Source organism: Hydrogenophaga sp. FW305-3-2-15-A-LB1 (genome assembly GCF_058787875.1).
The window spans coordinates 1-49,866 of sequence record NZ_JBYTAE010000041.1 but is presented as its reverse complement, the minus strand read 5'-3'; the positions used below and the strand labels follow the sequence as shown (position 1 = coordinate 49,866).

Below are 49,866 nucleotides of genomic sequence, written 5' to 3'. Positions count from 1 at the left end.
TCGGGTATCTCAGTCCCGTACAGTTCGAGAAAGCTCAAGAAGCTTAGGTCGGTGTCAACGGAACCGGCAGCAGCCCAAGCTTCTGTCTTTCGATGTCCTTTTTCAGAGCGCGGCGGACCTCCGTTAGGGTCACTTGCTGATCTGGAGAGAAGTTCACCAGGCAGCGGCTGGACAACATCACTCGGATTCTCTGCGTTGTGGCCAAGTTACCCTCCATCTTTGAATGCTTGCCGCGCATCTTCATAGCGCTCGGTCAAGCTGAATATTCCATTCCTCGCGCAAGGATACCGGCTAGCCCCACGGAGCGGAGCCGCTAGGTTGTCTGTGCAGCCTGCGCTCAGCGAACTTTGGAAGCCTGGCGTAAAGATTGTTCGGCGCCCTGTTGCCACCTTGGCGCGAGTCTGCGCGAACCGCGATACGCTGCAAGCAGCTGCGCAAATGGTGCCACCAACCTCCGCTGCTTTGTTACACTTAGCCACATTAGCTGTGCCTGGGGAGGGCTGGGCGCGAAGTCACTCTTTCATCGAGGACGCCTGCAGAAATGGCATCAAAAGCCGAAGGTCGCCGCGCGCGCAAGAATCAATTTGGGGTGAAAGGCGGGGTGATTCCACCGTCTTCTCAGGTTATTCACTTTTCACCTGCGCAGTGGGAAGAGTTTATTGAGGCGGCATGCCGACTGCGCCCGCTGGAGGGCTTGGTTCGCTATGCCTTTGTCAAGCGCTTGGGGGGCGCGGGTGATGGTGGACGAGATGTTGAAGCGCGACTTGACACCACGCTCACTCAAGACCGATGGGACCTCTACCAAGCAAAGCATTACGCGACTGGGTTGACACCAACCAACGCCTTCCCTGAGTTAGCCAAGTTCTTCCAGCAACTGGAAGCCAAGACGTACCCTCGCCCACGCTACTACCTATTCTGTGCGCCCAAAGGTGTCGGCAATGATCTTGGCAACATGATCAACAACCCCTCCGAGTTCAAGCGGCGCTTTTTGAGCGATTGGAGGCAAGGAAAGACTGGATTCAAGGGCCGATCGGCTGAGCTGACAGCACCACTTTCGAAATTGATTAACGAGTTCGATTTCGCAAAGATCCGAGAGTGTCAAACGCGCGACCTCATCGAATGGCACGCGCTAGACCGCAGTGCGCATCACAAGTTGTTCGGTATGGAAGCACAGCGCCAAAATGACCCTGACGCACCTGCGTCTCTCAGTCCTGACGAGCATGTGTACGTGGAGCAACTGCTCAAGGCCTATGGCGAACAATGTGGGCAACTATTGACGTCTGACGATGTGATGGCACCTGGCAGGTACCAAGAACATTTTCAAGACCAAAGGACTCTCTTCTACTGCGCTGAGGGCCTGAAGATTTTCAGCCGCGACCTCTATGGCGAGGAAGAGTTTGATGACCTGCTCGCGATGGTGCGCAAAGGCATCAGGCCACTGGTGAACAGTCCCTCGCTGAGGACTGGCCTGGAGCGTCTAGACAAGGGGACCAGCGAAGTCTCAAAGCTCAGAGTTGACGACAGCGTACTCGCATCAAAACTCAGGCCGGGCGATCTGCCAGGCACGTGCCATCACCTTGTTAACAGAGGGCAGCTATCGTGGGTCAAGTAAAGCGCAAGGCCCCTGCAGCCTTTAACTCGCCATTCGAACTCGGCCTACGAATGGTCTATCTGCTGCAAGCGCTATCTCCACGCGGAGCGGACCTTCAAAAACTCGTGCTGCTCGACTACGCAGTGGTTTACTCGGCAGATCTCAATGGGCCAAGCAGTTTGCACACTCCGGTACCCTTCCGAGGCGCAGAGCTGCTTAGTCGACGCGAGCTCATCGAACAAGGCCTTTATCTGATGAGCACGCGGGGGCTCGTGACAGCGACCTGGAGCGAGCAAGGCATCACCTATTTTGCTGGTGACGTTGCGCGAACCCTGACGACCACGCTCACCTCTCGCTACTTGCGAGATCTCGAGAGCCGCTGCTTCTGGGTGGCAGAGCGATTTTCACATTCAGAGTCTCAGGAACTCACCACTGAGTTTGCCGCGAGCGGCCATCTTTGGGGCGCCGAGCTAGAGGCCGTCGTTCGCGATTGAGGAAACATGGCCATCATCCTGACCACTCTCAAAGCTGTTGGCGTCGACCGCGAGGATGCCGAGATTCCTTTCGACGCTAAGCGACAGGTCATCCGAGGCCCGAGCGAAACGGGCAAGTCCTATATCCGCGACTGCCTCTGGTACATGTTGGGCGGGGAGAAACCACCCAAAGGCATCCCCTTGGCGGAAGGCTATCAACAGCTGCAACTTCGACTAGCTGCCGATGGAAACCAGTATGAGGTTCGCAGAGGGCTCTCTGGAGGAGGCGAGGCCATCTACCACCGGCCCCTCAACAATCCTGATGCATCCGCTTTCGAACCGCTTGAAGACGATCTCGGAGATCTTCTCGTCAAGCTCTCCAAGGCCGCAGGAAAACAGATTCTGCGCAACCAAAGTGACCGCGGTCCCGTCACTGGAGACGACCTGCGTCATTGGTCCCTTTGGTCCCAAACAGAAATTCCTGGTGAGGACCCAACAAGTGGACAGGGATACGCGACCACCAAGCGCATCTCATCGTTCAATCTCTTTTTGAGTGGCACTGACGACGCCGCGATACAAGTCAATAAAACCAAGGCTGAGGTCGACCGCATCAAGGGGCAATTGACCTCCGCTGAAGCTGCGCTGGAGCGAACAAAGGCGGGCTTGCCCGATGACGTAAAGCGCGAGGATGTCACGGATGCACTTGAACGGGTAGACCGAACGCTGGCGGCAATGACGACTCAGTACGAGGCCCGCTCCACGCTGCTAAAGCAGATGAGGCGAGACATCGCGGACACCTCCGACGTCTTGACGCGCATTGCCAACGCACGCAATCATGCCAAGTCGATGGTCGCTCGCTTTGAGCTGCTGGAGCAGAAGTACTCGAATGACTTGGCGAGATTGGGGGCCACGAACGAGGGCGTAGCTTTCTTCCAGGAGTTGCCAAGCGTGCCGTGTCCTCTTTGCGGAACGCCGACGGAAATGCAGGTGGACCCGCAAGATCTCACGCCAGCCGCGCCGGCCAAATACCGAGTGGCAATAGCCGCAGAGGCCGACAAGATTCGCAGCTTGCGCTCTGGCTTGCTTTCGGCCTTGCTTCGCGAAACGCAAAGGTATGACACTCTGAGGGTTGAAGCAGAGCGTGTGGCCCAGCTCCTGAACGGCCTTCAGAGACAAGAGGCCCTCGCGATAGAAGGCTCGCGAATCGAATTCGATGCTGACCCGAAGACACTGGCTTTCCGTCGGAGCGATCTCACAGCTCAATTGGCGATCTTCGATGAGGTGGAGCGAGTGACCGCTGAAATCGCCAGGCTAAAGGCGTCGAGTGTGCGAAAAAGGCTGGTCGTCAACCGAGACGGTGGAACGCACGGACGTGCAGTCGCAGATCGCTCCAAGGCACTTCTTGAGTCGTGGGGCTTCGCGGACATTGAGAACATCGCGCTTGACGCAGAGGAGTGCGACCTTGTCATAAATGATCGCCCTCGCCTCAGCTACGGCGCTGGCCGCAGAGCGCTCTACTTGTCCTCACTTGTCATCGCGCTGATGGAGCATGCACTGCAGGAAGGCCATCCCCACTTAGGAGTGGTCGTTATTGACTCGCCACTAAAAGCCTACGCGGACCCAAGATTTCAAGAGAGCACAGATGTTCCTCTGGCGAGGGTGACCGACAAGTTCTACGCCTGGCTTTCGAACTGGTCGGGCAACGGCCAAATCATCGTCTTGGAGAACGAAGAGGTGGCCGATGCAACAGCCGAGATATTGAAGCCAATCGAGTTTTCGGGCGTGCCGGGGTTGGGACGGCCAGGCTTCTTTCCACACCGCGACATTCTCCGGTCCATTATGAGCCCGGGCCTTTTCGGTGATGCGCCCGGATCTCTCGGTTCCGTTGAAGACTAAATGAAACAGCCAGCCGATGCCGAGGACCTGCGCGTGCACAAGACGACTTACGGCGCCACTACCGTTCAAGTCTGCTTGGGCGCCCACCACGAGTCACAGTAGCTCAACCTCAAGGTCTCTTTCCATTTTGGAGCCGCCATGTACCTGAGACGAATAGAAATTGAGAATCTGCGCGCCATTCGAGAGCTCACGCTCGACTTCGGCACGAAAACGCAAACTCGCCGCTGGACCGTCCTACTCGGGGAGAACGGCTGTGGTAAGTCCACAGTCCTCAAGGCTATCGGCCTGGTACTCGCCGGATCTGATGCTTTGGCAGAGCTACTGGAGGACCCGGACGCTTGGGTGCGCAACGGCGCCAAGATCGCACGAGTGCGAGCGGAGATAACGACTGCCCAGGGAGAGACACGCAAACTTCTGCTTGAGATACATCGCGGTGACCGCCGCGACTCCGTCATACGCCGCAATCAAAAGGGTTTGGCTTTGCTGGATGCAGCAATCGACAAGGCAGACCGCAACTATTTCGTCGCTGGATACGGGGCGTTCAGGCGACCACCCGACCCTCTAAATTCATCAAAATCCGGGCGCCGTGCGCGCATCAGTCGGGCCGACAACATTGGCACCCTTTTCTCAGCTGCCTCCGAACTGATGAGCGTCGAACAATGGGCGTTCGAACTCGACTACCGAGAGGGGAAAGAGGGCCGCAAGGTAATTGCCGAAGCGTTGGGCTCACTACTGCCCGGGATGTCCTTCAGCCGCATCGACAAGAAGGAGTTCGCCATCTGGATGAACACGCAGGATGGAGAGGTCAGGCTACGCAATCTTTCTGAAGGTTATCAAGCGATGGCGGCCTGGGCGGGCGACATCTTGTATCGAATGACCGAGACTTTCAGCGACTGGAAATCGCCATTGCACTCTCGCGGTGTGCTCATCATTGATGAGATGGACTTGCATCTACACCCTGTCTGGAAAAGAAGCTTCGTCGACTTCCTCAACCGAGCTTTCCCGAATCTCCAGATAATCGCAACCACTCATTCACCTTTGTCGATCCAGCAATGTGGAGAGGGTGAGCTATTCGTCATCAAGCGCGAAGGGGCAAGTCCGCCCACTCTCATCGAGTTCAAAGGTGACCCGAGCAAACTGCGACTGTCCGAACTTTTCCTCTCGCCGCTGATCGGCCTGGAGACGCTGGACTCGCCAAAGGTTGCGGCCTTGCGCCAAGAGGCGCGCACCATTGAGCTCGCTCGAAGCAAGCGGTCGTCATCCGTCATCAAACGTCTCGACGAAATTGCACAGGAGCTCAAAGGCACGACCCCCCTGCCCTCTGCAGAAGTGCCGGCGCTTGCCTCTGCCATGGCGGTGCAGAGAACCCTCAGTCGCCTCCTGCCTGCAAGCCACGCGGCGCAACCCAGGCTGCGCGCGACACCGATGCGCTCGCCTGCACCAGCAAGTAAAGCGAAGCCGCGATCGACAGAGTCAACTACCAAGAAATCTGTGGCCACAAAGGCTGCAGTCAAGTCTGCAACCAAGCGCGCAGCGCCTTGAGATGAGGTGAGATCTCATGATTAAGCTCACCCGTACCAGGGACCAGATTCACCCGGACTTCACTGGAGAGAAACTTTTCTCCAAACTCGTCAACTTGGTGGCGGCCCGCATCCGGGACGGAGATTCCCTTGAATTCAAGGGGGCCCTTGGCGATTGGTCCAAGACCAAGAAAGTTCTTAAAACCGAAAGTTTCGGCAAGTGCGCCTACTGCGAATCAGACACGGAGAAGGTCGCACACGGCGATGTAGAGCATTTCCGGCCGAAATCAATCTACTGGTGGCTGGCCCTCTGTGTCGACAACTACAACTTCTCTTGTCAGCTGTGCAACCAGACCTACAAGAGCGACAAGTTTCCAGTGAGCGCCAGGATGCTGAAGGCACCCAAGCTTCCCAAGGCACTTCCAAAAGACGCTGCGCTCAAGAGGTTGATTGCGCGCATCTGCCCTGATCCCGCTACTGTCACCGACAGCGAGCTACTGAAGAAGTGGTTCACTGAGGACTCAGACCTGCCCAACCCGTATTTGGAGGATCCGGAGAAGCTGTTTGCTTGGGCAGTGTCAGAAGTCAACGAAGAAGTACATCTGGTTGCCCCTACCAACGCCAAGCCCCGTGCCAAGCGCGCGGTCAACGCTGCGGTCGAGTATCTCGGCCTGAACCGCGAGACACTTACTCGGAGCAGATTTGTTGTCTACAACGAGCTTCAGTTCGCGCTGTACGTGTGGCAACAGGGGACACGAGAAGCGAAGAACATCGCCAAACTCCAAGTCGAAAGAATGTGCCGATCTGATCGGCAGTACACAGGAATGGCGCGCTTCTTTGCGAAAGAAGCAGGATTTCCGCTCTAGGAGGTTTTGGGGGGTCCAGTTTCGATAATCGGTGTTTTCAACACCATCGACCAAACAACAGGCAAACGTTCGCCGGATTTCCTACTGCCACGGCAGTGAGCGGTACAGTCCCTGCACCCGGGCCATGGCTTCGTCAAAGTTCGGGAGATCGCCCGCGACATCGTCCTTGAGCCCCTCGTAACCTTGCCGTGCCATGCGCACGACCGCCTCGTCGTCCATCGACAGCGGACCGGGTTCGATTCCCTTGGATCGGCACGAGTCCACCAGCATGTGGTGAATGCTTGCCAGCTCCGGCGCTCCCAACGCATCGACCAAGTCGGGCGAGTCCAACAGCAGACACACGTCGTAAACATCCTGGCGACGGTTGCGCCTTCGAACCGGCTGCTGCAGCAAGGAGCGCAGCTTCTCGGCGACGATGTTGTGCAGGCTGTAGCTCTGGATGGTGGTGCCGCCATCGAGCTGCAGCACCTCCACCCCGAAGACAACCTCGTTGTAGCTGTAGTCGATTTCCACCACCTGAGCGGAGTTGCGAGCAAGAAGGCGTTTCATCGCACTCTCGCTGCCCATGTCGGCGTAGCCGATCTTCAGCGCCAGTGTCTGGTGGGTCTTGTTCTCGCCCCTGGGCTCGATCTTGTTGGACTGCACACGACACGCTGTCGCATAGGGCAAGCGGTCTGCAGCCGCCGCCAGGTGCTGCTCCAGGTCGGCGATCAGCTCTTGCGCCTCCAGGGCGACATAGGGCGCGGTCGTGGAGAAGTCGATGTCACGGGTGTAGCGCGAACTGTCGTAGCGGATGGCCATCAACAGTCCGCCTTTCATCACCATCCTGGCGTGCAGGTGCTGGGAGCGCCCGATGCTCTCCAGGATGATGTGCACCGCCTCCCGAAAACCTCTCTGGGGTTTGTCGGGGGCCTGCTGCACCCAGGCTTCCATATCCACCTCGTTCAACGGCCTCAAGTGCCCTCCCCGGCCAGGTCTTCTCCAGCCTGCCCTTCCCCGTCGCGGCCATCAGTCAACAACGAAGGCACATTGATCGACAGTTTCCAAGTCTCAGAAAACGTCGGGGCGTATTCGCCCTGGGGATCCAGCATGCGCGAGCCGCCCCGCTGTGCAAAGTCCTTCCAGCCGTCGATGCGCGGATGTTGGATTCTGCAAACCGCCTCCAGCAGGTAGCCAGCTCGCACCTTCTCGATGGGCTTGCCGTGACGATCGATCTCATCCAGGATGAGGGACAGGTACTGTGAGCCGTACTCGCGGTAGGCATCCACCACGTGCTGCATGCCCCCGCAGTTGTCGGGCTCACGCACCATGTCCAGAAACACCCTGCCGACCATGGCGACTCGGATGGACGGAGACTTGATGGCCTTGAATGCCCCGCGGCTGGAGCGCCGCATCAACTCGACACGCACACCCTCAACACGCTCGAAGCCCAAGTACCGCAACATCGGCAGCCTGGCTGCGCGGTGCACCGCCATGTGTTGGCCGAGATCCCTGGCCATCCTCTCTTGAGCCTGCTCTCTCCACTCCTTGTCTGGGGGGGTCGTCAGGTAAAGGATCTTGGAGAAGCGATCCGTGAGACCGTGAAACTCCATCGCACTGAGGTGGGTTACACAGGCAAATGGATCCACCGCACACGCGACCTCCATGGCGGAGGGCTTGGGGCGGCCAAACAACTGGAACACCGCCCCAGGCTTGAACTCCTTGGCCGGCGAGATCAGGTGAAAGGAACTCAAACGGTCAACAATGGCCTTGTACACGCCAGGCTCGATGGCTGCATCCGCAGCTGGCAGCGCTGCACACAGCAGAGCGCCCAGCTCATAGTCGGTGACGACCGGCCGCTCCCACGTCGCCAATCGGTCTGCAATGCCCTCTGCAGGAGCGATGACGGCTTTTGAAATTTTCTTGTTACCTGTCAATGTATGTAAAATTAACGTCCTGAGGACGTTAATTTTACATACATTGTGCTTCGATCGCAATATTGCTTGTTTGTGATGCTTACGTGGTTAGCCTAAAATCTGTCCTTAGGACAGATTTTAGGCTAACCACGCCACATGATGCTGGCCAAGCAACTCTCGAGAACGCTCCATCAGGATTTTCAACCACCCTCGCTGTCAGAGTTGATGACAGCATGACGTGCGCCATCGAGGAAAACCCCACCGACCGGCTGTACTTGGCTGGTTCGACGTAGCGTCACTCTTTTATTGACTTTTATTTTGATTTTGATAAATTATCCAAATCAAAATAAAACGGGATAAACATGATCGCTTACCCCCGCACCGCCCTGGCCGACGAACTGGTGCACCAACTCCAGGGCAAGACCGCCTTTGGCGACGCCCAGAACGGCCTGTTTCTGGCCGCGCCCCGGCGCACCGGAAAAACCACCTTCTTGCGTGGAGACCTGTGTCCGGCGCTCGAGAAAGCGGGCGTGGTGGTGGTGTACGTGGACCTCTGGGCCGATGCCACGCGCGACCCCGGGGTGTTGATTGCCGATGCCATTGGCCGCGCCCTGCAACCCCATCTGGGTATGGTCGCACGCACCGCCAAGAAGGCCGGGCTGAACAAAGTGAGCCTGGCCGGCTGGCTAGACGTAGACACCAGCCGCATCGGCAAGCTGGACGGACTGACGTTGGTGGACGCCTTGCGCGCCTTGCACGAAACCGCAAACAAACAAGTAGCGCTGGTGATTGACGAAGCCCAGCACGCGTTGACCAGCGAGGCAGGCGAGGCGGCCATGACAGCGCTGAAGTCGGCCCGCGACCAATTGAACCGGCCAGGCGTGGTGAACCTGATGCTGGTGATGTCGGGCTCGGACCGCGACAAGCTGCTGCGCCTGGTGAACACCAACGGCTCGCCGTTCTATGGCTCGCAGATCAAGACCATGCCGGCACTGGGGCAAGACTTCATTGCACACATCGTGCAGCTGATCGAAGCGCAGCGCCCGGAGTTGGCACCGGTGGACCAGGCCACGCTGCAGGCGGCATTTGAAGGCTTTGGCAGCAGGCCGCAGTTCTTCATGGAAGCGCTGGGCCAGGTGCTCAGCCCGCTGGCGGCGCTGACGGGCCGCTTTGAGCCCGCCATGCTGCAGGCCGCTGCGCAGCGCCAGCAGGACGATGAAGGCCAGATGGAATCAGATTACCTGGGCCTGAAGCCGCTGGAGCAGGCGGTGCTGTGGCGCATGCTGGAGCAAGGCCCTCGGTTCAGGCCGTATGACGCCGAAGCGCTGCGCTTCTACCGCGAGAAGACCGGGCGCGACAAGGCGGTGACACCGCAGCAGGCGCAAAACGCGCTGGAGTCCCTGCGCCAGCGCATGCCGGCGCTGGTGTGGAAATCGGCCCGAGGGGAATACGCCGTGGAAGACGCGGCCATGCACCGCTGGTACGAAACCCGAGCGATGGCCAGGACCTGGCCACCGCTGAGCAGGCAAGGCAATCTGCTGCAAGGCACCGAGTAGCCCGCCAGTGCACAGCAGTTACCCCAAACCGACGACACAAAAAGATCGGGAAGCATGTCATCAAAAAATGCCGACAAAACCGGCGCGCACCACCCGGCACCTGATGAAGTTGTTTTAGCAAAACATGTTCTCCTTTTCTGAAACTTGCGACACGTGTACGGATTCATGTCGTTTTCGGCGACATGAACGCCAGGACATGTCGCCGAATTGCAGTTTCAAGAACATAAAACCGCGCTCCAGTGCACCCCAAACAGGCATTGGTTGTGGCTAGCGCGGTGCAGGGTTGTTCCAAGGCTGGCCGTCGGAACACCCACCAAGTTGAAGCGCAATTGCAATACATTGCCATCATGAAGACCGCAACCATCCCGTTTGTTCGCGTTGATCCTGAGTTTCGCGCCGAGGTGGAGTCGGTGCTCGGCCGGGGCGAAACCCTGTCAGAACTCGTGGAAGCATCGGTGCGCGCGGGTGTCCAGCACCGTCGTGTCCAGGCGGAATTCATCGCGCGAGGCATGCGTTCCCGAGACGAAGCCCACCGCACCGGCGAGTATGTCAATGCCGATACCGTGATTGAGCAGTTGCAGCGCAAGCTCGATGAAGCGCGCAACCGCACCGCGAAAACCCAGGAGTGAGCTTTCGGGTTCGATTCACTCGCGGGGTTGAGGCAGATCTCGAGCGTCTCTTCGACTTCGTACCTGAGCGTGAGTTGGCGCGAGACGGCTTCAGATGCGGTCGTCACGGCAGTGTGTGATCAACTTGAAGACGACTATCACTGACCTGTAGCACGGCCATGATGCCGGCCGCTCTTCGAGGCTGCGGATGGAAAGCGAGGACGACTCTTGCATCAAAGCACCCGGTCACCCCGCCGTCTTTGGAAGCCGACGTGTACTGCCCTGCCACTCGAGGCCGTCGCCCTTGGGCACACGCATGAACCCTTGGTTCTTGAGCTTGAGACCATTCACCTCGTAGCCTTCGGTCTTGAGAAACGGCTTGTCAACTCCGCTGAACGAGGCGTTGACTGTGTAGCTGCATTTGACGGCCCCTTTGATCGCCTCTTCAGCCTTTGAGCCCATGAAGGCAGCCGCACGGGTCAGTTGCTCCATCTCCTTGCTGGATGGGGTTGTGCAGTCGAGGTCCGTGATTTCAACTGTGCGCAGCTTGACGTAGCCATTGCTAGCCGTCCTGGAGTGCCACGCCTTAACGTCTTCTGAGGAGGGGTAACCGTTCGATCCAGCGCCACATGCGCTCAGCACAGCTGCGACGCCCAATGTGGTCAGGCTCGAGCGGCAGGAGGAAATGATTCTCATGGTGGTCAATTGCTTTGGTTGGTTTATGAACAGAGGCGCACTCGGCTGCCTCTCTTCAGAATCTCAAACAAAGCATCGGAGTCAAGAGACCCAGGACAGATTTTCTTGTCGGTCATCGCTGGCCAACCCACTCGCTTCATCGGTGGGCCATGGACGTCAAGGCCAAGACCCTGCCACCCCAAATCGGCTGAGAAGGCCGGGTCATCGAGATCAGCACCAACCTCACGAGAACTGTGACGTCGTTCTCTGCAACTCCGAGGACATACGGTTGAGGTGAACTGAGAACCACCCAAATCCGATCCTCTCCTGCTCCAATCTCAACCTGGGTTGGATGCGATCGAAGCGCAGCTCGTCATAAACCGCAGCCTCCTCCACCGTCAGGCTCGACAGCTCGTGGCGTGCAGGCTCAGTCTCCTCGCCCCATTGCAAAGGATGTGCGAGCAGCGTCTCGCGGTCCATGAGGAAAGACAATGCGTGGGGAAAGTGGCCACGCAGCTGATGAAGGATGGCAAAGCCATGGGTATCGATGTCACCCCAGTAGTACAAGTGGCTTCGGTGCAGCCATGCAGCGCGCGCCAACGGTTCCCAGCCGTAGCCCGCACCAAACACAACGATGGCTCTCGCCACCGGCGGGAAGGCGAGAAAATTGGTCTCGTTTTCCGTGATGAATACGTGATCAACAGGCAGCGCGAGCGCAGCGAAGCTCGAAGCGTCCAGCGTGATGTCCGGCAACCCCTGGCAACCCGACAAGCTGGGCAGGGTTGGATCGAGCAATCGGAACCGGATCCGCACCGGCTTGTCCAGGAAGCCAAAACGGCGGGCGAACTGCGATGTCCCGCTCGCACTGTTGTCGATCACCTCGGGCGGCAGCGCCAAGTCCAACAGCTCGGTCAACACCCCCCGGTGGGCCTCGATGAATTTGCTGTCCACCCCGGGCGCGTCCACCTGCCGCAGGTAGACGCCGGGACGTGGATAGGCCTGCAGCCAATCAACAACCGCCAAGAGGCGATCCCACCGATCGATCAGATCCAGAGCCTGCAGCGGACGCCGGGACATCCAATCCAGCAGCCGGGGTTGCGCGATCGCGGTCCGTTGCCACATCGCCTCGAAGCGTTGTGCCTGACTGGTTTTGCCGATCAAAGCCAACGCCGACTGAAGTGTGTCGATCCAAACGGCAGACGGCAGACGCTGGCTTCCCTGTACCCGATGGTTCCAATCTCGCCACTCAATCCGCACATGAGGAGTGGCGGCGAAGGCACTCAACCAGTCCCGCACGGCCTCGAAGCGATCAGAGAGATCGCCTGCGCTGGGCACCTTCAGCGACAGACGTACGGGCCAGATCACAGAACTCGAAACCGAAGATCGCAGCAAGTCCCCTCGATCCCACAAGCGCTGAACCTGGGCGCGAAGGTCTGCCGTGTTCGTCCAGTTCATTTCACCGCGCCTCCAGCAGCTCTGATCTCGGCGCTTCCTGCTATCTGGCTTTCTCCCTGAATTTCCGCTTTCTGCGCGCGATACTCTTCGATCGACAGGCAGCGCAACTTGGAATCCCGCCCTCCTTCGTTGTGGACGAAGCCAACGCTGGCCACGAAAGGTTCGATGATGTGGATCTTTTGCAGTGGTGTCACGATCAGCAGTTGCAGATTGAGTTGCTGGAACAAGCGAAGTCCGTACTGCGCCGACTCGTCCGAGCCGCGCCCAAACGCCTCGTCAATGACGACGAAGCGAAACGACCGCGAACGCACGGCGCCCCACTCCAGCCCGAACTGGTAGGCCAGGCTCGCGGCCAGCACGGTGTAGGCGAGCTTCTCCTTCTGCCCACCGGACTTTCCACCCGAGTCGGAATAGTGTTCGTGCTCCACACCGTCAGCACGCCAACGCTCACTTGCAGAAAACAAGAATCCGTTGCGCACGTCGGTCACCTTGGCGGTCCAGCGCCGGTCGGCATCCGACAGTCCCTCTCGTCCACGAAATCGGTCAATGATCCCTTTGACCTGCAAGAACTTGGCCTCCGAATACTGCTCATCAGATGAGCCCGTGAGCGCACCCTCGGTACAGGCACGCAGATCCTGCTGGAAGTCACGGATCTCCGCATCAGGACTGGGCTGCGCCACCAGTACGATGAAGCGACCGGGGTTGTAGTCGATGACCTGAAGTGATCGATTGATCAGGTCAACGCGCTCCCTGATCGTCTCCCGCTCGCGGGCAAGCTGAGCGTTGAAGTTGGCGATTTCATTGATGGTGTTGACATTGAGGAGCTCCTTGAAGCGGGCTTCAAACCGCGGCAGGTCATCGCTCTTCAAACCATCAAGCATCCGTTCGTACTCGAGCAGCGCTGCCAGGCTCACATCCATCTCGACCGTTTCTGCCTTGAACTCCTCCTTGAAGCCACGCATGGCGTTCACGATGCGCTCGGTCAAACGTGCCAGGCGCTTGTCCTCCGCGTCGATGCGCTCCTGCAGCCATCGACGCATGTCCTGCTCGCGGTTGTCGCAGGACTCCACGGAGAGCTGATGCTCGCCGAGTGCCTGAACTCGCCAGTCGTTCAATCGATCAACCCGGGAGCCATCGAGCGGCACGGCATCACAGACAGCACTGGCCAGATTCCGCAAATCTTCGGCCGCCGTGTGCTTGGCTCTTACTTCGCCGCGCTTGCCCAACGCATCGCCATGCTTGGTCTCTGTTTCGCTCAGTCTGACCTGAACCTCTTTCAACTGGCGGCCCAGCTCCTGCAGGGTGTCCGACGCAGCTTCAAGTCGCACGTGCTCCTCTGCGAGGGTCGCGATCTGTCGCGCCAGGCTCATCCAGTCGATGTCTGCGAATCGCGAGAACTCCTCCAGGCGGGCCAGCGTCTCCAGTCGGCCATTCAGCTCCGAGCGTGCATCGCCAATCTCACCCATGCGCTGGCCCAGTGTGGCAAGCTTGTCTTCCAGGCGCTCGCGCTGGTCACGCAAGGCCCGCAACTTGTCAGCGTTGCTCCAGCCCAGCACGTAGCGGCTGCGGTCGTCGATGCGGCTGCGATCGTCCTTCTCGTGGCGGCCTGACGGATCCTTGATCTGCCCCGAGCGTGTGATGGCGCGTGTCTCGCGGCGAAACTGCTCCCCCGAATCGCAACAGGCCACATCAAAACGATTGCGAAGTTCCTGCTCCAGCCACTCGTAGTGCGGCGAATCGGGTTTAACGACGAGCTTTCTCACCAGCGACTGCGGATGAAGGCTGGCACCCTGTCCAGGCTTCTTCGGTCGCACATGGAAATACACCAGGCGCGCGCCCAGGTGCTGCCTGTCCACCCATTCCGCAACAGCCTTGTAGTGCGCGTCCGGCACCAGCAACGCGACGCCGAAGCCTCGCAACAGCCGCTCCGCGGCACCCTCCCACTCGCGCTCGTCCTCGCGCACCTGGATCAGCTCACCCGCGAAAGACAGGTCGCCTTCGTCAATCGAGAGTGCGGCGCACAACGCATCACGGATGCGAACCTGGGCAGCATCAATATTGCTCCTGCGCCGCTGAAGGCTGTCGATCTCCTCGGACAAGGCTGTGTGCTCTTCACGTCCCTTGCGAAACGCAAAATCCTCCTCGCGCTCGCGGTTGTCCAAGTCTGCGATGCGTTCGCGCAAGCCTTCCGCGCGAGAAGCGATGGCTTGTTGCTGATCGAGAAACATTGCCTCGTCGGTTGGCGATATCTCGTCAATGCGAGCCAGCAATGTGATGTGGCGATCGGCCTTCTGCTGGCGCTGAGCTTTTTCTTGCTCCAAGCGGCGAATGTCGGCGGCCAGCTCCTCCAGGCGGTTGCCACCGTTCTCACGCAAGGCTCGCTCCAGCTTCGCGATTTCCGATCGCTCGGTATCGCGCTGGGCGCCCAAACGTTCGAGCTGGACATCAAACCGGGAGGCGTCCTCTTCAAGCAGCTCCAGCCGCCGATCCAACAGCTCCACCTTGAGTCCTGCGAAATACGGGTGCAGGGCGTCTCGCCCATCGCGCCAGCCCTGGATTTCCGAGTCCAAGGCACTGTGGCGACGCCCGTCCTCGACCAGGGGTGTCAGCAGCTCAACCTGTCGTTTGGTCTTGAGCACCGCTTGATGGGCGCGGTCCAGGTCGTCAAAGTGGCGGATCAAGGCCTCGATGCGGCTGCCGACATCAAACGGCTCCAGCATGTGGCTGCGCACGAAGTCGGTGAGGTTGCCCACCGATTTCATCGAGACTGTCTGGTGAAACAACTCCAATGCCTGCTCGTGCTCAATACCAAAACGGCGACGGAACCAGGCGCAGTAAGGCGGAAAACTGTCGAACAACTCACAGCCCGAAGCGCGCAGTTTTTTGCGCAAGGCGGAGATGTCGCTGCCGAAGTGGGCGAAGTCCTCAGCGATGTTCATCGCTCGCTCGGTTGCCACGAACAAGCGAGCGGGTTGGCCTTGAGGATCCTTCAACCAGAACACTTGGGCCAGGGTCACCGCCTGGTCATAACCCTCGTTGCGGAAGACGCCCAGGATGACCGAATAGCTTGACGCATCGCGCAGCGCCACGGGTCGGGCGCTACCGGTGACCTCGTTGCGCTCGCTCTTGTAGTGACCAAGCACGTAGGAGCGCAGGCTGCGCTCGCGAGCATCCGCTCCTGCAGCCTTGTTGTAAGCCACGCGGTGCGCAGGCACCAGCAACGTGGTGATGGCATCGACCAATGTGGACTTGCCCGAACCAATATCGCCAGTGAGCAGGCCGTTGCGACCTTCGAGGTTGTATCGCCAGACCCGCTTGTCGAAGGTGCCCCAGTTGAGCACCTCCAGTTGATGCAAGCGAAATCCTACCCGGGTGTTGTCGTCCACAAAATCCAGTGACAGCGAAGGCGACTCAAGCATCGGCCGCCCTTTCGGTCTGGGGCTTGCCAGGGACAGCGCCGGCCAGCGCCGTGCGGTAAACCTCCAACCGCGCGTCGAAGTCGGCCAGCCACTGCGCGTCGACAAAGGCTTTCAGAATGCGCCGCACTTCGTAGTTCCCCCTGTCCAGCCCGCTGCCGGCTGCGGGTTTGAGCCGACGCAGAAAGCCCAGATCGACCACCTTCGTGATGGTTGCGTCCACTTGATCGATAAGCCGAGCTTCGTTCGTCCCATCAGGCAAGAACACCCGCATCAGCTCGGACATCTCGTCGCGCGATAGAACCAGGCGGGTGTCGCCTCCTCCGGCGTCGAACTCTGCCATGCGCTTTCGCAGCAACGCCAGCATCAAGCTCACCGGGTAGGACAGGGGGCGCCGCGCGACGAGCCGGGGCAACCGAGGTACGCCCTCCGACTCGTCTGGGTCGGGGCGGCTCTTGAGAAATGCGTAACCCTCGGCTTCATCAAGAACCAGGTCGAGCAGGAGCACCGCTGCTTGTTCTCGCACCCGCGCCTGCAAACGAAAGAAGCTCGCCCACAACCGCTCATCATCCTCACGGTAAAGCACTCCCTTGAGCAGGTGCACCATCAGTTGCGTCAACTCGGGCACAGCCGGCAAAGTGGCCAGTGGAGCACCCTCCGACGGGCTCTCGTGCAGCGATTCAGTCATGTTCCTCTCCCTTCCAAGCCACGACGACGGACGTCATCGCGTGAAGATCACACGGGGCAGACGCGCCTCGCGCGTCACCGGTTCACCCATTGGATTGCTCGCCATCCACCGGATGGGCTCTTCAACAGTGTCGTCAACAACAGCACGCAAGCCATCCACTGATGCTGCGCCACCGCCAACGACGTCACCGTCGTGGGCCAACTCCAGATAGGCAACCAATTCGGCCAGTCCTTGTTGTAGTGGCTCGTCGTTGATCAACTCACGCAACGTGATCTGCGCCCGCACTCGAAGCGCTTGCTGGACCGTTGCACGCAGGCGCGCCTTGTCCACAACGATCTGGTCGAACAATCGAGCGGTGTCGATGTCGCCTTCTGCTGGGTCCACCTCCAGCGCGAGATCAGCGAGACGCGGCTTCACACTCAGCGTGAACATGGGTCGTTCCAGTGGCAGCTCAACGTCTGCCCCCATCGCATCGATCGTCATCAAGCCAACGGTGGGGGGAGCAGTCCGCAGTGCCAGCACCTTGCTCTCAATGCCGTGCAGCAAGTCGAGGATGCGCCGATTCTCCAGAAAGGCCCGGTCGTCCAGAAAACGGCGCAGCTGTTGCGACAACTGAGCCACGGTGCGCTGCGTGTGTTCGCCGGCTTCAAGCCAGTCGTGGTGCACGCGGCGGGTGCGCGGCTCGGGTTTCAACGCAGCCACCACGGGTAGCGCCAGTATCTGATCCAACCGCGCTGAGAGTTCCTCCTGACGGCTGCTGGACATGAGAAAGTCCCAGAAAGCGCGGAAACTGCGGCCTTGGTCCGAGTCGCCAATCGCATCGCGCTCGCCCATGATCTCGTCGAGCAGCGCTCCTTTGGAGCCTTCCCAGAGAGCAATCTTCTCGCGCACCTTGCGATCGAGCAGGCGAAAGTTGTGCTCCACCTCGCGGAAATCGGAGAGCAGTTCTCGGGCGATCTGTTGAAACTGCTGGAAGCGGTCCTTGACCGCAGTGTCGTCCAGCACGGGCGCATCGCCCGCCAGAACGCGAGCGATTTCCACATCGAGCTCATCCCGCTTCTTGCGCAGGTCGTCGACGCGTTTGATCGGATCAATCTCGGTGCCAGCGCTGATCTGCTCCAGCAGTGCAAACAGCGTCAGCAGGCGTGACTCGGTTCCCACAAACGCCCGTTCGGTGAGCGACCCCAACCATGCAATGGCTTTCTCGGTGGCCGGTGTCAGGTCGAATTGCGCCTCGTCGGTACCGGGCTTGTAGAACTTTCTCAGCCAGCCCTTGTCGGCAGCAGCCCAGTCGTTGAGGTACTCCGAAGCACCTTTGGGATAGGTCTCGGATCCGAGTTGCTCGCGCAAGACAAAAAGTTCGTCCTCCAGTGCCTCGGCCAGGTCGGCCTCGCTGATGACGCGCTCGTTCGGCGCCACGAAGACCCGGTGCAGGAAGTTGGCAACCAGCGGCGCATGCGGCGAGGCCAGCAACCTCCAGGCGGGGTGGCGGTCCCGGAGCGTGACGAGGGTGGCGTGGTTCACAGCGGTCCACTCACGGGCTCAATCCTTCAACAGGTGTCATGGTCGCAATTTCGATGGGGTCCAACCTTGGGCTGCGAATATTGCCAAAGTATCCCATTGCCCGATCAGACACTTGCTTGCAGCCATTGAGGCAACGAAGTCGTGCACATCATCTCCATCGTGGGCGAGGGAAATGGTCGGAGGCGCTTGATGAGCAGGTCTCTGCCGCAGTGACTGGGCTGGCACTGGGGCGGCTGCGCAGCCCGATCAAAGCCGCCAAACGTGGGATGGCCAGCATCCAAAGCACCCCCGTCGCTGCACGGCCCACCGAAACGCAAGCAGCTTTCAGGACAACGAAACGATATTCTTGGTGTCAGAAACTGAAACTCCTTTCTGATAAACTGGTTTCACTATGGTCACGCTCCCTGAGTTCATCCTGCTTCACGCAGAGTCCCTGCCCGAGGGAGGCGTGTTGTCGCCCAAGGAGTTTCTGCACATGGGAAGCCGCGATGCGGTCGACCAGGCTTTGTCTCGCCTCACCAAAGAGGGCAAGCTGTTGCGTGTGGCGCGGGGCACGTACGTCATGCCTGTGTCCAGCCGGTTCGGAACGCGTGCGCCCTCACCAGAAAAAGTGGTCCAGGCCCTGGCCGCCCAACATGGCGAGGTCGTGTCGCCTCACGGAGCCAATGCGGCCAATGCACTGGGGCTGACCCAACAGGTGCCGATTCGCGAGGTGTACCTGACCTCGGGACGCACCCACCATCTCAAGCTCGGCCGCTCCGAGGTCATGGTGAAACACGCACCTCGCTGGATGCTGGCGCTTGGCCCAGGTCCAGCCGGCTCCGCCGTGCGCGCTTTGGCCTGGATGGGGCCCTCCCACGTGAGCGAATCGCTGAGCACCCTGCATCGCACGCTGCCGCCCGCCGAGTGGCAGGCACTGACTGCGGCCCGAGCGGCGTTGCCCTCCTGGATGGCCAGGGCCATCGGCGAAGAGACGCTGCGTGGCTGAGCGCTACTTCGACTTGAACAAGGAGGACCAGAACGAAGTTCTGGAGCAGGCCCGGGCGAGGACGGGCAGACCTGCCCATCTGCTGGAGAAGGACCTGTGGGTCGTCTGGACGCTCGGCGTCTTGTTTGAATCGCCGTTTGCAGCCGACCTCACCTTCAAGGGTGGCACATCGCTGTCCAAGGCGTACAAGATCATCGAGCGGTTCTCCGAGGACATCGACCTCACCTAGGACATCCGCAAACTGATCCCGGATCTCACCGGTGACGGGTACTTTCTCCCGGCAAGCCGCAGCCAGGCCAGCAAATGGAGCAAGGCCGTCAGGGATCGGCTCCCCGACTGGATCGGATCGACCGTACAGCCCCATCTGCAGGCAGCGCTTGAGCGCGAGCGACTTGAGGCAACGCTGGAAATCGCAGGCGCGGAGCACGACACACTCCAACTGCACTACCCGGCAATCAAGCAGGGCACTGGGTATGTTTCACCCGTCATCACGCTGGAGTTTGGTGGCCGCGCCACTGGGGAGCCGCATGGCGTGCTCCCCATCACCTGCGACATGGCCGGTCATGTCGATGGCGTGTCGTTCCCCCAGGCACTGCCGCAGGTGATGGGTGTGGCACGGACCTTTTGGGAGAAGGCGACAGCGACACACGTCTACTGCGCGCAGGGACGAATCCGAGGTGAGCGGTACGCGCGCCATTGGCACGACCTGGCGGCCATCATGCGCAGTGAACACTTTGATGCTGTGATTGCTGATCGCGCCGTGGCTCGGGAGGTAGCGGAACACAAGTCCTGGTTCTTCAGCGAGAAGGCCGCCGACAACAAGACCATCAACTACACCTTCGCCGTCCTGGGCGCGTTGCGGATCGTGCCCGAGGGGGGCGCACGAGACGCGCTGGCCGCTGACTACGCCAAGATGCTGGAGGACGAGGTCATGGTGGGTGATGCCCTGCCCTTCGATCAACTGATGCAGGCCTGCGCCCAGGTGCAGGCTCGGGCCAACGCTGCCGCTCGGACCTAAGTCGAGTCGATCGATAGCGGCACACAACGCAGATACGACCAAGGTGCAGATTCAGGGCGCCCAAACGAATTGGTGTTGAAAACACCCATTATCAATACCGACTAGCCGGCGAGAAAAATGCGCCGGCTTTCATACAAGTATGGGATGCAGCGCGGGCTCTGTCGTACGATGCGGGCATGACCACCTTTGCCGAAACCCTCAAAAAAGAGATCGCCCGCGTGGCCCGCAAGGAACTGCGCGAGGAGATCACATCGCTGCGTAAGCTCAGCACGACCCAGCGTTCCGACCTCTCGGCCTTGAAGAAAGAGGTCAAGTCGCTTCAGTCGAGTCTGAAAAAACTGGAGAAGTTGCGCGTGGCGCCCTCCTCCTCAGCCTCCTTGGCCAAACCTTCACGGACGACCAAACCATCTCCCGATACACCCCGGGGGAAACCAGGCCGTAAAGTGACGTTCACTGCGGAGCGTCTGAAAGCCCAACGCTCCCGACTCGGCTTCACCCAGGAACAAATGGGGCAACTGCTGGGAGTCTCAGCCTTGTCAATCTGGAAATGGGAGTCAGGCGGCGCCGCGCCAAGAGCTGCACGTGTTCCTGAAATTCTGGGGAAGATTGCAATGGGCAAGCGTGAAGTCTTGTCGCTCATTGAACAGCACGCGGCCTAAAGAACCCGCTTTAGGTCGAATAAATGCGCTCTGAGAACTAGGCATCGTGCATCACCATACGGTGGGCAGGATTGCACCTGCCCACCTTCTTCATCAGCGCAGAGACACCTCAACACCGTTCTCAGGCTGAACGCCGCCGCCCAAGAGCGGGGCTACGAGAACGCGGCCAGGAAGCAACTTCTGAAGCAGCGCGTGGACATCTTTGAGCACGTCCAACTTGACGCCCTCGTCAAGGTTAACGGTGAGAACGATGCGCTCGCTGTGGGGCATGTCGATACCCAATGCGGCACGCCCAGTCAGCCACGCACGCTCCACACCAAGCATCAGCAAACCCGTGGCGACGCCGGGCGTGTTCTGAAACATCTCGATCCGCTTTTCGATGCGCAGCTTTTGCTGCTTGCTCATCATGGAGACCGAGCTGAGATAGGCCGTGGAGATGTCCTTGCGCCAGTGGCCCAGAGCCTCTGACACCTTCTTGTACGCGTGGTCAACCAGTTCACGGTTCTGTTTGAACCACGCTGGCGTCTCCTCACCCTCAGCTGGCGGGCGGTGGCCGGTGATGTCTTCGAACATGTCTGCTGCGAACTGGTGACGCAGGCCGTGACTCGAGACCCCCATAGCCTTCTGGTTGATGCCGTACTTGCGCAGCACGTGGTAGTACTTGGTCCGCGCCTCTTCCATCGTCATGCGCTCGTAGCCCATCTCACCTTTGTTGTTGTGCTCATCAGCCCAGGCGCGCGCGCGCTCAAGAACATCGCGCTGTTTGGCTTGCTTCACAGGATCCTTCATGAAGGGCACAAAGCGGCCCGCGCCACCCTTCGTGCCAAGTTTGATTGCAATGCCATCACGGCGCTCGGCCTCACGCGGGCGAAAGCTCAGCGCTTCTTTGACACGCAAGCCGAAGTTCAGTTCGAGCTCAAACAGGATGGCCTCCTGAGGGTTTTCGATCGCGACAACTTCGATGATCGCTTGGGCATCCACCCCGGCAGCCTTCCAGCTCTTGCTGCCATGGGTCACCTGCGCACAAGTGACGGCGGCCTTGTCCACGCCTTTCGCGGCAAGTGCTTCGTAAAGCTCTTCCCGCTTCGGAATTGCACCAATCTTGCCGATGAGCTCACAGAACTTACGAATCACGCTCAGCTTGTTGGTGATCGTTTTTGCCGTATGACCCAGTTCGTTGGCCCAGTATGCAGTGAGCGCCACAGCGTGACGCTGTCCGATTTCGTCAATGCGCTGAATGGGCATGTTCAGCGTTCTCAAATCCTGGATCAGATTCTTCATGGTGCTTCCGAACGCTGTTAGCGTCTTCTCCCCGACGTTGCGCTTGCGGCCGGTTGAAGACTTGAGGGCCAGGTTCCGCAGGAAACACACCATCTGCCGCAACGGGTCGTTGGGATGTGCCTTGATCGCTTCTAGCGCGCGTGGATTTTCGCTTCCCGGCCCTCCCGTGGTGAGTGTTTCGGCACGCGACTTCGCTCGGGATTCGCGACGTTTTCCGCGACCATTGCCAGATTTTTTCGCCATTTCTCTTTCTCCTGTTGTGACTTGCGTCGTGATGAGGGCTAACACCTGCGGGCGCCCTACGCACCCGCATGTCTAAACCTTCAGGCAGGCCCAAACCGCCAGATCGCTCTGGCTTTTCGTTTGTCTTTTTGCTACTGGTCGCCCGGTACAAGGCCCCTGGGCAAGGCACGTCAGTCTTCGGTGGTTTCCGTTTTTCGTTAGCAAGCTGTCCTGTCGGCACAGGTGGAATCCCCGTGTGACCCCCATCCTTTTTTGATGGGCACCCCGACGCATGGACATCGTCGGGGGGGTACTGTCTTGTTCAGACAGAGCCTTGTGGGTAGGCTAGACCAGAGCAGTTATTCACTACCCAGGTGAACTCACTTCACCGCCAGACTGATTTGGCGGCGTTGTCCTTTGCAGCTTGTCCAACCTGCCCCTTTTTAGGCCCTGAGGGCTCCCGGCAAACGCGCCAGGCGGGAGGTACTTGTGACGAACCACCCGCAGGTAGTCGTCAGTGCAAAGTCAAAACGTGAGTTGATCTATACGCTTACGCGTCCGCACCCGCTCCGTAGCTCAGAGCGTTGGCTGGCGGCTTCCAAGAAGGAAGGCCTGGTTGGCTTGCTGTGGGCAGTCCCCATTCGGGGTCGCCACTTCTGAACCGCGTCGCGGGCTCAGCAGCTGGTCGTTATTCGACCTGTTTTGCGGCGCTCCATACAGAGCACCGTCTTGGTTTGCGACTTCCAACGTGGGAAGTCGGCTTGTTGCCTTAGGACACTCATGGTGAAGCGTCGGTTAGCGGTTTTCCCTGTGTAGGGAGTGGGACATCACTGGGATGTCTAAGTACCAGAGGTACAGGTGAGCGAATAGTAGATGCTGTTTGCAGTCTTGTCTTGTGATGCGGACCAGTTGGGGATAGGTACCGCTCAACGCAGTCTGCCCGAGCCCTTGTCCACAGATGGCAAAACACTCTCCCGCAGCGTGTCACTCATGCCAACGGGCAAAAAAGTCCTTTCAGATCAGAAGCCTTCATATCACTCTGGTTGCCACCACTCCTGCAGACACCCCAAGTGGGTTGTTTGAAAGTGCCCTGTTGATATCTCGCCGTCAACACGACACTTGAACGCGCAAAACGATCCGTCGATTGAGGAAACAAGAAATGGCAGCCCTGCTCCTAGCTCCCTACATAAATGGAGCCACCTGATTGCGCGTTTCGACAAGATGGTTCACGCCGCAGTGAGGTGCGATTCTTTGGCTGACCCACACGTTGTGACCGTCCATGGCCACCCGTGGCCTCACCTTCGAAGAAACCAGCTTCAGCCCCGCGCGCGCAATGTGCGTCGAAGCCGCCACTGGCCTGCCATGGCCTCCTGCGGCCCCTACTGTGACTTGTTGTAGGGACCCGCCTCCCACGCGAACACTTTGTGGTCGCCAATGGCCTCGGGTGGCCCACCCTGGCCAATACAACAGCGTGGATAAGGGTCGCCTCGCAAGAGTTGCAGTTTGTGGCCTGCACTGGCCCGACTTGGCCTCCCGTGGCCAACAACTGGTCCGCATCGCTTGCAGAGGTGCGAAGGCCCCAACAGAATTCCCAGCAGCACAATTTTGTGCAGGCAAGAAACCTGGAGAGACCTATGAAACGCGACGCACATCTGATCACTGTTCCCGCACGAGCCATCGACGTGGGCTACGCCAATACCAAGTTCACCTGTGGCCACAAGGTGGCACGAGGTGTCCCGATCATCCATGCGGACCTGTTTCCGTCGATCACCGCCACCTTGCGGGCGGGCGCCACTTTCCGACATGCACCCGGCACCCTTGGGGCCGACGGATGCATCAGCGAAATCGATGGGGTGCCACACTTTGCCGGTCGTGGGGTCGAGATGCACCTCAAGGGGCTCCAGCCACGCCACGTCATGAAGGACTACTGCACCTCTCCCTCCTACCTCGCGCTCATGCGGGGGGCTATGCACTACATGCTGGTCGATGAAGGCAATCCGAAAGAGATGACGATTCAGCACCTGACCGTAGGACTCCCCCTCAACACCTTTGACGAATACGAGAACCACCTGCGCGAGCTGGTCATCGGTCGGCACGCCGTGACCAGCCCAGATATTGAAGTGGGTGCAAGGCACGTAACGGTGCTGAACGCCTCCGTCATGGTGCAACCCCTCGGAGCCCTCTACTACTACGGCCTCACACACAAGGACTTCGAGATGAGCGGGTGGAATCTCGTGGTCGACGTGGGCGGCGGAACGATTGACTTTCTGGCGGCCTACGACAAGGTACCCAACTACGAACGCTCGGGTGCTCATCCAGAGTCGATGCTGGCGTGTGCGTACGAGGTGGCCAAAGCGATCCATCCGGACCTGAAGAACCAGTACGGTGTCATTCAGGCGATTGACATGGCCATCCGCGACAACCGTGAAACCGTTCGCATTGGTGGCGAGGACTACGAAATGGCCCGCTACAAGGGTGCCATCAACGAGGTCCTTCGACGTGGATATGAGGCGATGCTCAACACGGCAGGCGCCTTGAACGACTTCGACAACGTTTTGGTCTGTGGCGGCGGTGGCGCGGTGTTCTTTGAGTTTCTCCGCGCACATGCGCCTGAGCTGCGCCGTCGCCTGAAGATGGATGGTGGCTCAACCTTCTCCAACGTGCGCGGTTTCCAAGTAGTGGCCGACTACTCTGCGAACGAAGCCTCCGCAAACCGTTGATCAAACGGAGCACACAATGACGCAGCGAAAACGATCAAAAAATCCTGGCGAAGTTCTGCGGGTCCGGCTAACCATTCCCCCCGATGGGGTCGGGGTCCTGGACTATCTCAAGGGGATCAGCCCAGCAGGACTCAACATGGAGATCCTACAGTTGGTTCATCTGGGCTACCAGTTCCGAATAGTCATGAACCGTGGGGGCTTACCACTCTTCGGACAACACCCCACGCCAGCTGCAGTGGAAGTCCCATTGACTCCTCGGGCTCCATCGATTCCCCTCGGCGCCCTAGAGAACATCCAGGTCAATGCTGCCGAGCCTTCGGACGAAGGTGCACAAGTTGCCAGCCCTTTTGCTGCAAGTTTTAAGACCATGTTTGCGCCAGCGTACGAACGCACAAAGAATAGAAAGGCTGTAGCCTGACTAGGGCCATGAGTGGGAAGAAGAGGCAACGCGATCACCCACCAGCTCAATCAGCAAGAGTTCTAGATGATGTGAACATTTCAGAGGGACTCTTCATCACGAGCCATCTGCTCTCGCTCACGCCGCATTTCCTCTTTGAGCTCGGCGCTCGCTCCGTTCAGCCAACGGATTCCACATATGGCCACCAAGATTCCCACAGCCATGAATATTTTGAGCAAGTCTGGCGCCGTCATTTGAACTCCTCGTTGAACGCAATCATTCCAAAATATTCTAGGCGCCCATGCTCAGAAAGCAAGCTGAGCGCTGCGGAAAAGCGTGCATCTGCGAAGGGCATCGCAACTTGGTTTGGTGAGGACTGACAGGGGCACTCACAAGGAATTTCATTCATCGGATGTACTCAGTTTGCCAGCGGCCTGCTAGGCGAGCTGCAGTCGACAAAAAATGAGCGCCCGGCCTTGACATCAGGTCCTCTTGTGCGAACTTGGTCTAACCAATCACACGCAAGAGGAACGAATGACTCCCACTCACCAAGAAGCGATTCGCGCCACGGCGTGGCGCCGCAGCCTGAGACAGCACTTCGACGTTGCCGCGCTGAATCGATCTATGACCAGGGCGCCCCACTGGCTCTTAAAGTCAGTGTGCGGACGCAACCTGCTCGTGCAGAAGCTGCGTCAATTGCGGCCCGGCCTGGCATTCTCGTTCTGGGCGACCAGTAGTGCTTTGGATCCCCTGCTCGAGGCCATGGTCGACGAGCTTGGGCTGCGCACGATGCCTGAACCTAGCAACCTGCAAGAGCAGATTTGCTTTCTGCGTTGGGCCCTTGCACGAATCATCGCGAGGGAACCACGGCGCTCGCTTGGCCGAGGTTCCTTCCTCACAGGAGCTCGGGTATGAACTCCACAACCTGGCTGGTGCTCGGATTCATGATTTTTGTTGTCGTAATCGCGTTTCAAGGCAACAGCAGCACGAGAGGCCGATCATCAAACTCCGATGACGACGATGACGATCCCTACAAGCAGATTCAAGATCAGATGGAGGAAGACCACCTTTACCGCCTCTGGCAGGACAGCGACTACTGATGCAGCCATGACAAAACCATCACGCATCAGCATAAGCCAGGAGACATCTAACTTGGTTCCTGCGAAACAGTCCTCCGTCCAGACCGGAGGGATGCCATGAAAGAAGAACGGCAATCACTGCTCGTGGAGTGTTTGAGCGAGATACAACAGGGAAGGCAGACCAGGGCTACCGGGAGCATTTCCCCTCAAACAGGCGAGAGCGCGATGGATCCTGGCGCACAAACCGCAGAGGATCTGGACCAACTGGCCGTGACGGCGACCCGGCTGGCCTACCGGCACCGCCAAAAAGTAACTTTCAATGAACTCCTGGCGATTCCCGTGCTGTTCTGCGAGATGGACCATGTGGACGTCAATAACGGCCCAGCTCTGCGGCCGCGCTCAGCACATTGGGACATGGTTCAGGATGCCCTGCAAAATTGGGCGCCCGAAGGCTTACGCACAAATGTCCTGCGCCGGCTACCGTGGATAGCCGAGCTTGAGCACTGGGAACCTGAGACCACCCGCTTCTTGCTGGAACACGCGCTGCCTGGAGGTGCGACGTTTCAGCATGAGCTGGCACTACCAGCCCATCAACCCGCACACAGCCCAGCATCGAGCCTCGGCTTCATCCTGCTGGTGGCATGCAGTGAACGAGGCTGGCCAACGCGATGGCTCCGCCGTGAGCAGGAGCGCGCGCGTCTCATGGCTGTCCTGAAATTTGTGCTCGAAATCGAAGGGGCATGTGTCGCGAAAGTGGGTGCGGTGTTACCCGCATCTGAAGCACTGACACAGGGAATCTGCGACTGGTTGACGCTGGAGATCGCGCTCTCAGGCCATGACACCTGGGATCTTCATCTCGACCGATACGATGCGGATCGCAGGTGGATCCATCTCGCGCGAGCTGGCGAGCCAGCGTCCCAGCTTCGCGTCCCCCTCCGGTCCCATCTGATTGGTTCGACGGGCCTGTCACGAATCGCCTCCCACATGGGCCTACTAGCCCCACGCCACCCAGGGGTACGGCAGTGAAGCGCAGTCTTGAGATGTATCTGCTTGCGCTTGGCGTCTGTGGACTGACACTTGGCTATGTGGCCTGGCCGGGGACCGCATGGGGAGGCGCCCTCAGCATCGTGCTGCCTTTCATGTGCGGACTTCAGCCAACGCGTATGCGAGCTTTGGCAATCTCCGCTGGCCATTACCTTGGCGCGCTCGGACCGTACGTTATCGGTGAACTCCTAGTCACACAGGGCACCGATGGATGGGAAAGGCTGATGACCGCTTGCCTGGTTTTGGCTTTCTCCGCATCGGCATGGGCGCTCACTGGTGGCCACCACCCAACTGCATTTAGGCGGTTCATCACCATGCTGGGCGTGTGGGTCGTCACACTTGTCACACCCATGGGTGGATGGGGTTTGGCACATCCGAGCTTGGGTTGGCTATTCATCGGCAAAGGCGGAATGGGCCCGCTGACATTTGTGATTACCGGTGTTTTGACCGCGTTTCTGGTCACCGCTATTCGCAGAGAACGCGAGCGACGCGCACCGATGAGCGTGGTATCTGGGCGATCGCTCGCATTGGCCATCTGCGCCACTGTAGTTCTAGACGGAACCTTTGACCAGACGGCTGCGCCGAGCCATTTAGGTCCTGTCGCGGTCGTTTCGACCAATCGATCTCATGGGGTGCTGCATAGCCCCGACGTGCAGCGTGAAAAATCCCTGCGGCTTGAGGCGCTGCTCGGCAAGCTCGCCCTGGTCAACCAGCAGCATGATCCGATCCTGTTGGTGTTCACACCTCAGCGGGACTTCGAAGTGAATCAGTTCACAGACCGGCAGGTCGTGCTACAGGAACTTCGTACGGCAGTGACGCGCCACAGGATCGGATTGGTCGTGAACATGGCGACTGCGACCTTGGGACATCCGGTACCGGCTACTTCGGAGTGCATCGCCATGCTCCCGAGCACGCTGGCAAACACAGTCAAGTTCCGGAGCCCAACCTGCAAAGTCGAGGTGATCGCGATGGACCCATCTGCTCCAGCTCCCGGTAACAGCGCTGATGAGCACGAGCGACCAGCACAACTTGAAGTTTCTTATCAACATTGGCCCCGAGATGACTTGAAACCCTTTCTGGAACTCTGGCATGCAAGCGCGGCAGCAACCCATCCAGCGCGGATCGTCGTTTTGAATATTGCGGACGGCACTCCTCGGATGACTCACGCCAGCCGTTTCATGGCAAAACACGTCCTGTCGCTTGCCTGGGCCACACGCAATGGCGTCGTCGCCGAGACCATGAGACGCGGGCCAGCGTGAAACGCGATGGACAGTTGGGGCAGGCGTGCGAGCACTGACAAGGGCCAGCGCGCAGGACTGGTCGTGATCGATTGACCAGGTTCGGTCAGCACAATACATTTCTAGTCACCGTACGACAGTACGTGAAGGCACATGCCTTCCTTCAACTTGAGTTCACTGATGTTTATGAGTGAACTCCGCCCAGATCAGCGTTGTGACAAGTCTCGAATGAAAAGACTGGTCATGGTCGTCTGGTTGATTCTGATCTGACCTAGATACCCGGGTCGGCGCACGCAAGTGCGTGAAGGCGAAATCCTTCAATCACCGCGAGCTAGCAGCCATTCACGCGCCAGCTTCGCACCGGCCGCCTTCTGCGCAGGCCACACAGGCATTTTCCGTTCCGCTCTTCGCAAAGCGGGCTCTTCATTTTTTTCCTTTTCATCATTTGGGCAAGTTGTCTGTGCCCAGGCTCGGCTTTGCCTCACTGGGGCGCTTGCGTACTGCCGTGCTCTTGACAAGTGACTGACCTATGCAATCTTGATCAGAGAGAACTACACATGAAAGAAAAACCACGGCCCGACTTCGACGATGAGCTCCCTAGGTATTGCATGAACCGCCAACACGCCATTCAAGCACTTTGCGTCAAGCCAAACTACTTCGACACGCACATCAGGCCGCGCCTGAGAACAACAAAGCAAGGCACTTCTCTCCTGTTCCTTTGCGAAGAAGTGAAGGCGATCGCATACGAAATGTTCAATGCACCCGGCACTGAGATCGCTCGCGCCGACGACATGCAGACAAAACCAGAAAAAACGAGTGCAACACCATGGGAAAAAAATCAACCGGTATCTACAAACGGCAAAACGGCAGCTGGGTCGTCGATAAGTTCGTCGAAGGAGTTCGGGTTTACCAAAGCTTTGGATCGTATGAAGACGCAGAAGCGTGGCTCACCCGGGAACTAGAGGCACTACGGCAGACGCGCGTCCATGGTGCCACCCCCCAGATTACCTTTGACCAAGCTGCTGGGCGCTTCATTGAAGAGAATGCGCATATGGCGTCAGTGGAGTCATCTGGCTATCACCTGAAGGCCGTGATGCCCTACATTGGCGACCTTCTGCTTGAGCAAGTTCATTCAGGAACACTGCAGCCTTTCATTGATGCTCGACGCGAGGCAAAGATCTCACACAAATCGATCAATTTGAGCCTGGGCGCGGTGCGTCGAGTCCTCAATCTGGCAGCGGGAACTTGGCGCGATCCCGAGTCGGGCAAACCTTGGCTGGTCTCTGCCCCCCTGATCACCATGTTGCCTTTGACAGGTCATCAGCGTCCTCCACGGCCGATCACTTGGGACGAGCAAGCGCTTTTGCTGAAGGAGTTGCCGAAGCATCTTCACGACATGGCGCTGTTTACTCTGCACAGTGGCGTGCGAGATGATGTGGTTTGCAATCTCCAATGGGCTTGGGAGATCCCAGTGCCGGAGCTCAACATCTCCGTTTTCGAGACCCCGCCAGAAAACGTCAAGGGGCGCCGCACTTCAAAGCTGGTGGTGTGCAACAGCATTTCCCAGGCCGTGATTGAGGAAGCGCGGGGGCACCACCCGACCCACGTTTTCGCGATGTCTTGGCGCCACCGTGAACTTGGACCAATCAAGGCCATGAACAACAGCGCGTGGCAAGCAGCGCGCTCAAGGGCGGGTCTGGGCGATCTGCATGTCCACGACCTTCGCCATACGGTTGGCATGCGACTGCGTGAGGCTGGCGTCATTGAGTCGACCCGGCGGGACGTCCTGTGGCACAGCAATCGCTCCGTCACGGACCACTACTCCATGGCCCAGATCCGAGAGATTCACGAAGCTCTGGAGAAGATCACAAAGCCGACCAACGGCTGGAACAAGAGCCTCCAGACGCTGAAAGCGGAGCATGCGCTGCGGAAAGCCGGCACACGGACTTGAGCCTCGGATGCTGATGATCAATTCCGAGTCCCGCAAAAGTCCCGCAGCAAAGAAAAACGGGCTAGCTCTTTTGGAGCTAACCCGTTGTTCTAGAACGATGTTCTGGTGCGGCTGGCAGGAATTGAACCCACGACCCCTTGGTTCGTAGCCAAGTACTCTATCCAACTGAGCTACAGCCGCGAAGCCTCGAATTATAGCAGCATTTTTTTGGTAGGCCGTGTTGGACTTGAACCAACGACCAAAGGATTATGAGTCCTCTGCTCTAACCAACTGAGCTAACGGCCCGCCCAAGGATTGTAGGGGGGCTTATTTGTGGTGGCTGAGCGCGTTACCAACCAGCTTGGCCGTGACATCAACAATCTGGATCATGCGCTCGTACGACATGCGCTGGGGGCCGATCACACCCAGCGTGCCCACCACCTGGCCGTCCACCTCATAAGGGGCAGTCACCACGGACAGGTCTTCGTAGGGCACGACCTGGCTTTCACCACCGATGTAGATGCGCACGCCATCGGCCTGGGCCGACACATCGAGCAAACGGATCAGCTGGGTCTTCTGCTCGAACAGGTCGAACATGCGGCGCAGGTTGCCCATATCGCTGGAGAACTCGCTGACGGAGAGCAGGTTTCGTTCGCCTGACACCACCACCTCGTCCTGGGCCTCGCTGGCCTCGGCTCCGATATCGACCGCCGCCTTCATGAGATCGGCGATCTCACCGCGCAGGGCGTCCACCTCGGTCTTGAGGCGCTCGCGCACCGCCTCCATGGTGAGGCCGGAGTAATGGGCATTGAGAAAGTTGGCGGCTTCCAGCAGTTGTGGCTGGGTGAAGTTGACCTGCGTGTGGATGATGCGGTTCTGCACGTCGCCCTCGGGCGACACGATGATCACGAGCACGCGCCGTTCGGACAGGCTGAGGAATTCGATGTGGCGGAACACCGAGGCGCGCCGGGGTGCCATGACCACGCCCACGAACTGCGACAGGTTGGACAGCATCTGCGCGGCATTGCTGATGACACGATGCGGCTGCCCCGCCTCGATGCCCGGGGCACCCATGTCGCTCACCGTAGGCAGGCTTTCGCGGCGCACCGTGAGCATGGTGTCCACAAACAGCCGGTAGCCACGGGCCGTGGGAATGCGGCCGGCCGAGGTGTGCGGGCTCGCGATCAGCCCAAGCTCCTCGAGATCGCTCATCACGTTGCGGATGGTGGCCGGCGACAGCTCCATGCCGGCGGCCCTAGCGAGCGTGCGCGAGCCCACGGGCTGGCCGTCGGCGATGTAACGCTCGACGAGGGCTTTGAGCAACAACTTGGCGCGGTCATCCAACATGGCTTCATTCTAAGGACGGATGCCCCCGACGGTACCGCCGACGCACAGGGTTTTATGCCATTCCGCCACAGGAAAGCTGTGTTGTAATTTCCGAATGAGCATGTCAACCGACACCCGGTCCACGACCGCCCGATGGAACCGGCCCCTGCGTTTTGCGCATGTCGTCATTGTGGGCAAGTACCACGCACCCGGTGCGCGCAATGCGGTGGACGAGATCGCGCACTTCCTGCACGACGAAGGCTGCGACGTTTCGCTGGAAAAGGAAACCGCCGCCAACACGGGCTTGCTGCAGTATCCGGCGCTCGACGTGCCGGCCATGGGCAAGGCTTGCGACCTCGCCCTGGTGGTCGGCGGCGACGGCACCATGCTCGGCATCGGGCGCCAGCTCGCGCGTTATGGCGTGCCACTGGTGGGCATCAACCAGGGTCGGCTGGGCTTCATCACCGACATTCCTTTTGACAGCTACCAGGAAAAGCTGCGCCCCATGCTGCGCGGCGAGTTCGAGGAAGACGCGCGCGCGCTGATGGCGGCCACGGTCTGGCGCGATGGCCGTTGCGTGTTCGAGGCCACGGCGCTCAACGACGTGGTGGTCAACCGGGGCGGCGTGGCGAGCATGATCGAGTTGCGCGTGGAGGTGGACGGCCATTTCGTGGCCAACCAGCGCGCCGACGGCCTCATCATCGCGTCGCCCACCGGCTCTACCGCCTATGCCCTGTCGGCCGGTGGCCCCCTGCTCCACCCCGGCATCGGCGGCTGGGTGATGGTGCCGATCGCGCCACACACGCTGTCCAACCGGCCGGTGGTGATTCCTTCGCACAGCGAGATCGCGGTGGAGATCGTCTCGGGTCGCGACGCCAGCGCCAACTTCGACATGCAGACGCTCACCAGCCTGCTGCATGGCGACCGCATCGTGGTGCGCCGCTCCGAACATGCGCTGCGCTTGCTGCACCCGGTGGGCTGGACCTACTTCGACACCTTGCGCAAAAAGCTGCACTGGAACGAAGGGGCCTGAAAGCCCGGTCAGAATAGCGGCTGCGCTCCCATTTCATCAACGCCGCGCCTCTTACACCCATGAGCCTCAGACGCATCGTTTTGCGCGACTTCGTCATCGTGCAGTCCCTCGAACTGGAGCTCGGCTCCGGCTTTGGTGTGCTCACCGGGGAAACGGGCGCCGGCAAGTCCATCCTGATCGACGCCCTGCAACTCGCGCTGGGCGCGCGCGCGGAAAGTGGCGTGGTGCGCGAAGGTGCGGCGCGCTGCGACATCGCGGCCGAGTTCGATGCCCCCGCTTCGCTCACGCCGTGGCTGGAGGAACAGGGATTTCCCGTCGAAGACGGCCTGCTGCTGCGCCGCACCGTGGACACCGAGGGCCGCAGTCGGGCCTGGATCAATGGCAGCGCGGCCACCGTGACCCAGCTCAAGGCCCTGGCCGATGGCCTGGTGGACATTCACGGCCAGCACGCCTGGCAAAGCCTCACGCGCGCCGATGCGGTGCGCGACCTGCTCGACGCCTACGCCGACATCGACACCGCGCCGGCGGCCCGGGCCTGGGCACAGTGGCGCCAACGCCGCAAGGCGCTGGACGCCGCCACCGAAAAACAGGCCACGCTGCAGCAGGAAAGCGAACGCCTTGCCTGGCAGATCGCGGAACTCGACAAGCTGAGCCCTCAGGCAGGTGAGTGGGAAGAGCTCAATACCCAGCACAGCCGGCTGGCCAACGCCCAGGGCTTGCTGGACGCGGCCCAGGTCGCCGCGAACGCGCTGGACGAAGACGATACCAACGCCGCCGCCCTGATCCACCGCGCACTCTCGGCCCTTCAGGCACAGGCCCACATCGAACCGCAGTTCGCCAGCGCCATCGAAGCGCTGGAGGCCGCGCTCGCTCAGGTGCAGGACACCGTGCACAGCCTGCACCAGTACAGCCGCCACACCGAACAGGACCCCGCCAGCCTGGAGGCGCTGGACCAGCGCCTGTCGCTCTGGGTCTCGCTGGCGCGGCGCTACCGCCGCACCCCGGAAGAGCTGGCCGAGGTGCACGCGCAATGGAAGGCCGAACTCGCCCAGGTGGATCAGGCGCTGGACATCGAAGCCCTGCAACGCGCCGAGCGCGCCGACTGGAAGACCTTTGGCACCGCCTTGCAGGCCATCAGCAAGGAACGGCAGAAGGCCGCCCCCAAGCTGTCCAAGGCCGTCACCGCCACCATGCAGACGCTGGGCATGCAGGGCGGGGTGTTCGAAGTGGCCTTGCTGCCGCTGGAAGAACCCCAGGCCCAGGGCGCGGAGCAGGTCGAGTTCCGCGTCGCCGGCCACGCGGGCGCCACACCCAAGCCGGTCGGCAAGGTGGCTTCGGGCGGTGAGCTGTCTCGCATCGCTTTGGCCATCTCGGTCGTCACCAGCCGCTTGGGCCAGGCGCCCACGCTGATCTTCGACGAGGTGGACTCGGGCATCGGTGGGGCCGTGGCCCACACTGTGGGCCAGTTGCTGCGCCAACTCGGCAAGGACCGCCAGGTGCTCGCCGTGACCCACCTGCCCCAGGTGGCCGCTTGCGCCGACCACCACCTGCTCGTGAGCAAGCAGGCCGTGGGTCGCCAGACCCAGAGCACCGTGGAGCCCATCGCCACCGACGCGCGCGTGCGCGAACTCGCCCGCATGCTGGGCGGTGGCGAACAGTCCGAAATCTCGCTGGCGCATGCCCGCGAAATGCTGGCCGTGTGAAGAACGCAGCCGCCGCCATGAACCCGATTGACGACACCCCGATCCACCTGGTCCTGATCACCGGCATGTCCGGCTCAGGCAAATCGGTGGCGCTCACCGCGCTCGAAGACGTGGGCTTCTACTGCGTGGACAACCTGCCACCCGAATTGCTCGAGTCCTTCATCGAACTGGAGCAGAGCAACCAGGCACCCCGGGTGGCCATCGCCATGGATGTGCGCAGTGCCGCCTCGCTGCCGGGCCTGCCCAAACGCCTGGCCCAGCTGCAGCGCCGCGCCCACCGGCCGGTGCACCTCACCACGGTGTTCCTGGACGCCACCACCGACACGCTGGTGCGCCGCTTCTCTGAAACGCGCCGCCTGCACCCCCTCTCGCTCAAGCAGGCCCACGACCAGCACCGCGCGCTGACCGACGCGATCGAACACGAACGCGAGCTGCTGGCCGAATTGCGAGAGCAGGCGCTCGTGCTCGACACCAGCCTGATCCGTCCCACGCGCCTGCGCAGCCAGATCAAGGACCTGCTCGGTGCGACGCAGGCGCCCCTGACGCTGGTGTTCGAGTCCTTCGCGTTCAAGCGCGGCATTCCCATGGACGCCGACTTCGTGTTCGACGTGCGCATGCTGCCCAACCCGCACTACGAACCCGAACTCAAACCCTTGAGCGGGCTCGATGCCCCGGTGGCCGCGTACCTCGCGGCCCAGCCCGAGGTGGGGCAGATGGAAGAGCAGATCACCGCCTTCCTGCGCCACTGGCTGCCACAGATGCTGCGCGACCACCGCAGCTACGTGACGGTGGCGATCGGCTGCACCGGCGGCCAGCACCGCTCGGTGTACCTGGTGGAGCGGCTGGCCGACACCTTCGCGCCCGACTGGTTCACGCGCGTGCGCCACCGCGAAGACGACAACTGGCCCGGGCCGGCGAGCCAGGCGGCCGAGCTGAGTTAACTCAAGGCCGACAACAGCTGGCGCACAGGCGTCGGCAGACCGTGGTCGATCAAGGCGCCTGCGGGCACCCATTGGCCTTCGGGCAAACCGTCAGACCCTTGACCTTCCCGCAGATCCAGCAGCAAGGGGTGCAGGCGCAACTCCCGGTGGGTCAGGCTGTGCGACACCGGCTCGAGCGGCTGCAGCCGCCGGGCAAACCCGGATGACAGCGAACCCTGCAAGGCCGGCTCATCGGCGAACACGGGCGGGCAGTACAGCCCGGCCCAGATGCCCGGTGCGGGCCGGCGCTCCAGCCAGAAGGCTTGTTGCCCATCGGCACCGGTGCCCCGCACCAGCAACAGCCACCAGTTCTCGAAACGGCGTGCCACACGGCGGGTCTTGACCGGGAAGCGCGAAATCTGATCCGTCCCGTGCGCGCGGCACACCATCTGCACCGGGCAGCGCCCGCACAGCGGCTTGGTGCGCTGACACACCGTCGCGCCCAGGTCCATCAAACCCTGCGTGTAGGCCGTCATGTCCTCGCGCGTGGGGGCGTCCGGCAACAAGGCCTGGGCGAGCGACCAGAGTTCGCGCTGCGGCCCGGCCTGCGCCAAGTCACCTTCGAAGGCAAGCAGGCGCGACAACACCCGGCGCACATTGCCATCGAGGATGGAGATGCGCTCGCCGTGGCAGAACGCCGCGATCGCCGCGGCGGTGGAGGCACCGATGCCCGGCAGGGTCTCGAGTTGCTCGGCCGTGTCGGGGAACACGCCCTGGTGGTCCTTCACCACCGCCTGCGCGCAGCGGTGCAGGTTGCGCGCCCTGCTGTAGTAGCCCAGGCCGCTCCACAAGGCCATCACGTCATCGGGCAAGGCCGCGGCCAAGGCACGCACGTCCGGGAAACGCTCCAGGAAACGGGGGTAATAGGACAGCACGGTGCTGACCTGGGTTTGCTGCAGCATGACCTCCGACAGCCACACCCGGTAGGGATCGCGGGTGTTCTGCCAGGGCAGGCCACTGCGGCCCGAGTGGCGCTGCCATTCAATGAGCCGGGGCGCAAAAGTCATGGGCAGTGCAGCCCCCACGGGGTTCACCGAAATCGCCTCGGCGCTCATGCCGCGAGCGCTTCGTCGGAGGGTTCTTCTTCGGGTGCGGCCAACAGGTGGTCGGTGAGCTCGGCCAGTTTGACGTCGAGCTGATTCAGCTCGGCCTGGTGCGATTGCAGCTCCCGGATGCGTTCGTCCAGACCACCAGCGGCCTGCTGGATGCGCGACACGGCCTCGATGCGCCGGCTGAAATTGCGGCGGCGCTCGCGCAACTGCGCGTCGAGCTGGGCGGCGGCGGATTTGTTCCACAGCTCCACCTCGTTGACCGCGGTGTCGTACACCACGCGCAGCCGGCTCATGAGCGCACGCGCCAGGCGCTCGGCAAACTCGGGCTGCGCCAGGCGCAGCGCGTTGCCCAGGCTGAGGTACTGCAGGTGGCTTTTCTCGATCAGGTCGAGGTCCTTCACGTACTGTCCCAGGCGCGGCGGCGTGGGCGCCTGCAGCGAGAAACCGTACTCGGCATTGAGGTTTTTGAAGCTGCCTTCCAGCATGGACTGGATGTCACCCGCCATGCGATCGGCCTTGCCCATGTCGGTGCGCAGGCGGTCGAAGGTGTGGTCGTAGGCGCGGCGCACGCCCAGCTTGATGCCGGGCTGCTTCAAGGCCTTGCCCAGGGTCGCCACCTCGGCCTTGAGATGGGAAGAGCTGAGCATGGCGAACAGGTCCTTGAGCAGGCGCAGGTGCACCGAGCGCACCGCCTGGATCTTGGCACCGCTCGCATCGAAGTCGGCCTGCTCCTGCTCGATGCGCAGGCGCATCTGCTTGATCACACCGGTGTTCTTGCCGCGCAAGCCTTCGAGTTCCTGGATCTGCTCCACCAGATCGCGCGCTCGGGTGTGCACCATGCGGCCGGTTTCCGAGCGAAGCGCCTGGATGCCATTGGCCACGGCCGCGCCCAGGATCTTGCGGCGCTGACCCAGCAGATCCACGCCCAGAGCGGTCTCCAGCTCCATCAGGTTGCTGGCGGCCAGCAGCTTCTTGTCGCGGTGCACCTTGGCCAGCAGGCCCTTCTGCGCCGACACCGCCAGCACCTGGCGCGGCGACAGGCCAAGGATCTCGGCCGAGTCGGTGCGCTGCGAAGCGATCTGCAACTGCACCTGCTCGGGCGAGCTCAGTGCGTCCCACATGGTGTCGATCTTGTTGAGCACCACCAGCCGGGACTCGCGCCCCTCGCCCAGCACCGCAAGGTGCTGGCGCCAGATGGTCAGGTCGGACTTGGTCACGCCGGTGTCGGCCGCGAGGATGAACACTACCGCGTGCGCCTGCGGCAGCAGGCTCACGGTGAGCTCCGGTTCGGCGCCGATGGCGTTGAGGCCCGGGGTGTCGAGAATCACCAGGCCTTGCTTGAGCAAGGGGTGCGCCATGTTGATCAAGGCATGCCGCCATTTCGGCACCTCGATCAGGCCGTCCGGGCCAGGCAAGGGGTTGTCTTCGGGCACCTCGTCGTGCCAGAACCCCAGCGCCGCCGCTTCCGCCTGCGTCACGCGGCGCACCTCGGCCACCTTCTGGATCGCGCGCGCCAGCTGCTTGGGGTCGTTCACGTCGAGATCGACCCGCTCCCACTTCTCTAGCGCATTGCGCCAGTCCAGCAGGGATTGCGGCTGCAGGCGGGTTTCGATGGGCAGCAGGCGCAGGCACGGCGGCACCTCCGCGTCATAGCCCAGCTCGGTGGGGCACATGGTGGTGCGCCCGGCGCTGGCGGGCATGATGCGACGGCCATAACCGGCGAAGAACACCGCGTTGATCAACTCGGACTTGCCGCGCGAGAACTCGGCCACGAAGGCCACCATGATCTTGTCGTTCTTGACCTGCGCATGCAGCTGGTCGAGGCGCTCGCGCACGCCAGACTCCATGAGGTCGTGGTCGGTCAACCATTCGGACAACAGCTTCAGGCGCAAGGCAAACTGCTTGCGCCACACACCGTGCTGATCGAATTCCTGGTTGAAGCTCATGGGCCTTGTGTCTCTGTCAATAGGTCAATATAGCATCGGCACACAGGAGAAAGCTGACCGGTCGGAAAGACCGACAGCCGGGCGCCCGGGCACAAAACCGCACCGCTGGCGCGTCACTTTTTCTGACACACGGGGCAGAAGAATGTGGACCGTTGGCCCTGCCGCATCGCCTTGACCGGCGTCCCGCAGACCCGGCAGGGCTGGCCCTCGCGGCCATAGACCATGGCATCGAGCTGGAAGTAGCCGCTCTGCCCTTCGGCACTGGAGAAGTCGCGCAAGGTGCTGCCTCCCAACGCCACCGCTCGCTGCAACACCGACACAATGGCCGCGTGCAGCCGCGCCGCGCGGGGCTTGCTCAGGCGATCGGCGCGCAGCGCGGGGTGAATGCCCGACATGAACAGCGCCTCCGACGCATAGATGTTGCCCACGCCCACGACGATGTCGCCCGCCATCAGCACCTGCTTGATGGCGGAGCGCCGCAGCTTCAGGGCCCGGTGGAAACTCACTGCATCGAAGCCGATCTCCAGGGGCTCGACCCCCAGGCCGCCCAACAGCTTGAGCACCCGGGCGTCCTCCAGAGACGGGGCATAGACCACCGCACCAAAGCGGCGCGGGTCGTGCAGGCGCAGCACCCCGTGGCTGGTCAACAGTTCGAAGTGGTCGTGCACGCCGCGCGGCGGCAGGCTGGGGGCGAACTGCAGGCTGCCCGACATGCCCAGGTGCAACAGCAACACCCCCTCGTCCAGATGCACCAGAAGGTACTTGCCGCGCCGCGCCACCGAGCGCACCTGGCGCCCGGCCAGGCTCGAAGGCTCACAGCCCAGAGGCCAGCGCAGCGGCTTGCCCAGGGACAGCGCACGCACCTGGGCGCCCGCGATGCGGTCGGCAAAGCTGCGGCGCGTGACTTCGACTTCGGGCAATTCGGGCATGGCGGGTGGTTTTTCTGCAGGGGTCCGGAACGCCGGTGCGGTCTTGGGGTCACACCCCCGTGCCCCTGAACCCTTCCCATTATCATGACCCGATGAACACCTTGCACCGCACCGCGACCCTGGTTCTCTTGGGCTTGGCTTTTGGCGCGGCCGCGCAGCCTGCCCCACCGGCCGCGCCACCCGCAGCCGCCGCCCAGCCCCCCGCAAGCGAGCCTGCCGTGGTCAATTCGGCCCTCAACGCGCCCCTCTTCTACCAACTGCTGCTGGGCGAACTCAATGTCAGCGCGGGTGAGCCGGGCACGGGCTATTCGCTCATCCTGGACGCGGCACGCCGCCAGAAGGATCCGGAGCTGTACCGGCGCGCGGTGGATGTGGCCTTGCAGGCCCGTTCGGGCGAGGCCGCGCTGACCGCGGCGCGCGCCTGGGCTCAGGAAATTCCGAACAGCCCGGAAGCCAACCGCTTCGTGCTGCAGATCCTGCTGGCGCTCAACCGCGTGGGCGAGACCGGCCCAGTGCTGCAGGCCATCCTGCAAGCCAGCCCGGTGACCGAGCGCAACGACACCATCAACGCCATTCCGCAAACCTACGGGCGCATTGCCGACAAGGCCCTGGCCGCGACCGTGGTGCGCGAGGCCCTGGCACCCTCGCTCAAACAACCCTTCCATGCCGCGGCGGCCTGGACCACCGTGGGCCGCATGGAGCTGGCGCAGGACCAGTTGCCCCCGGCCCTCGCGGCGGCGCGCGAAGGCCATGCGATCGATCCTGCATCGCCCTACCCGGCCCTGCTCGCGCTGGAATTGATGGAGCGCGGGCAGAACGACGCCGAGGCCATCGTGCGGCAACAGCTGCAGACCGGCAATGCCGCCACGCCGGGCGACACCGCCGTGGCACTGGCCTATGCCCGCATCCTGGTGGATCTGCAACGCAACAGCGAAGCGCGTGCGCAACTCGAAGCGCTCACTGCGCGCCAACCCGACCAGGCCGAACCCTGGTTGCTGCTGGCTTCGCTGCAGGCACAAGACAACGCGTTGGCGCCCGCCACGGCGTCGCTGCAGAAGTACATGGCACTGGCGCGCCAGTCGGGCGACGAGCGCACCGCGCGCGGCCTGACGCAGGCCTACCTGCTGATGGCGCAGATCGCGGAAAAGCAGAACGACTTTCCCGCCGCCAATGCCTGGCTGGACCGCATCGAGAACGCCGACGACATCATGGCCGCCCAGATGCGGCGCGCCTCGCTGCTGGCCCGCCAGGGCCAGTTGCCCCAGGCCCGCGCGCTGTTGCGCGGGCAGCCCGAGCGCCGGCCCGAAGACGTGCGCCTCAAGCTGGTCGCCGAAGCGCAGTTGCTGCGCGACTTCAAGGCCTACCAGCAGTCCTACGAGGTCTACAACGAGGCCGCCACCCGCTTCCCCGAAGACACCGACTTGATCTACGACCAGGCCATGATGGCCGAGAAGGCCGGGAAACTGGCCGACATGGAGCGCCTGCTGCGCCAGCTGATCGCCCTCAAGCCCGACTACCACCACGCCTACAACGCGCTGGGCTACTCGCTGGCCGAGCGCAACATGCGCCTGCCGGAAGCCAAACAGCTGATCGAGAAGGCGGTCTCGCTCGCGCCGGGCGATGCCTACATCCAGGACAGCCTGGGCTGGGTCGAGTTCCGCATGGGCAACAACGCGCGCGCGCTGTCCATCCTGCAGGCCGCCTACGGCAAACGGCCCGACCCGGAAATCGCCGCGCACCTGGGCGAGGTGCTGTGGGTGCAAGGCCAGCGCGAGCAGGCGCTGAAGATCTGGCGCGAAGGCCTGCTTCTCGCGGCCGACAACGAAACCCTGCAGGCCACCCTCAAACGCCTGCAAGTCAAACCATGACCGTGCGGGCTTTCCCCTGGCCCAGGCTGCAGGGCCGCTTGGCCGTGCTGGCCTTGGCCGCCGTGCTCTCGGCTTGCGCCACACCGCCTCGCTCGGCACTGCCTGGCGAAACGGTGTGGAGCGGCCGCCTGTCCCTTCAAGTCGACAGCGCGCCACCCCAGTCGTTTTCCGCCGCTTTCGACCTGCGCGGCGCCCCCGCCGAAGGCGAGCTGCAACTCACCTCGCCCCTGGGCAACACGCTGGCGACCGTGGTGTGGACGCCCCAGAGCGCCGAGTTGCGCCAGGGCGGCCAGGTCACCCGGCGCGGCAACCTGGACGAGCTCACCACCGAACTCAGCGGCACGGCGGTGCCGGTCGCGGCGCTGTTCGGCTGGCTGCGCGGCGAGCAAGGCGATGTGCCCGGTTGGCAAGCCGATCTGTCGCGCCAGGCCGAAGGCCGCATCACGGCACGCCGCTCCACCCCCTTGCCCACCGCCGAACTGCGCGTCGTCTTCCAGCCATGACCCCCCACGCCCCCGTGCGGCGCCTGCTGGACGTGCCTGCGCCCGCCAAGCTCAACCTCTTTCTGCACATCACCGGCCGACGGGCCGACGGTTACCACCTGTTGCAGTCCATCTTCATGCTGGTGGACTGGTGCGACCACCTGCATTTCGAGCGCCGGGCCGATGGCGCGATCAGCCGCGAGGACCTCACGCCCGGCCACCTGCCGGCCGAAGACCTGTCTGTGCGGGCCGCAAGGGCCCTGCAACAGGCCACCGGCTGTGCTCACGGCGTGCACATCGGCCTGGAAAAACGCCTGCCCGCCGAGGCCGGCATGGGCGGCGGCTCCTCGGACGCGGCCACAACCCTGCTGGCCCTGAACCGGCTCTGGGGGCTGGGGTTGAAGCGGTCGCAGCTGGCGGCGATCGGTTTGCAACTGGGCGCCGACGTGCCGTTTTTCATCGGCGGGCGCAACGCCTGGGTGGAAGGCGTGGGCGAGCAGCTCACCCCCGTGGCCCTGCCGCCCACCCGCTTCCTCGTGGTCAAGCCACCCACGGGCGCCTCCACCCAACGCATCTTTGGCTCGCCTGAGCTCAAACGCGACACAAAAACTGCTACAATCCAAGGCTTTGCTGCAAATGACTCGCGTGAAGGCGCGGTGATCGATCTCCAGAAAGTTCTGGCCTTCGGACACAACGATCTTCAACCCGTGGCGCAGGCGCTCTGTCCCGATGTGGGGCATTGCATTCGATGGCTCGACAGCCATGGATTGCGAGGGCGAATGACCGGATCGGGAACCGCGGTGTTTGCACAGCTGCCGCAGGCAGTGGACCTGACAGACGCCCCCGGCGACTGGATGGTTCGAGAATGCGGCAACATGGATGCACATCCATTGCTCGACTGGTGCACCGATTAGAATCGGCAGCGCACAGCCCAGGCAGTGGTTGCGCAACCTGCGACGTTTTTGGTTGGTTGTCCGGCATCACGCCGAACCATCGACCTGCGTAGGGGAGTCGCCAAGTTGGTAAAGGCACTGGATTTTGATTCCAGCATGCGAGGGTTCGAGTCCTTCCTCCCCTGCCACCCTGTTTCAACACATCAAGCACCGGAACGGCCACCCCCGGGTGGCCTTTTTTGACGGCGATCTTCTGGGTCCGTCGTTCAGACAGCTGGGAACACCATGCAAGTTCAGCCCCCGGATTTCATGATCTTCACCGGCAACGCCAACCCGGTGCTGGCCTCCGAAATCGCCCAACACCTGGGCACGCAACTCGGCGCGGCCAATGTGGGTCGCTTCTCCGACGGTGAAGTCACGGTCGAGATCACGCAGAACGTGCGCGCGCGCCACGTGTTCGTGATCCAGTCCACCTGCTCGCCGACCAACGAGAACCTGATGGAGCTGCTCATCATGGTCGACGCGCTCAAGCGCGCCTCGGCCGAGCGCATCTCCGCCGTCATCCCCTATTTTGGCTACGCCCGCCAGGACCGCCGCCCGCGCTCGGCCCGCGTGCCGATCTCGGCCAAGGTCGTGGCCAACCTGCTGCAGACCGTGGGCGTGAGCCGCGTGCTGACCATGGACCTGCACGCCGACCAGATCCAGGGCTTCTTCGACATTCCGGTCGACAACATCTACGCCTCGCCCGTGTTGCTGGGCGACCTGCGCCAGAAAAACTACCCCGACGTGCTCATCGTCTCGCCCGACGTGGGTGGCGTGGTGCGCGCCCGTGCGCTGGCCAAGCAGCTCAACTGCGACATGGCCATCATCGACAAGCGCCGCCCCAAGGCCAACGTGTCGGAAGTGATGCACGTGATCGGCGACATCGAAGGCCGCAACTGCGTGATCATGGACGACATGATCGACACCGCCGGCACGCTGGTCAAAGCCGCCGAGGTGCTCAAGGAGCGCGGCGCCAAGAACGTGTATGCGTACTGCACTCACCCGATCTTCTCGGGCCCGGCCATCGAACGCATCGCCAAGGGCAGTGCCCTGGACGAGGTGGTGGTGACGAACACCATTCCTCTCTCGCAGGCCGCGCAGGCCTGCTCCAAGATTCGCCAGCTCTCCGTGGCACCGCTGATGGCCGAGACCATCGCGCGCATCGCCTCGGGTGAGTCGGTCATGAGTTTGTTTGCCGATCAGGACAACCTCTTCTAAGAGGCTGAAGGCAGCAAAAAGCGGGTCGTCTCCATGGTGGGGGCGGCTTTTTTGAAACAGAGGCGTTCTGGTCGCGGAACCCCTCCACAGGAGTCAGTCATGCAATTCGTCGCTTTTGAGCGCGCCAAGCAGGGTACGGGTGCGAGCCGCCGTCTGCGCAACACCGGTCGCGCGCCCGGTATCGTTTTCGGCGGTGAAACGCCGGCCGCCACGATCGAACTCGATCACAACGCCCTGTGGCACGCCCTGAAGAAGGAAGCGTTCCACTCGTCCATCCTCGACATGGAACTCGCCGGCAAGGTGCAGAAGGTTCTGCTGCGCGATGTGCAATACCACCCGTACAAGCCGCAAGTGCTGCACGTGGACTTCCAGCGCGTGGACGACAAGACCCGCCTGCGCAAGAAGGTGCCGCTGCACTTCGTGAACGCCGACAACTCGCCGGCCGTCAAGAACGACAAGTGCGTGATCAGCCACGTGCTCAACGACATCGAAATCGAGTGCCTGGCCACCCAGCTGCCCGAGTTCATCGAAGTGGACCTGGGTGAAGTCACCAAGGGTGCCACCGTGCACACCGGCGACATCAAGCTGGCCAAGGGCGTCAAGCTCGTGACGCACGGCCGCAAGAACATCACCGTGGCCACCGTGGTGGAACCGGTGGAAGAAGTGGTCGCCGCACCGGTGGCCGCTCCCGCCGACGACAAGAAGGCCGCCAAGGGCAAGGGCAAGAAGTAATTCCAGCCCCTGCTGTCAGAAAGGCCCGCACCCGCGGGCCTTTTTGTTTTCCGCCTCGATAATCCGATCCCATGATCAAACTCATCGCCGGCCTGGGCAACCCGGGGCCGGAATACGAACACACGCGCCACAACGCCGGCTTCTGGTGGGTGGACGAGGCCGCGCGCCTGCTCAAGGTGTCCCTGCAGATGGAGCGTGGGCATTTCGGCCTGGTGGCGCGGGCCAACGTGGGCGGCCAGAGCGTCTGGCTGGTGGAACCGCAGACCTTCATGAACCTCTCGGGCAAGTCGGTGGCCTCGGTCGCGCGCTTCTTCAAGATCGCGCCCGAAGAGGTGCTGGTGGTGCACGACGAACTGGACCTGGCGCCCGGTGAGGCTAAGCTCAAGAAGGGCGGCGGACACGCGGGCCACAACGGCCTGCGCGACATTCACGCGCAGCTCGGCAGTGCCGACTACTGGCGCCTGCGCGTGGGCATCGGCCACCCGGGCAACAAGAACGAAGTAGCGAACTGGGTGCTGAAGAAGCCCTCGCCCGATGACCGTATCGCGATCGCGCAGGCGCTGGATCGCTCGCTCAAGGCCTTGCCGCAGTTGATCGCGGGCGAAATGGACAAGGCCACGGCCTTGATCCACACCAGCAAGCCGCCGCGGCCCAAGCCACCGCGGCCGGCCACCACGCCAGCGCCTCAGGCCGAGGCGGGTGGCGGGGCTGCCGTGTCACCGGCGGCCGACAAGGGCTGACCGGCTTTCTGCAGGCGCTGGTACTTCTCCCACAGCGTCTCGCGCGACTCGATGTGGTCCGGGTTGATCGGAATGCAGTTCACCGGGCAGACCTGCACACACTGCGGTTCGTCGAAATGCCCCACGCACTCGGTGCAGCGCGCCGGGTCGATTTCGTAGAAGTCCTCGCCCATGGAGATGGCCTGGTTCGGGCACTCGGGCTCGCACACATCGCAGTTGATGCATTCGTCGGTGATCAACAGGGCCATGGTGACGGTCCCTAGGCCTGCAAAGGCTTGGGCGCGAGCCGCGCGGCCACGGCGCCGCTCACCATCTGCGACACATCACCACCCAGCTGCGAGATCTCGCGCACCAGCGTGCTGGAAATGCACTGCAACTCGGCCTGCGGCAGCAGGAACACCGTCTCCACCGCCGCATTCAGCTTGCGGTTCATCGCCGCCATCTGGGCTTCGTAGTCGAAGTCGGTGAGGTTGCGGATGCCACGCACCACGGCGGTCGCGCCATGCTGCCGGCAGAAGTCCATGATCAGGCCTTCGAAGGGCAACACCCGCACCCGCCCCGGCATGCGGGACGCGACCTCGGCGGCCATGTCCAGCCGCTCCTGCAGCGTGAAGCGGGTCTTCTTGTGGTGCGCGATGGCCACCGCGATGACCAGTTCGTCGAACAGCAGCGCGGCGCGGCGCGCCACGTCCTCATGGCCCAGGGTGATGGGGTCGAAGGTACCGCTGTAGACCGCCACGCGGCCACCACCGCCGGTTGAAGCAAGGGCTGAACTCATGCCGAAGATTATGCGCGAGGGGCCCCGCGCCGCGCCTCACTGGGCCGGCAATGGCCGCAACAGGTGAAAGGCCACCGCCCCGGCCTTGCCTTGCCGGTGCACCTGCAGGCCGATCTGGGCCAGTTCGTCCTCGCTCCAGGCCCGTGGGGCTTCCAGGTAGATCAAGCCGTCGCCTTGCACCGCCTGGCGCGCGGCGGCCAGCGCAGCGGCGTACAAGGCCTCGTTTTGGCCGTCGCCAAAGGGCGGGTCGAGGAACACCACATCCAGCCCCTGGCCGGCCCGCTGGCGCAGCGCCGCCACCCCATCGCCCCGCTCCACGCGCACGCCCGTGGCCTTGAGCTGGGTGGTGATGCGGCCCAGGTTGGCGAGCAAGGCGCTGTCTTGCTCCACCAGCACCACCTCCACCGCGCCGCGCGAGGCAGCCTCCAGGCCCAATGCCCCGGTGCCGGCGAAGGCGTCGATGCAGCGCCAGCCGCTCAGGTCCTGCCCGAGCCAGTTGAACAGGGTTTCGCGCACGCGCGAAGGCGTGGGCCGCAGGCCCGGGCGGTCGGCCACGGGCAGTTTGGTGCGTTTCCACTGGCCGCCGATGATGCGCACCTCGTGGGGGGCGCTCGCGGCGGCGCGCGCGGCGCTGGGGGCAGGCTTTTTCATGGCAGCGAGCTTACGCGACCTCAGGGTTGCGCACCCACCACCACGGTGACCATGCGGTCGGGCTGCAGCACGCGCGCGAAGGCCCGCTGGATGTCGGCCACGCTCAGGCGCTCGATCTCCTTCGTCCAGGTGTCGAGATAGTCCAGCGGCAGGTCGTTCCAGGCGATGTTGGCCACGTTGTCCAGCAGCTTGCGGTTGCTGTCGAGCCGCAGGGCTTCGCCGTTGATGAGGTAGTCCTTGGCGGCCTGCAGCTCGGCCTCGGTCGGACCCTTGGCGACGAAGTCGCGCACCACTTCTCGCACCACGTCCACCGCCTGCGCCGCCTGGTCGGGCCGCGTGGTCAGGGCGATCTGGAAGGCGCCGGCCTGGCGCGCCGTCAGGAAGTAGCTGGACACACCGTAGGTCAGCCCGCGCTTCTCGCGCACCTCCGTCATCAGCCGCGAGACGAAGCCACCACCGCCCAGCACGTAGTTGCCCACGTAGAGCGCAAAGAAGTCGGGATCGGCGCGGGCCACGCCGGGCTGGCCGATGAGCACCTGCGCCTGCGCGGCGGCAAAGGGCAGGCGCTGATCCACGGCCTTCGCCAGCGGCTGCACGGACGGCAGATCGGGCAAGGCCGAACACCCATGCGGCTGCACGGCCGCCATCAACCGGCCCACGATGCGGTCGGCGGTGGCGCGGTCCACCGCCCCCACCATCGATACCTGGGCGCGGCAGCTCACCACATGGCGGCGGTAGAACGCGCGCATGTCGGCCACCCGGATCGCGTTGAGGGTGCTGGCATCGGCCCGGAACCCATAGGGATGGTCGCCATACACGGCACGGCCGAACGCGCGGCTGGCCTGCGTGCCCGGTCGATTCTCGGCCTCCTTGAGCGCGGCCAGCAGGCGCTCGCGGTCGCGCTGCCACACGCGCTCGGGCCAGGCGGGTGCGGCCAGCTGGCGCGCGGCCAATGCCACCGCGCGGTCGAGCAGATCGGGTTCGGTCAGGGTGCGCAGTGAAACGCTGAAGCGATCCAGGGTGATGCCGGCACCGAATTGAGCGCCCAGGTCGGCCCAGGCCTCGCTGAGCTGGTTCTCGTCGAGCGCGGGCAGTCCGGGCTGCGCGGCCACACCGCCCGAGAGCAGCCCGGCGGTCGCGCTTGCCAGGCCGGCCTGGGCCGCAGGATCGCGGCGCCGGCCGCCATCGAAATCGATCTGCACGTCCAGCATGGGGATCGAGGGACTCGCAATGAGGTGCACGCGCGCGCCGCTGGCGTGCGTCCACTGTTCGATGGGGATGGTGGCCCGGGCGGTGCCCAGGGTGCTCAGCAAGAGCAGGGCCGGCAGGGTTCGGCGCAGCAGGGTGAACAGGGTCATGGTGTACGCGGCTCGCTTCAGTGGCGCGTCAGCGCGGGCCGAGGACCGGCCGGGGCCGCAGGAGCCGCTTCGCGGCGCGAGGGATCGGGCACCAGCACGCCGGTGCTGAGCTGTTCGTCGGAGAAATAACGCTGTGCCACCGACTGCACCTGGGCCGCCGTGACCGTGCGCAGGCGGGCCATCAGGCGGTCGCCCGCGTCCAGGCCCATGCCGTTGATCCAGTAGCCACCCAGCTCGCGCGCCTGGTTGGCCACGGAGTCGAGCTTGTAGATCTCGCCAGCGGTCCACTGCGTCTTCACACGCTGCAGTTCCGCTTCCTGGATGCCTTCGCGGGCGATGCGCGCCACCTCGGCCTTGAGCGCGGCCGAGGCCATCTCGGTCGTCACGCCGGCCGAAGGCACCGCCGTGAGCATGAAGAGCTGCGGGCCCCGACCCATGAGGCCGTAGGACGAGCCCGCGCTGTCGGCCAGCCGCTTGCCGCCCGTGCCCACGCCCTGCACCAGCGCGCGGTCCAGGCGCGCACCATCGTAACCGTCGAGCACGGCCGAGAGCACGGTCAGGGCGAGGGCATCGCGGTCGGTCTCGTTGTCCACCTCGGCGCCGCGCCACTGCGGCACCTTGTACGCCAGCGCGACCAGGGCCTGGTCGGCCACGGCGCGGTACTCGAGCCGGCGCGGCCCCGCCTGGGCGGGCTCCTCGCGCGGCTTGCGCGAGGGCACGGCCGCGGCGGGCAACGCGCCGAAGTGTTTCTCGGCCAGCGCGCGCACCTGCGCCACGTCCACGTCGCCCGCGATCACCAGGGCGGCGTTCGCCGGCACGTACCAGCGGCGGTAGAACGCGCGCGCGTCGTCGGGCGTCATCGCCTCGATGTCGCTCATCCAGCCGATCACGGGCCGGCGGTACGGATGGGCCTGGTAGACCATGGCGTTGAGCGCCTCGAACATGCGGGCGCGCGGCGACTCTTCGGTGCGCTGGCGCCGCTCTTCCTTGATCACCTCGATCTCGCGCTTGAACTCGTCGTCGTCCCACTGGTTGCGCGCGAAACGATCGGCCTCCAGCTGCATCGCGGTCTCCAGGCGGCGCGCGGGGATCTGCAGGTGGTAGGCGGTGGCGTCGCGCGTGGTGAAGGCGTTGTCCATGCCGCCGAAGGCGGCCACGCGGCGCGAGAACTCGCCCGCCTTGATGTCGGGCGTGCCCTTGAACATCATGTGCTCCAGCGCGTGCGCCACGCCGCTGGTGCCATCGACCTCGTCCATGGCACCCACGCGCACCCACAGCATCTGGACCACGGTGGGTGCGCGGCGGTCGGGCCGCACGATCAGCGTCAGGCCATTGGCCAGTGTGAATTGCTGCGCCAGGGGTGCCTGGGCGGTGCTCGGTGGAGGGGAAACCGGGG

40 protein-coding genes, 3 tRNA genes and 1 pseudogene are annotated in these 49,866 nt (G+C 62.3%); 25 read left to right on the top strand and 19 right to left on the bottom strand.

The genetic code is table 11. The features are described from left to right. Nucleotides 1-541: 541 nt before the first annotated feature. The 5 genes from AC3WPZ_RS14225 (at nt 542) to AC3WPZ_RS14205 (ending at nt 6,346) form a co-directional block, all read left to right on the top strand. On the top strand, nt 542-1,612 hold the full coding sequence (locus tag AC3WPZ_RS14225; protein ID WP_492440185.1) for an ABC-three component system protein: 1,071 nt from the start codon (nt 542-544) through the stop codon (nt 1,610-1,612). Beyond that, nucleotides 1,600-2,085 carry an ABC-three component system middle component 2 gene (locus tag AC3WPZ_RS14220; RefSeq protein ID WP_439606908.1) on the top strand — a complete coding sequence of 162 codons (486 nt, stop codon included), beginning with the start codon at nt 1,600-1,602 and terminating at the stop codon, nt 2,083-2,085. The genes AC3WPZ_RS14225 and AC3WPZ_RS14220 overlap by 13 nt, the downstream gene beginning before the upstream one ends. A gap of 6 nt (nt 2,086-2,091) precedes the next feature. Then, complete coding sequence (locus tag AC3WPZ_RS14215; RefSeq protein WP_492440183.1) at nt 2,092-3,960, top strand: P-loop NTPase family protein; 1,869 nt, start codon at nt 2,092-2,094, stop codon at nt 3,958-3,960. A 138-nt stretch (nt 3,961-4,098) separates the two neighbouring features. Next, nucleotides 4,099-5,502: an AAA family ATPase gene (locus AC3WPZ_RS14210; protein WP_439606906.1), complete on the top strand. Its 1,404-nt coding sequence runs from the start codon at nt 4,099-4,101 to the stop codon at nt 5,500-5,502. Between the two features lie 16 nt (nt 5,503-5,518). Further along, a complete protein-coding gene (locus AC3WPZ_RS14205) occupies nt 5,519-6,346 on the top strand; it encodes an HNH endonuclease family protein (protein ID WP_492440180.1) in 828 nt (275 codons plus the stop codon). An 81-nt stretch (nt 6,347-6,427) separates the two neighbouring features. Here AC3WPZ_RS14205 and AC3WPZ_RS14200 read toward each other — a convergent pair whose 3' ends face one another. Continuing rightward, complete coding sequence (locus tag AC3WPZ_RS14200) at nt 6,428-7,279, bottom strand: nucleotidyl transferase AbiEii/AbiGii toxin family protein (protein WP_492440178.1); 852 nt, start codon at nt 7,277-7,279, stop codon at nt 6,428-6,430. A gap of 20 nt (nt 7,280-7,299) precedes the next feature. Continuing rightward, nucleotides 7,300-8,322 (bottom strand): type IV toxin-antitoxin system AbiEi family antitoxin domain-containing protein, encoded by a 1,023-nt coding sequence (locus AC3WPZ_RS14195; protein ID WP_492440176.1) that lies wholly within the window; start codon nt 8,320-8,322, stop codon nt 7,300-7,302. Nucleotides 8,323-8,603: 281 nt separating this feature from the next. On the opposite strand from AC3WPZ_RS14195, the gene AC3WPZ_RS14190 reads away from it, so the two are divergent. Continuing rightward, nucleotides 8,604-9,797, top strand: a complete 1,194-nt coding sequence (locus AC3WPZ_RS14190; RefSeq protein ID WP_492440174.1) for an ATP-binding protein — start codon at nt 8,604-8,606, stop codon at nt 9,795-9,797. 329 nt (nt 9,798-10,126) lie between these two features. Next, nucleotides 10,127-10,426, top strand: coding sequence for a YlcI/YnfO family protein (locus AC3WPZ_RS14185; RefSeq protein ID WP_492440172.1), 300 nt, complete (start codon nt 10,127-10,129; stop codon nt 10,424-10,426). Nucleotides 10,427-10,651: 225 nt separating this feature from the next. Here AC3WPZ_RS14185 and AC3WPZ_RS14180 read toward each other — a convergent pair whose 3' ends face one another. From AC3WPZ_RS14180 to AC3WPZ_RS14160, 5 genes are all read right to left on the bottom strand, one after another. Continuing rightward, the gene (locus AC3WPZ_RS14180) at nt 10,652-11,101 is read right to left on the bottom strand and encodes a hypothetical protein (protein ID WP_492440170.1); all 450 of its coding nucleotides are present in this window, start codon (nt 11,099-11,101) and stop codon (nt 10,652-10,654) included. 222 nt (nt 11,102-11,323) lie between these two features. Then, complete coding sequence (locus AC3WPZ_RS14175; RefSeq protein WP_492440168.1) at nt 11,324-12,535, bottom strand: DUF3322 domain-containing protein; 1,212 nt, start codon at nt 12,533-12,535, stop codon at nt 11,324-11,326. Beyond that, on the bottom strand, nt 12,532-15,954 hold the full coding sequence (locus AC3WPZ_RS14170; RefSeq protein ID WP_492440166.1) for an ATP-binding protein: 3,423 nt from the start codon (nt 15,952-15,954) through the stop codon (nt 12,532-12,534). The genes AC3WPZ_RS14175 and AC3WPZ_RS14170 overlap by 4 nt, the downstream gene beginning before the upstream one ends. Then, nucleotides 15,947-16,639 (bottom strand): DUF4194 domain-containing protein, encoded by a 693-nt coding sequence (locus AC3WPZ_RS14165; protein ID WP_492440164.1) that lies wholly within the window; start codon nt 16,637-16,639, stop codon nt 15,947-15,949. The genes AC3WPZ_RS14170 and AC3WPZ_RS14165 overlap by 8 nt, the downstream gene beginning before the upstream one ends. Before the next feature lie 33 nt (nt 16,640-16,672). After that, nucleotides 16,673-18,163 (bottom strand): DUF3375 domain-containing protein, encoded by a 1,491-nt coding sequence (locus AC3WPZ_RS14160; protein WP_492440162.1) that lies wholly within the window; start codon nt 18,161-18,163, stop codon nt 16,673-16,675. Nucleotides 18,164-18,554: 391 nt separating this feature from the next. Here AC3WPZ_RS14160 and AC3WPZ_RS14155 point away from each other — a divergent pair, with 391 nt between their 5' ends. The 3 genes and pseudogenes from AC3WPZ_RS14155 to AC3WPZ_RS14145 all read left to right on the top strand — a co-directional run bounded on the left by AC3WPZ_RS14155 (nt 18,555) and on the right by AC3WPZ_RS14145 (nt 20,828). Beyond that, nucleotides 18,555-19,151 carry a DUF6088 family protein gene (locus AC3WPZ_RS14155; RefSeq protein WP_492440160.1) on the top strand — a complete coding sequence of 199 codons (597 nt, stop codon included), beginning with the start codon at nt 18,555-18,557 and terminating at the stop codon, nt 19,149-19,151. Next, nucleotides 19,144-20,169: pseudogene (locus tag AC3WPZ_RS14150) on the top strand (nucleotidyl transferase AbiEii/AbiGii toxin family protein). The gene AC3WPZ_RS14155 and the pseudogene AC3WPZ_RS14150 overlap by 8 nt, the downstream one beginning before the upstream one ends. A 176-nt stretch (nt 20,170-20,345) precedes the next feature. Next, on the top strand, nt 20,346-20,828 hold the full coding sequence (locus tag AC3WPZ_RS14145; RefSeq protein ID WP_492440158.1) for a helix-turn-helix domain-containing protein: 483 nt from the start codon (nt 20,346-20,348) through the stop codon (nt 20,826-20,828). 93 nt (nt 20,829-20,921) lie between these two features. On the opposite strand, the gene AC3WPZ_RS14140 is transcribed toward AC3WPZ_RS14145, so the two are convergent. Next, complete coding sequence (locus AC3WPZ_RS14140; protein ID WP_492440156.1) at nt 20,922-22,352, bottom strand: tyrosine-type recombinase/integrase; 1,431 nt, start codon at nt 22,350-22,352, stop codon at nt 20,922-20,924. A gap of 1,613 nt (nt 22,353-23,965) precedes the next feature. Between AC3WPZ_RS14140 and AC3WPZ_RS14135 the strand changes: the two genes are divergently transcribed. From AC3WPZ_RS14135 to AC3WPZ_RS14115, 5 genes are all read left to right on the top strand, one after another. After that, entirely contained in the window at nt 23,966-25,051 is a 1,086-nt protein-coding gene (locus AC3WPZ_RS14135) for a ParM/StbA family protein (protein WP_492440154.1), read from the top strand. A gap of 1,308 nt (nt 25,052-26,359) precedes the next feature. Beyond that, nucleotides 26,360-26,548, top strand: a complete 189-nt coding sequence (locus AC3WPZ_RS14130) for a hypothetical protein (RefSeq protein WP_492440152.1) — start codon at nt 26,360-26,362, stop codon at nt 26,546-26,548. 96 nt (nt 26,549-26,644) lie between these two features. Then, nucleotides 26,645-27,553, top strand: coding sequence for a hypothetical protein (locus tag AC3WPZ_RS14125; protein ID WP_492440150.1), 909 nt, complete (start codon nt 26,645-26,647; stop codon nt 27,551-27,553). 242 nt (nt 27,554-27,795) lie between these two features. Further along, nucleotides 27,796-28,830: a hypothetical protein gene (locus AC3WPZ_RS14120; protein ID WP_492440148.1), complete on the top strand. Its 1,035-nt coding sequence runs from the start codon at nt 27,796-27,798 to the stop codon at nt 28,828-28,830. Between the two features lie 805 nt (nt 28,831-29,635). Continuing rightward, nucleotides 29,636-30,760 (top strand): tyrosine-type recombinase/integrase, encoded by a 1,125-nt coding sequence (locus AC3WPZ_RS14115; RefSeq protein WP_492440146.1) that lies wholly within the window; start codon nt 29,636-29,638, stop codon nt 30,758-30,760. Between the two features lie 103 nt (nt 30,761-30,863). Here the strand turns inward: AC3WPZ_RS14115 and AC3WPZ_RS14110 are convergent. From AC3WPZ_RS14110 to hrcA, 3 genes are all read right to left on the bottom strand, one after another. Continuing rightward, nucleotides 30,864-30,940, bottom strand: a tRNA-Arg gene (locus AC3WPZ_RS14110). A gap of 28 nt (nt 30,941-30,968) precedes the next feature. Then, nucleotides 30,969-31,045 (bottom strand) — tRNA-Ile (locus AC3WPZ_RS14105). Nucleotides 31,046-31,066: 21 nt separating this feature from the next. Then, nucleotides 31,067-32,086, bottom strand: a complete 1,020-nt coding sequence (gene hrcA, locus AC3WPZ_RS14100; RefSeq protein WP_382155312.1) for a heat-inducible transcriptional repressor HrcA — start codon at nt 32,084-32,086, stop codon at nt 31,067-31,069. A 100-nt stretch (nt 32,087-32,186) separates the two neighbouring features. Between hrcA and AC3WPZ_RS14095 the strand changes: the two genes are divergently transcribed. Genes AC3WPZ_RS14095 through rapZ form a run of 3 tightly spaced genes read left to right on the top strand, consistent with a single transcriptional unit; the run spans nt 32,187 to nt 35,742 of the window. After that, nucleotides 32,187-33,098, top strand: coding sequence for an NAD kinase (locus AC3WPZ_RS14095; protein WP_297394066.1), 912 nt, complete (start codon nt 32,187-32,189; stop codon nt 33,096-33,098). A 59-nt stretch (nt 33,099-33,157) separates the two neighbouring features. Then, nucleotides 33,158-34,801, top strand: coding sequence for a DNA repair protein RecN (recN, locus tag AC3WPZ_RS14090; protein ID WP_492440144.1), 1,644 nt, complete (start codon nt 33,158-33,160; stop codon nt 34,799-34,801). 17 nt (nt 34,802-34,818) lie between these two features. Further along, nucleotides 34,819-35,742 (top strand): RNase adapter RapZ, encoded by a 924-nt coding sequence (gene rapZ, locus AC3WPZ_RS14085; RefSeq protein WP_444687217.1) that lies wholly within the window; start codon nt 34,819-34,821, stop codon nt 35,740-35,742. On the opposite strand, the gene mutY is transcribed toward rapZ, so the two are convergent. The 3 genes from mutY to mutM form a co-directional block, all read right to left on the bottom strand. Beyond that, nucleotides 35,739-36,788 (bottom strand): A/G-specific adenine glycosylase, encoded by a 1,050-nt coding sequence (mutY, locus tag AC3WPZ_RS14080; protein ID WP_492440189.1) that lies wholly within the window; start codon nt 36,786-36,788, stop codon nt 35,739-35,741. The genes rapZ and mutY overlap by 4 nt on opposite strands. A gap of 44 nt (nt 36,789-36,832) precedes the next feature. After that, nucleotides 36,833-38,779, bottom strand: a complete 1,947-nt coding sequence (locus AC3WPZ_RS14075) for a dynamin family protein (RefSeq protein WP_382155301.1) — start codon at nt 38,777-38,779, stop codon at nt 36,833-36,835. A gap of 113 nt (nt 38,780-38,892) precedes the next feature. Further along, a complete protein-coding gene (gene mutM / locus AC3WPZ_RS14070; protein ID WP_382155298.1) occupies nt 38,893-39,708 on the bottom strand; it encodes a bifunctional DNA-formamidopyrimidine glycosylase/DNA-(apurinic or apyrimidinic site) lyase in 816 nt (271 codons plus the stop codon). A 92-nt stretch (nt 39,709-39,800) separates the two neighbouring features. On the opposite strand from mutM, the gene AC3WPZ_RS14065 reads away from it, so the two are divergent. The 7 genes from AC3WPZ_RS14065 (at nt 39,801) to pth (ending at nt 45,683) form a co-directional block, all read left to right on the top strand. Then, on the top strand, nt 39,801-41,576 hold the full coding sequence (locus tag AC3WPZ_RS14065; RefSeq protein ID WP_444687218.1) for a tetratricopeptide repeat protein: 1,776 nt from the start codon (nt 39,801-39,803) through the stop codon (nt 41,574-41,576). Continuing rightward, nucleotides 41,573-42,079 carry a lipoprotein insertase outer membrane protein LolB gene (locus AC3WPZ_RS14060; protein WP_382321385.1) on the top strand — a complete coding sequence of 169 codons (507 nt, stop codon included), beginning with the start codon at nt 41,573-41,575 and terminating at the stop codon, nt 42,077-42,079. Before AC3WPZ_RS14065 ends, AC3WPZ_RS14060 begins: the two co-directional genes overlap by 4 nt. Before the next feature lie 14 nt (nt 42,080-42,093). Further along, the gene (gene ispE / locus AC3WPZ_RS14055; protein ID WP_492440187.1) at nt 42,094-42,972 is read left to right on the top strand and encodes a 4-(cytidine 5'-diphospho)-2-C-methyl-D-erythritol kinase; all 879 of its coding nucleotides are present in this window, start codon (nt 42,094-42,096) and stop codon (nt 42,970-42,972) included. Nucleotides 42,973-43,062: 90 nt separating this feature from the next. Then, nucleotides 43,063-43,139, top strand: a tRNA-Gln gene (locus tag AC3WPZ_RS14050). A gap of 97 nt (nt 43,140-43,236) precedes the next feature. Continuing rightward, nucleotides 43,237-44,211, top strand: coding sequence for a ribose-phosphate pyrophosphokinase (locus tag AC3WPZ_RS14045; protein ID WP_291113981.1), 975 nt, complete (start codon nt 43,237-43,239; stop codon nt 44,209-44,211). Between the two features lie 99 nt (nt 44,212-44,310). Then, nucleotides 44,311-44,943 carry a 50S ribosomal protein L25/general stress protein Ctc gene (locus AC3WPZ_RS14040; protein ID WP_444687219.1) on the top strand — a complete coding sequence of 211 codons (633 nt, stop codon included), beginning with the start codon at nt 44,311-44,313 and terminating at the stop codon, nt 44,941-44,943. Nucleotides 44,944-45,014: 71 nt separating this feature from the next. After that, complete coding sequence (gene pth / locus AC3WPZ_RS14035; RefSeq protein WP_382155286.1) at nt 45,015-45,683, top strand: aminoacyl-tRNA hydrolase; 669 nt, start codon at nt 45,015-45,017, stop codon at nt 45,681-45,683. Here pth and AC3WPZ_RS14030 read toward each other — a convergent pair. The 5 genes from AC3WPZ_RS14030 to AC3WPZ_RS14010 form a co-directional block, all read right to left on the bottom strand. Continuing rightward, nucleotides 45,629-45,931: a YfhL family 4Fe-4S dicluster ferredoxin gene (locus AC3WPZ_RS14030; RefSeq protein ID WP_492440141.1), complete on the bottom strand. Its 303-nt coding sequence runs from the start codon at nt 45,929-45,931 to the stop codon at nt 45,629-45,631. The two genes, pth and AC3WPZ_RS14030, sit on opposite strands and share 55 nt — an antisense overlap. Before the next feature lie 11 nt (nt 45,932-45,942). Then, a complete protein-coding gene (gene coaD, locus AC3WPZ_RS14025) occupies nt 45,943-46,461 on the bottom strand; it encodes a pantetheine-phosphate adenylyltransferase (RefSeq protein ID WP_382321386.1) in 519 nt (172 codons plus the stop codon). Nucleotides 46,462-46,497: 36 nt separating this feature from the next. Continuing rightward, nucleotides 46,498-47,112: a 16S rRNA (guanine(966)-N(2))-methyltransferase RsmD gene (gene rsmD, locus AC3WPZ_RS14020; protein ID WP_492440138.1), complete on the bottom strand. Its 615-nt coding sequence runs from the start codon at nt 47,110-47,112 to the stop codon at nt 46,498-46,500. Nucleotides 47,113-47,132: 20 nt separating this feature from the next. Beyond that, complete coding sequence (locus tag AC3WPZ_RS14015) at nt 47,133-48,470, bottom strand: M16 family metallopeptidase (RefSeq protein WP_492434430.1); 1,338 nt, start codon at nt 48,468-48,470, stop codon at nt 47,133-47,135. A 17-nt stretch (nt 48,471-48,487) separates the two neighbouring features. Next, nucleotides 48,488-49,866: M16 family metallopeptidase (locus AC3WPZ_RS14010; protein WP_492440136.1), on the bottom strand; the 1,379-nt coding region annotated here is incomplete at its 5' end.

What these genes read in the sequence shown, in the direction of transcription:
- AC3WPZ_RS14155 (WP_492440160.1), top strand. Translation starts at nt 18,555, where the DNA reads ATGGTCACGCTCCCTGAGTTCATCCTGCTTCACGCAGAGTCCCTGCCC.
- AC3WPZ_RS14130 (WP_492440152.1), top strand. Translation starts at nt 26,360, where the DNA reads ATGAACTCCACAACCTGGCTGGTGCTCGGATTCATGATTTTTGTTGTC.
- AC3WPZ_RS14140 (WP_492440156.1), bottom strand. Translation starts at nt 22,352, where the DNA reads ATGGCGAAAAAATCTGGCAATGGTCGCGGAAAACGTCGCGAATCCCGA.
- AC3WPZ_RS14065 (WP_444687218.1), top strand. Translation starts at nt 39,801, where the DNA reads ATGAACACCTTGCACCGCACCGCGACCCTGGTTCTCTTGGGCTTGGCT.
- AC3WPZ_RS14180 (WP_492440170.1), bottom strand. Translation starts at nt 11,101, where the DNA reads ATGAGAATCATTTCCTCCTGCCGCTCGAGCCTGACCACATTGGGCGTC.
- mutY (WP_492440189.1), bottom strand. Translation starts at nt 36,788, where the DNA reads ATGACTTTTGCGCCCCGGCTCATTGAATGGCAGCGCCACTCGGGCCGC.
- hrcA (WP_382155312.1), bottom strand. Translation starts at nt 32,086, where the DNA reads ATGTTGGATGACCGCGCCAAGTTGTTGCTCAAAGCCCTCGTCGAGCGT.
- rsmD (WP_492440138.1), bottom strand. Translation starts at nt 47,112, where the DNA reads ATGAAAAAGCCTGCCCCCAGCGCCGCGCGCGCCGCCGCGAGCGCCCCC.
- AC3WPZ_RS14060 (WP_382321385.1), top strand. Translation starts at nt 41,573, where the DNA reads ATGACCGTGCGGGCTTTCCCCTGGCCCAGGCTGCAGGGCCGCTTGGCC.
- mutM (WP_382155298.1), bottom strand. Translation starts at nt 39,708, where the DNA reads ATGCCCGAATTGCCCGAAGTCGAAGTCACGCGCCGCAGCTTTGCCGAC.
- AC3WPZ_RS14170 (WP_492440166.1), bottom strand. Translation starts at nt 15,954, where the DNA reads ATGCTTGAGTCGCCTTCGCTGTCACTGGATTTTGTGGACGACAACACC.
- AC3WPZ_RS14045 (WP_291113981.1), top strand. Translation starts at nt 43,237, where the DNA reads ATGCAAGTTCAGCCCCCGGATTTCATGATCTTCACCGGCAACGCCAAC.
- AC3WPZ_RS14210 (WP_439606906.1), top strand. Translation starts at nt 4,099, where the DNA reads ATGTACCTGAGACGAATAGAAATTGAGAATCTGCGCGCCATTCGAGAG.
- AC3WPZ_RS14030 (WP_492440141.1), bottom strand. Translation starts at nt 45,931, where the DNA reads ATGGCCCTGTTGATCACCGACGAATGCATCAACTGCGATGTGTGCGAG.
- AC3WPZ_RS14125 (WP_492440150.1), top strand. Translation starts at nt 26,645, where the DNA reads ATGAAAGAAGAACGGCAATCACTGCTCGTGGAGTGTTTGAGCGAGATA.
- AC3WPZ_RS14075 (WP_382155301.1), bottom strand. Translation starts at nt 38,779, where the DNA reads ATGAGCTTCAACCAGGAATTCGATCAGCACGGTGTGTGGCGCAAGCAG.
- AC3WPZ_RS14015 (WP_492434430.1), bottom strand. Translation starts at nt 48,470, where the DNA reads ATGACCCTGTTCACCCTGCTGCGCCGAACCCTGCCGGCCCTGCTCTTG.
- AC3WPZ_RS14175 (WP_492440168.1), bottom strand. Translation starts at nt 12,535, where the DNA reads ATGAACTGGACGAACACGGCAGACCTTCGCGCCCAGGTTCAGCGCTTG.
- AC3WPZ_RS14200 (WP_492440178.1), bottom strand. Translation starts at nt 7,279, where the DNA reads ATGGAAGCCTGGGTGCAGCAGGCCCCCGACAAACCCCAGAGAGGTTTT.
- AC3WPZ_RS14095 (WP_297394066.1), top strand. Translation starts at nt 32,187, where the DNA reads ATGTCAACCGACACCCGGTCCACGACCGCCCGATGGAACCGGCCCCTG.
- recN (WP_492440144.1), top strand. Translation starts at nt 33,158, where the DNA reads ATGAGCCTCAGACGCATCGTTTTGCGCGACTTCGTCATCGTGCAGTCC.
- AC3WPZ_RS14215 (WP_492440183.1), top strand. Translation starts at nt 2,092, where the DNA reads ATGGCCATCATCCTGACCACTCTCAAAGCTGTTGGCGTCGACCGCGAG.
- AC3WPZ_RS14135 (WP_492440154.1), top strand. Translation starts at nt 23,966, where the DNA reads ATGAAACGCGACGCACATCTGATCACTGTTCCCGCACGAGCCATCGAC.
- AC3WPZ_RS14165 (WP_492440164.1), bottom strand. Translation starts at nt 16,639, where the DNA reads ATGACTGAATCGCTGCACGAGAGCCCGTCGGAGGGTGCTCCACTGGCC.
- AC3WPZ_RS14040 (WP_444687219.1), top strand. Translation starts at nt 44,311, where the DNA reads ATGCAATTCGTCGCTTTTGAGCGCGCCAAGCAGGGTACGGGTGCGAGC.
- AC3WPZ_RS14225 (WP_492440185.1), top strand. Translation starts at nt 542, where the DNA reads ATGGCATCAAAAGCCGAAGGTCGCCGCGCGCGCAAGAATCAATTTGGG.
- AC3WPZ_RS14190 (WP_492440174.1), top strand. Translation starts at nt 8,604, where the DNA reads ATGATCGCTTACCCCCGCACCGCCCTGGCCGACGAACTGGTGCACCAA.
- rapZ (WP_444687217.1), top strand. Translation starts at nt 34,819, where the DNA reads ATGAACCCGATTGACGACACCCCGATCCACCTGGTCCTGATCACCGGC.
- AC3WPZ_RS14205 (WP_492440180.1), top strand. Translation starts at nt 5,519, where the DNA reads ATGATTAAGCTCACCCGTACCAGGGACCAGATTCACCCGGACTTCACT.
- pth (WP_382155286.1), top strand. Translation starts at nt 45,015, where the DNA reads ATGATCAAACTCATCGCCGGCCTGGGCAACCCGGGGCCGGAATACGAA.
- AC3WPZ_RS14145 (WP_492440158.1), top strand. Translation starts at nt 20,346, where the DNA reads ATGACCACCTTTGCCGAAACCCTCAAAAAAGAGATCGCCCGCGTGGCC.
- AC3WPZ_RS14115 (WP_492440146.1), top strand. Translation starts at nt 29,636, where the DNA reads ATGGGAAAAAAATCAACCGGTATCTACAAACGGCAAAACGGCAGCTGG.
- AC3WPZ_RS14120 (WP_492440148.1), top strand. Translation starts at nt 27,796, where the DNA reads ATGACCGCTTGCCTGGTTTTGGCTTTCTCCGCATCGGCATGGGCGCTC.
- coaD (WP_382321386.1), bottom strand. Translation starts at nt 46,461, where the DNA reads ATGAGTTCAGCCCTTGCTTCAACCGGCGGTGGTGGCCGCGTGGCGGTC.